We start from the raw sequence: 57,671 nt of genomic DNA on the forward strand, positions 1-57,671 counted from the left end.
ATAGTAACGGTAATAAAACCCGTGCTTTTTTAGTTTTACTCTACACTTGCAATCGGGATAAGGACATCTATCTGGCAGGGCAGGGAAATTGTAATCTTTACCCTTTCGTAAATACTCTTCAATGTTATCAACATGGAAAACTATTTGCATAAGTAACCTCTCCAATTAAAATTAATGCTAAAGGAATCTGAAAAAATTTTTTAAATTCCTTTAGCATTAATTTTATCACAAGATTATTTAATCTGAAAAATTTTATCGGTTTTGGGCTAAATTAATTTGAGAAATGACAATTTTATTCAGCGTCCTCTCACACCACCGTACGTACCGTTCGGTATACGGCGGTTCATTAGGAATTGTGTACAATTAGATATCTTTGGGATAAACTCTTATAACCTATGCTTTCAAAGTATTTATTTGTAAGAGTCTTATTTAGGATTGGGCTATTGGATATTCTCCAGTAGCCTTTCCTTGTATTGGCGTATTCCCAGGCTTTTTGTTCTTCTACTCCTAGTTTTACTAAGTTATCATGCTTCGTTTTTATCTTCTTCCATTGTTTCCATATACATGCCCTTAGTCTTCGCCTTATCCATTCGTTAAGGGTTTTCATTATGCTTTTCGCGTCTGCTAATCCAAAATAGTTGACCCATCCTGTTGTTATTTGATTTAGTCTTTTTATTCTGTTTTCCATGCTTATTCCCTTGTTCCGATTGGTTATTTCTCTTACTTTTCCCTTAAACCTTTTGATGGATTTTTCATGGATTCTTATTCTTACTTCGTTTTCTTTTGTATAGAATGAAAATCCAAGAAATTTTCTTCTCCATGGTCTATCTACAGCACTTTTTGCTTCATTGACTTTTAGTTTTAATTTGCTTTCTATGAATTTCTTTATGCTTCTCATTACTCTGTTTCCTGCAGACCTGCTTTTTACATATATGTTGCAGTCATCTGCATATCGGCAGAATTTATGCCCTCGTTTCTCAAGTTCTTTGTCTAGTTCGTCCAACATTATGTTTGCTAATAGGGGACTTAATGGCCCTCCTTGGGGTGTTCCTTCTTCTGTTGATACTTTGATTCGAAATTAGTCCTATAGGTATTATTCAAATTTTTCAGTGTTCCTTCTTCTGTTGATACTTTGATTCCGTTTATCATTACTCCTGATTCTAGGTATCTTCGTATTAACTTTAGTACCCTTTTGTCTCCTATCCGCTTTTCTAGTTTGGACATTATTATGTCGTGGTTTACTCTGTCAAAGAACTTTTCTAAGTCCATATCTACAACCCACGTGTATCCTTCATTTATGTATGCTTCTGCGGCTTTTATTGCGTCTTTTGCACTGCGTCCTGGTCTGAATCCATAACTGCTATCAGAAAATGTATGGTTGTAGACTTTATTTAGTATTTGGGCTATTGCTTGTTGTATTAGTCTGTCTAGTACTGTAGGTATTCCTAGTAGTCTTACTCCTCCATCTGGTTTGGGAATTTCTACTCTTCGCACTGGTTGTGGTTTGTATTTCCCCTCCAGCAGTTGTTGTTTTATGGTTTAAAGTTTTCTTTGAGATACGGTAGAAGTTCATCTACTTCCATCCCATCGACTCCATGGCTTCCTTTATTTGCAACAACGCGCTTGTATGCTGCTTCCATGTTCCTTCGTTCTACTATCATTTCAAGCATCTTGCTGGTATATCTTTGTACTTCGTTTCTTCCATCTTCCGACGCCGATGATATACTATGCACTTCCGTTGTCTTTTGAAATTCCATTTCTCTATTCAACGGATAGCCTCTTTGTTGAGTTGTCTGCAGTCTCTGCATATCTTTCGAGTCCATAAGATTTCCAAAACCTCCTAACGTTCGGTCCTTCCTTATCTATTCATGTCTAGATAAGTACTATGACCTCTGCTGACTTCTCAAGGTTCAGCCATACATCCCTGCATGGGTTGTCACTTCAGATTTTACTTCCATGACTTATCCTTGAGACCTCCCCGGGTAAGAACGATAACTTTCATCTCATCTATCTGCCAGATTTACTGTATGGGATTTGGGTAGTGTTGGACTTCGTTTTGTTACGCAAACTCATCCATCCCAATTCAGCCTCTTATCTGGTTCTTGTTCATCAGACCGAGATTTTGCCTTAAGCTTCCTTCAGATTCCACCTCACGATGGACACCCTTGCGGTTCGGCTAGTGGTTCCCACTACCAAGCCCACAGCGGACTTTCACCGCCTAGTTATCGCCCATGCCGGGCGCACGTCAAAAAACCCCACCGCAAAGGGTGGGATCAAAATGTCTCTACTACTTTCTCCACATTCATTTTCTCTTTTATAATACTTTTTGATAAATTATTCAAACTAGTCTAGAAACAATATCAGCTATCCCACTTAAATCAAGATGTATTACAGTGTGGATAAGCTTTATTTTTTAGTTAAATATTTTCTAATGTCAACAGCAACAGCAGATACAATAATAGCTCCCTTGATTATTAATTGCCAATAAGGATTCATACCAATAAATGTTAATCCATAGTTAATAACAGTAAACAAAAGAACACCCACTATGACGCCCGGAACTGTGCCAACCCCTCCTGATACTGACCATCCACCAACAACACAGGCAGCTATTGCGTCTAATTCATACATAGTTCCATATTCACTAGTTGCTCCTCCTGTTCTTGCAGCTTCAAGTGCACCAGCAATAGCGTATAAAGTCCCTGCGATAGCAAATAGCCATAAAATATGTTTCTTTACATCAACACCTGATACAACTGCCGCTTCTCTATTTCCACCAATTGCATATAAATTTTTACCAAAACTTGTTTTATTCATAATTATCCACATAATTATGGTAATAACAACAGCAATAATAACAACATATGGAATCCCAAGAAATCCTCCTGTACCTAATTCAAGAAAATCTTTTCTAAGACCAGCAATTGGCTGTGAATTATTAGGAGGTAAGCTAAAATAAATATTATCTGCTCCATAAGCAATAACCATAGTACCTAAAGTTGCAATAAAAGGAGGTACATTAAATCTTGACACAACAAATCCATTTAACAGTCCAAATAGCAACCCAACTATAGCAGTTATTAAAAGCGGAACTAACAATGGAAGTTGTGGTAAATGTGGAAAAAATCTTGCTGAGTAATTTGGGTCTTGCAAAAGTGATGCAGAAAGTACTGCCGCAAGTCCGACTAAACGCCCTGCAGAAAGATCTGCACCTCCTATCAAAATAGCAAGAGAAGCTCCCAACGCAATAATAATCCTCGTAGAACTTTGAACGAGAATATCTCTAAAAACTCTTACCGATATAAAAGAAGGATCTTTAATAGCAATAACTATAATTAATAATAGTAATACAAAATATATTGCATATTGACTTAAATACGTTTTAATTTTGTTGTTCATCAATATCTCCTCCGTCTTAGTTTGTATATTTACTAGCAAGGCGCATTATTTTTTCTTCAGTTGCCTCTTCTTTATCAAGGATTCCAGATAAATAGCCTTCACACATCACCATTATTCTATCTGCCATTCCTAAAAGTTCAGGCATCTCAGATGATATCATTATAATACTTTTGCCTTGCATTGTAAGTTCATTCATAATTGTATATATTTCATACTTCGCACCAACATCGATTCCTCTTGTTGGCTCGTCAAGTATTAATATTTCAGGAGAAGTAAGCAGCCATCGGGCTAAAAGTACTTTTTGTTGATTCCCACCTGATAAATCCCTTATCAAAGTTCTTAATGATGGTGTTTTAATTCTTAAAGTTTTTACCATTTGTGTAGTGTCATCTTTCCTTATTTTATCATTAAGTAACAAAAAACGGCCTATATATTTTGATATATTAGCAATCGTAGCATTTTCTGTTATATTTAAATCTGGGAAAATCCCAGTAGAACGTCTTTCTTCAGTAAGTAATGCCAATCCATATCTTTTTGCATCAATAGGCGATCTAATAACAGCTTCTTTCCCTTTAATAAATATTTTCCCTGACGCTATTGACCTTAATCCAAATATAGCTTCTACCAGTTCGGTACGCTGAGAACCTACTAACCCACCTATACCTAAAATTTCGCCTTTCCTAAGTTCAAAAGAAACATTTTTAAATGATTTTGGTAATGGCGATGTTAAATTTTCAACTTTCAGAATAATTTCTCCTGGCCTACTATTCCTTATTGGAAATCTGTTAGTCATCTCACGTCCAACCATTTTTGATATTATCATGTCTTCCGTTAATGCTTCAGTATCCCATGTGCCAACCACTTTTCCATCACGCATAATAGTTACTTCATCCGCAATTTCAAAAATTTCATCGATTTTATGAGATATATAAATTATTGAAACACCTTCTTTTTTTAAAGTACGTATAAGGTCAAATAAATGAGCAACTTCGTTTTCTGTCAGAGAGGATGTTGGTTCATCCATAATTATAATTTTTGCATTATAAGAAATTGCTTTAGCTATTTCTATATATTGAATCTTTGATGCTGACAAATTTTTGACTAATTCATTTGGTTTAATGTCTATATCTAACCTAGATAAAAGTTTTTCCGTTTCTACGTACATTTTCTTTTCATCAACTAATTTCATAAATCCATAATTTTTTATAGGAAACCTCCCAAGCCATATGTTTTCCATTACATTTCGATCTCTTACAGGATGTAATTCCTGATGTATCATAGAAATTCCAAGATCCAAAGCCTCTCTAGAATTTTTTATGGTAATTTTTTGCCCATTTAATACTATTTCGCCTGAATCAGGTTCATAAATACCAAAAAGACATTTCATTAAAGTAGATTTTCCTGCACCATTTTCCCCCATAATTGCATGTACTGTTCCTTTACGAACTTTAAGTGTTACATTATCCAAGGCTTTTACTCCTGGAAACTGCTTTGAAATATTGTTCATTTCTAATACGAATTCATTAGCAGCCATTTTTATGCCTCCTGCTTCTGCCATTAAAAATTTTTCTAAAGCAAGGGACATTGAAGCCCTTGCTTTAGAAATTTATAAAAACATAATATTGGCCATTAAATTTTATTGTAGAGCATCATTAATATTATCCTTTGTAATTTTCTTATAAGGAATCCATACATATTTGCCATCAGTAATATCGTAACCGATATTCTCTTTAGTCGGTGTTTGCCCTTGTGCAAGAACGTAAGCAATATTAAATGTAGCTTTAGCTTGATTTTTAGCATCATTTAGAACTGTACCTAGCAATGTACCATCTTTAAGAGCTTGCACTCCTGGAACTGTTGCATCTACTCCAACTACAGGAATATATTTACCATTTTTGAAATAGCCTGCTTCTTTAAGTGCTTGAATAGCACCAAGCGCCATATCATCATTATTAGCAAATACTGCTTCAATCTTATCTCCATATGCAGATAACCAAGCAGCCATCTTGTCATGTGCTGTTACTCTATCCCAATTTGCATAATCTTGTGCAAGGCATTTAACTTTAATACCTGCTTCTTCGACAGTCTGTATAGAATATTTTGTTCGAAGTATAGCATCTTGATGCCCTGGTTGTCCCATCAGCATAACGTACTCCATAACACCATCATGATTCTTATCAGCTTCTGGATGTGATTTCCAATAATCTGCCATTATTTGCCCTTGCAAAATACCAGATTGCTCTGCTTTAGCTCCTACATAGTAAACTTTATCCCAAGATTGCATATCTTGTGGTAATGGCTCTCTATTGAAAAACACAACTGGAATATTTGCTGCTTTAGCTTTGCTAATAATAGTACCCGCAGCAGTTCTATCAACTGGATTAATTGCAAGTGCATCTACATGTTTTGTTATAAAAAGATCGATTTGATTATTTTGAGTAGGCTGTGAATTTTGACTATCTACCATATTAAGCTGAGCTTTACCTTGCGCATCTTCATTCATAGCATTTCTTACACTTGTCATAAAAGTATCATCAAATTTGTAAATTGCTACACCTATAACAGGTAATTTTTTGTTGTTGGTATTACTGCTTGTACTGCTTCCCGCATTTTGCTGAGAATTACTAGTTGATGTAGTATTACTGGAATTACCACATCCAGTAAGTACTATTGAAATAACAAACATAAGCAAGGCAACATAAGTTAATAGTTTTCTCATAAATTGTTTCTCCTCCTTTTTTGTAATTAAGAAATTTAAAATTAAGAGTCAATTAAGATTTTATGCTTTCTATTTTATTTTTAAATTTGTCTTTATTCGTAAAACGCTTTACCACCTTCTTTCACAATAAAATTTCTCTATGGAAGAATTATAAGTAGATTTCAGCGAACGTTATCAATTAATATAATCTTCTTTAAAAATTCTAATTAATCTAATTTAGACACTTTCTAAACTTATCACTCTGGTATAATAGTTTATTAAAACACTTTTATTATTATTGTTATTTATTGCAATTTTATTATTATATATTCCTTCTGTAAACATTTTAATTCACTTTTCAAAAACTAATTCTTTAAACTTTATTTTTTATTTTAACTAACTCCTATATTATATATTCGACATGAATTCAAAAATTCCTTCTTCGAAAGCGTAATTTATTAAAAATTTTTATAAACTTTTTGTAACCAAAAATTTACTTCCTGCAATATTTTTCTACAACCTCATCAAATGCACCTTCATCTATATCTTTTACATTTACATTATTGTAAAGCTCCCATTCTTCAATATGCTCAACAGTTTCACCGGGCTGTAATTTTGTAAATGGACTTAATGTTTCTATTTCAAGCATCCAATCGTTTGTATATGTTTCAAAAGATACGCCAAAGTCAGGATATGTTGCGTCGTGCTGTGGATAATACCTTTTTACAAAAAGATGTCCTCCTCTTGCGTAAGCTGCCCAGCCTTCTTGATTGTTAATTCCTAACTTAAAGGGAGCTTTGTTATTAGGATCTTGTTTCAGTGCAATATATTTTTCTCCCCAATACACCCTTTTGTCATTCATTTTAGAATAAGGCCAGAGCACAATTTGCCTATTGGGAAGTAAATCTGTATCTTTATTTGGTTGAGGAATTATTTCGATGCCTTCTGTAGCAAGTACTGTTATTGTCCATGCTGAAAGCTCAATAGGCCATGCTCCAAGATTAGTTATCCTGTGTATAAGCCTAACTTTGTTCTCATCAGGGCTTAAGATTATATCGATTTGCTTTTGTGTGTTAACCCATTTTTCTGGCTTTTGAATAAGTCTCATACCGTTTTCTATTTCATGCCAATCAACTTCATCGTTGTCTGGTACATATGTCCTCTTTCTGTCTTCGGGGCTGTGCCACAGTCTATGGCCGCCATAATATCTGTATTCGTCACCTCCTTTTAAGCCAATAGTTTTAGGGTCCAAATTAAATTCGTTTACATCATTTTCAAATCCAAACCTTACAATTCTTGGGCCTATATCAGTTGTAGCCACAACATCAATAATGCCATTGGACAGTTTTATACTGTTTTCCCACCCTAAAAAGTTCATTTTGTCAATTTTTATTGCCATACTATTCTCATTCCTTTCTGCGTAATTTTTTATTTTTTTCATTACCTCAGTAGGTAAGATTCTTGGCTGCGCTCAGAATGACAGAGAGAGGTTACAATACTTCATCCATGACCATATTGGCAGCGCCGATGAGTGTAGCATCATCACCTAATTCAGCAAAAGCTATTCTGCAGGAAGAAAATGAATTCTCAAAAGTGCGCTTTTTAGCAGTTTCTATGATGATATCTTCAATAAGCTCACGTGCCTGCACAATCCCTCCCCCTATCAAAATGAGCTCTGGGTTAAATGTATTTATTGTATTGGCTATACCTATTCCTAAATATCTTCCTATAGTTTTTAAAGCATTGACTGCTAATTTATCGTTTAGTTTTGCTGCCTCGTATATAATCTCAGGAGTAACACTGTCTAACATCCCTTCTGCCATTTGATACACAATAGAATCCATACCCTCTTTAATAGATTTAACAACTAAATTCACTAAGGCTTTCTCTGAAGCCAATGCTTCAAAACAACCGTAATTGCCGCAACTACATTGTGGCCCTGCTACATCAATAGTTGTATGCCCTATTTCACCAGCACCGTCACTGGCTCCAGTATATATCCTACCATTTATAAGTATTGCTGAACCTATTCCATAGCCAACCTTTAAAAATATCATATTTTCAACATCTTTTGCTTTGCCCATGTGAAATTCTCCTAAAGCCATAGCTCGCACGTCATTTATAATATAAGTAGGTATTCCAAACCTCTCTTCTACAATTGATTTTAAAGGAACATTTCTCCACCCAATATTAGGTGCAAATACAGATATACCTTCTTTCATTTTTACAGGTCCTCTAACTACAATTCCTATCCCCGATACATTTTGTGGAGATTCTTTTATTGCTTTATCAAGAACAGATGTCAACAATTCTAAAACTTCTTCTTGCTTTAAACCTCTAATAGAATTCTTCTCTTTCTTTTTTGTTTTAAGTTCTGCATCAAGAGTATATTGATGTAAGTTGTAGGTGCTTATATGAATGACAATAATACTCATAAAATCAGGATTTAATTTGATAAGTACAGGAGGCCTTCCACCATTTGATTCGCCAACTTTGTACTCCATCACAATATTTTCAGCAATGAGTTTATTTACAATGTTAGTCACCGTCGGCGGCGTTAAATTTGTCTCTTTGGCAATATCCGCTCTTGAAATAGGTCCCATTTTTCTTATGATATTTAATATAACTGATTCGTTCATTCCTTTTAACAATTTGTAGCTGACTGGTATTAAGTTTTCCATTTATACCCCTTCCTTTACCCTCTCTTAAAGCCATTTGGATGATTTTTGTGCCACATCCAAGCACTTTCAATTATTTCTTCTAAAGATGGATGTTTTGGCACCCAACCTAACTCTTCTATTGCCTTTTTGGAAGATGCCACAAGTACTGCAGGATCCCCGGGACGGCGCCCAGCAACTTCTGCTGGAATAGGATGCCCTGTCACTTTTCTTGCAACTTCTATCACTTCCTTTACACTAAAACCTTCTCCATTTCCCAGGTTATAAATTGCGCTATTATTGTCTTTTCTCAATTTATAAAGCGCAAGTATATGTGCATCTGCTAAATCCATCACGTGAATATAATCTCTTATACATGTCCCATCTTTAGTAGGATAATCATCACCATAAATCATTATCTTTTCTCTTTTCCCAAGTGCAACCTGAAGTATAATCGGTATAAGGTGCGTCTCAGGCGAATGGTCCTCTCCAATCTCGCCTGTTTCAATAGCCCCTGCAACGTTAAAATATCGCAAAGCGACGTATTTGATTCCATAAGCACTGTCTGCCCATTTTAGCATCTTTTCAACGGCAAGCTTTGTCTCACCATAAGGGCTTGTGGGATTAGTTCTATCTTCCTCTTCTATTGGAATTCTCTCTGGTTCTCCATATGTTGCAGCTGTTGAAGAAAACACGATTTTGTTGACATTGTGTTTCTTCATCGCTTTTAAAAGGCTCAATGTCCCGCATACGTTGTTTTCATAATATTTAAATGGCTCCTCTACACTTTCTCCCACAAGTGAAAAAGCTGCAAAATCAATTACCGCTTCAATTTCATTTTCTGTAAATACCTTGTCTAAAAAAGCTTCATCCCTTAAATCGCCTATATACAGTTTTCCTCCCAAAACAGATTCCTTATGTCCTGTGACAAGGTTATCTACAACGACAACTTCTTCATTTCTCCTTAAAAGTGCTGCAACTGTGTGGCTTCCAATATAACCTGCACCACCGCATACTAAAACCGCCATATTTTTACCTCCTTCAGTATTTAATTTCTCCTGCTCCTTCACCTACTCCCGTTATATAGACTGTTGGCCTGTAGCCTATTTTTTGAGTGTAATTGTGAGTAACCACTTCTATAAATTCCTCTACTGCATCCTTTTTTACAATGCTTACAGTGCAGCCACCAAAGCCTGCTCCAGTCATACGGGAACCTATTACTCCCTTTAATTTTAACGCTTCTTCTACCAAAGTGTCCAGTTCTTTCCCTGTAACTTCGTAATCATCTCTCAAAGAATTGTGAGATTCAATCATTAATTCTCCAAATTTGATTAAGTCTTTATCATTAAGTGCTTTTACTGCATCTAAAACTCTTTTATTTTCAGTTATAACATGCTTTGCCCTTTTTCTAAGCACTTCGTCAGGTACCAAATCTTTGTATTCTTCAAATTGTTCAATTGTAATTTCAGATAGATTTTTTACAGGCAAAGCCTTTTGAAGATATGAAAGGGCCTTTTCACATTCACTTCTTCTTTCATTGTATTTTGAATCCAAGAGCCCTCTCCTTTTATTTGTATTTGTTATCAAAATTTTATAACCTTCTAACTTCAAAGGCACGTATGAATACTCTAATGTATCGCTTTTTAATAAAATAGCATGGTCTTTTTTACCCATTCCAACAGCAAATTGGTCCATTATGCCACAATTTACCCCAACAAAAGTATTTTCTGCTTTTTGACACAATTTCACCAATTTTATTCTGTCAATATTTAAATTGAAAACTTCATTAACTGCAACAGCAGTAACCAGCTCTATTGAAGCAGATGAGGAAAGTCCAGCGCCATTTGGAATGTTGCCTTCAAACACAATTTCAAATCCAGAAAAGTCATACCCCTCATCCTGTAACACTTTTAAAACCCCTTTGGGGTAGTTGGCCCAATCATGGCTTTTATCAAAATTGAGTGCATCAAGGTCTACTTCCACCTTTAAATCGAAATTTAAAGAAGCCATGAAGACTTTTTTGTCATTTCTTTTTCTAATCGCAGCATATGTTCCAAAGTCAAGGGCACAAGGAAATACATAGCCTCCATTGTAATCTGTATGCTCTCCTATTAGATTTACTCGTCCCGGAGAATAGAAAAGCCTTATTTCAGCATCATTTTTACCGTAGAATTTTTCAAGTGCTTCAATTACAGCCGTTTTCATTTAAGGTCTCCTTTCATATCTATTTTTTCAAAGCCTACTGTTTTTATAAATTTTTCAAAGGCTTTTTTCCCTTTTTCATCTCTTTTAAACACTCCTGCATCTAAAAGAACCTTCAAAAATTTATTTCCAACCTCCTGTTTTATATAATTTTCGGCTTCTTCCCTAGTGCAGTTAGTTCCATATTTTAGAAGCAATTCTTCAATCCATGGAATATGTTTGTATAGAGGACTGCTTTCACCATACAAGTCTGGGCTAAATTTTTCTTCCCCTATTAAAAATTTAATAATTTCCTCCAGCTCAAATTTCAGCCTTCCTGGCAAAACTGCTAATCCCATAACTTCTATAAGTCCAATGTTTTCTTTTTTTATATGATGAAGTTCCTCATGAGGATGGAAAATTCCATAGGGGTATTCATCTGTTGTCCTGTTATTCCTAAGGACAAGGTCAATTTCAAATTCCCCCTCTTTATTAATCCTCGCAATTGGTGTAATCGTATTGTGAGGAATGAGTTCCCCATTCTTTTTAGTATATGCCAATATGTCACAGGATTCATCACTATAGTCCTTCCAGGTATTCAATATATGTGAAGAAAGCTCTATTAGTTTATCCCTGTCTTTACTTGAAAGGCGAATGGCAGACATAGGCCATTTGACTATTCCTGCTTTAATGTTAGGATATTGAGGATGTATAAAGTATTCTTCTATAGGAGCCTCTTCCATGGGAAAAACGTGCCTTCCCCCTTGAAAATGTTCATGGGATAAAATCGAGCCTCCCACAATTGGCAAATCCGCATTGGAGCCCATAAAATAATGGGGAAATTGTTCAATAAAGTCAAAAAGCCTCACAAAAGTTTTTTCTGATATTTTCATTGGAATATGGGATTCATGAAGTAAAATGCAGTGCTCATTGTAATATACATAAGGTGAATACTGGAAATACCATTGCTCTCCTGCAACTTTTACCGGGATTATTCTTAAGTTTTGCCTTGCTGGATGATTTAAATTTCCCGCAAAACCTACATTTTCAATGCACAAAAGGCACTTTGGATATCCTGACTGAGGAATTTTCTTTGCCGCCTCAATTTCTTTTGGATCTTTTTCTGGCTTAGAAAGATTTATAGTGATTTCTAAAGAACCGTATTCTGTGGGAGTACTCCAATATAAATTTTGTGAAGTTCTATCCATCCTGATGTAATTGGAAGCTTTGCAGAGTTCGTAAAAATACTCTGTGGCTTTTTCAATCCCCTTTTCAGAGGCAATGGTATTAAACTTTTTTACAACTTCTGATTCTCTTGGCATTAAAAGCCCCATAATTCTTGCATCCATTAAATCTCTATAGGTAATAGTATTCTCAATAAGGCCTATCTGCATCGCATAGTCCAATAATTTGTTTAAAATAGGAGAAGGGCTTTCTAATTCCTCCTCAGGAATCTCACCTTCATAAGGTTTTTCTATTTTAAATAAATCCATAAGTGCATTGCGGCTTGGAATCACATCTAACTCCTCTATCAATCCTTTTTTAAGTGCAAAATTTAAAAGCCTTTCAATGTGAAATGCTACCTCTCTGGAATCCATAATATATCCTCCAGTGACTTTATTATATTTTTTAATTAAGTCCGTAATAAAAAAGAAATCCACAGTATACAATGGTTTTGTTAAAACAAGAGATTATTAAAACATGCAATTCACATGCAATGAAAAACATTTAAAAGAGTTTGTTTATTATTTTAATTAACCTCTTTTTATTTTATATTCGACACATATTTAAAAATTCCTTCTAGTTTATAAAAAGTTTTTTAGATATTTTTATAAAGGTAATGAATAATTGTTAATATTGAAAAATGTGCTAAAATATATTTAAAACGTAGTAAATGGGGATGATATAATGGAAAATATAATACCTAAAAACAAAAAAATTACTTATGAAGAATTCGAAGAAATAGACTCTAAAACTGATGAAATGCTCGAATTCATAAACGGCGAAATATATTTGTTATCCGCCCCTTCAGTGGCACACCAAAGAATTTTAACGAACTTATCGACAGAATTTGGAATATATTTTAGAGATAAAAAGTGCAAACATTTTGTTGCCCCTTTAGATGTTATACTACAAAATGACCAAGAAAAGCACAAAGTACAGCCAGATATAACTGTTATTTGTGATGAAAAAGGACTCACTGAAAATAACTATACTGGAGTACCTGAACTTGTAGTGGAGATACTATCTCCTTCCACAGCATCAAAAGATTATATCATAAAAATGGATTTATATATGAGGTTTGGAATAAAAGAATACTGGATAGTATCACCAAAAAACCAAGAAATTCAGATATTTAGTTTGCAAGACGGCGTATACGGTGAACCAATTAATTTTTCAAAAGATGAGGTATTAAAATCGGTGATATTCGATGACTTAAAAATTGATTTGAAAAATATATTTTAAAAGTGCAGAGGAAATTCTCTGCACTTTTAAACTCAATCATTTGTTAGTTGTTTTAAAAAAGACACTTGGGCCTTCTGTCATATTATTTTCTTCATTAACAGCATAAATAGTAAACTGATAGTCTTTATTAGGCAAAAGTCCAGTTATTGTATAAGAAGTTGTATCAGCATTTAATATGGCAACTGTTTCATCTCCATTTTTTATAAGATACTTTGTAAAAGTTCTATCAACAGCTGGACTCCAGTTTATATTTACTTCTTTACGATTAATAATTGTGGCTACAACTTTGCTGTCCACTGGCCAATTTGGAGCAAGGGATGGATCTGGAGAAGTTGTAATACCTTTAAACACAAGTGAACTAGCATTTGTAGCAAACCAGGGATTTACTGGAACTTTTTTTATTACCATCATAGTTAGGTGTAGAACCATAAAACACTACATTATTAAAAGTACAATTTTTCAAGTATGCCATCTTTGTTTGATAAGTGCCCGCTCCGAAATATATATTATCAAATGTAAGATTATAGTCATACCCGTCAGGTGAACCTTGTATTAAAATTGCATATTTCTTAGTACCATTTACAGTACAATTCTTAATTAATATATCATGAAAAGTAGGTTCATCAGGCGCCCAATTGCTCAAGTCAGTGGGAGGAGCACTAGAATAAGCAACGGTAAGTAAGAATGGAGAACCATCATTGTCAGTTATATTAGCAAGCGCACTATCTCTAAATATTATATTTCTTGCGCCACCTCCATTTCCACTTTGTGATTTCCCTCTTAGCCCCACAGCATTTCCATTTATTACGTTATCTTCAGCTAAAATATTTTGTATCCAAGCAGCTGTATGGCTACCCATTGCGACTACACCATGTCCTCTTCCAAAATAGTTGTTAAATATCCATGCGTTTTCAGTAGGTGGATTTTTTTCACCGGCAAGCCCAACTCCAGCTTCAAAATTTACGCTATCATCGCCTGTGTTAAATACAGAATTCACAACAATAAGCCCTGTACCATTAAAATCTATGCCATCACCATTATTACAATCGTACGTCGATGCTATTAACTGATTCAAAATAACATTTTTACAATTACTACACGAAATAGTGTGATAAGAAGGATTTGTAACTGTCAGACCATCTCCTATATAAACGTTCGTTACATTTTTTAAATCTATTAAATTAGATCTTGTCGCATAAGCATTTTTTTCACCTTGTTCGATATATTTATTAAATTGATTTAAAGCTAGATGATTTTTAGCTGTTGTAAAAATGTTACTACTGTTTCCTTTTTGATATTGATCAAATGTAGTACCAAGCGGAATAGATGTTTCCTTAACAGCAACCTTCGCCCAGCCATTCCCATTTATTACACCATGTCCAATAATTTTTATATTTTCGTATGTTCCTGTAGAAGGTGTAGAAACAAGTGGCATAGATTTTTCAGCTATTCGAGTTTTATCAGTATCAAAAGGATTTGGATACTGGTTTGCATCAACTGTTCCTAATAGAGTACCCTCTACAAGAAGTGTCATATTGCTATGCAAAGTAATTGGCCCTGTTAGGTAAATTTTACCAGCAGGTACCAAAACAATACCACCTGGTGGACATGCATCAATTGCTCTTTGAATTGCTTCAGTATTTAACGTTCCTGAGGATGGGGTTCCATTTATATCATCTGCTAAAGTTCCATCCCCTATAGCTCCCATTGACTCTATATTAATAATATTAGAAGCAGGTATAGTAGGACGTGTTCTATAAGTTATAGTTGCAGGAACTGATAGTTCTCCATTTTTGCCAACTGATTGAACTGAAAAAACATATTCTGTATTTGGTTTTAATCCTTTAACATAAAATGAATGCATTAAAATTTTATAAGCTTCTCTTATAACTTTTCCTTCATCATTTTTTAAATCTCCTATGTGTTGTTCATAAAAAAGTTTTATATAGTTTTGATTTGCAACAGTTGGATTGTCACTTGCAAAATATTCATGATAATACCCTGGCCCTCTTACCACTATTTTGAAGTCAGTTATATCTTGATAATTATCAGGCTTTTCCCATATCAAAGTTAGCTCATTGCTGGTAAGTGACCCATCTAAAACACGAAGTGCAACTGGAGGTGATGGTTTCTCATTCTTAGGTAAATTCCCAAAAGCTGTTGTAAATGGCAAAACGGTTGTGAGCAATAAAGCTAAGCCAGCCTTCAGCAGCAACTTTGGCCATTTTACAAACTTTCCCATGCTTTCTAACCTCCTTTAAAAGTGTTTAATCAATTTAAATTTAATTTGTAAGTTTTTTAGAAGACATCACCTCTTTTCTCTAAATTTCAAATTTTAGAAAAAATTTAATTACGACATTTATGAACTTCGTTACTTGAGTTTAAATTGTTTTTGTTAAATTTATTCATAAATTATATGACTTTTATCAAAACCATTAAAAATGGCATTATAATTACGCTAAAAATTGTCGTGTAAGTAATCATGCTCGTTGCAAATTCATAATCTGCTCCATAAACTCTTGCTATTATTGACGAGTTCACCATAACAGGCATTGCTGACATAATTATAAACACATTCCGCATTAGCTGTGGAACATGAATAAATAAATTCAATATCACTACTAACGCTGGCGTTACCAAAAACCTACCAGTAAAAACCAAAATAGCATCTTTATCAAGTTTAAATTTATCAAACCCCATTTCATATATGACAATTCCAACATAAAAAATCGAAAGTGGACTGGTTAAATTTCCAATCATTCTAAAACTTTCAAAAATAAATTTAGGTAGAGAAATATTAATAAAAACGAAAATCACTCCTATGACAAACCCTAAAAGAGGTGGATTAAATATCCTTTTTAAAGTATCAAAAGTAAATACTTTTTCATCTTTACCATTTGTATCTCGCACAATACCATAAACCCCTAAAGTCCACCAAATTGTAGTATTAGCCATGTAATATAAAAGCGTATATGGTGTTGCGACTTCTCCAAAAAGTGCTTGAGACATAGGAAGCCCCACAAATATTGCATTTGAAAGCGAAAAAATTGCCATAAATACGCCTCTTCTGCCTTTTTTAATTTTAAAGAGTATAACAAGTACATATGCCATAATGTAGGATAAAAGTATTGACAAAAAAGGTATTAATAGCCCTTTTCCTGAATGTATTAATTGTTCTTTCGAAAAAGTCGCTACTATTGTTACTATCATATTAAGAGGTAAAGAAATATTTACAACAAGTTTGGCAAACAAATCTGATGTTTTTTCATCAAACCATCCGATTTTTGACAAATAATATCCAAGAAGTAAAATAAATACTATCTTCAATACTCCTTGAGCAGATGATAAGAAAGTTTGCAATTTATATGCCTCCTTAAGTGAGTGCGATTTGCATAAAATAATAAATATTCTATTTGAATCTTATACTGTTTCATAGACTCTTTCTAAATATTCTATAGATTTATTTATATCAAAGCCCTTTGTATTTTCCACCAAAATATTAATATACGGTTTTTTATACTTTATCATTTTAAATAACACACGATAATTTAAAAGTCCTTTGCCTGCTGGTACAAAAACTACTTTGTTATTTTCTATGACAAAATCTTTAGCATGTATAACTACTATATGATCTCCGAAAAGTTCCATTGCCTCGCAAAAAATTTCCTCTTGATGCGTATAATTTTCTACAGTCAGTAAATTAGCGGGATCAAAAATAACTTGCAAATTATTAGATGGTACTTCATCAAGAAGTCTTTTCATCATTCTTGGTGAATAGACAGGATGGTTAACACCCGGTTCTATACCTACAATTACGCCAAATTTTTCTGCTTCCTCAACTAATTCTCTTACACTCTTGACAACCTCAATAAAAGCTTTTTCACTAAAATTATCAGGTGTATATCCCATTTCAACATTCACATTACCTGTTTCAGTTCCTACAACACTGCAACCAAAATCTCTTGCGTACCTTATATGTTCTTTAAAAAATTCTAGCAATCTGTGTCTTTCTTTTAGATCTGGATGAATTATATTAACATAGCAACCAAGTACCGCAATTTGGATATTATATTTGTGAAAAATGTCCCTTATATATTGTCCTAAACCAGGACTAAGACTACCAATCTGTAAATTTAACTCTGGAAAGGATTTTGTAAGTGCTAATTGCACAGCCTTTATACCATTTCGCGCAACGCTTTCAGCCAGCTTCTCGATACTGAGGTTACCTAAGTCATGAGCTCGTATTCCAATGTTCAATTTTACATCACCCTTAAAATAGTTTCAGAATTATTTACCTTCCCTTGCTTTTTTTATTTCTTCGACAAACTTAGCAGCAGTTTCTTTAACAAGTTCAAAGTCTCCTGCTTTTGCGCCTTTCGTCAAATCACTTCCTATGCCAACTGCTATAGCACCAGCTTTTATCCAATCCTTTATATTATCAAGGTTCACTCCTCCCGTAGGCATAAAATTTGCTTGTGGTAATGGCCCTTTAAAAGCACTTATTATAGATGGTCCAAAAGAATTTCCGGGAAATAACTTGAGAATTTCCACACCATATTCAAGGGCTTGTATTGCTTCAGTGACAGTCATAACGCCAGGTATAACAGATACTCTATACCTATTACACAATTTAATTGTTTCAATATTAAGACTCGGACTTACAATAAATTTTGCACCCGCCATAATACACATCCTTGCAGTTTCTGGATCAAGAACTGTTCCTCCCCCTATAATCACCTCATCATCTTTATAAACATTAGATAGTTCTTTTATTATATCCACAGCACCTGGCACAGTCATAGTAACTTCAATTGTCTTTATTCCACCTTTTTTTATTGCATCGACAAGTTTTTTCCCTTCTTCTTTTGATTCTGCTCTAATCACGGCGACAATACCATTTTCAACTATTTGTTTAATTGTTTGTATCCTTTCCATAAATTAGACCCCCTCACCTTTTACAAGTATTTTATTCCATTTGTTCCCATGCAACCTTATAAAATACAAGATTCCCCGTACACCCCAATCAGCATATCTGCCCATCCAAACGCCAATTAATCCCAATTTTAATACTATTCCAAATATATATGCAAGTCCTATTCTAAACAGCCACATAGTTATAGTAGAAATGACCATTGTGTATTTAGAATCTCCTGATCCTTTAAGTCCTGCTGGAAATATAAAAGAAGGTGGCCATAAAAGTATGCATACAGAGTTCAATTTTATAAGGTCACTTGCTATTTTTATAACTGTTTCATCTGACGTATAAAAAGAAGCAATATTATGAGCAAAAGGATAGGAAATAGCTCCTAAAATTCCTAAAATAACAGCAGCAACTTTCGTCGTATACATAATATATTTCTTAGCCTCGCCTATTTCTTGCCTCCCCATATGCTGACCAACTAAAATAGTAGCTGCAGCACTTAGTGCATTACCAGGAATATTAAAAATCGACAATATAGAATTAAAAATCGAATCCGCTGCAATAGATGCTGTTCCAAGTCCAACTACCAGTATCTGTACTATCAATTTCCCACTAGTAAACAGCAATGATTCTATACTTGCCGGAATTCCTACTGTGAAAACTGCATTTAGTATTTTCCAATCCGGGTTATATTTAATTATTCGATTTAAAAATACTTTATGTTTAGGATTTGTAAGTTCAATTAAAATTGCCAATACTCCAATTATTCGCGATAAAGTTATGCCTAAAGCTGCTCCTTTAATCCCCATACTGTCTAAACCAACTGTTTTTACCCCATACATAAATATGTAGCTAAAAATTACATTGCTTATATTAATGATAATGTTAATTTTCATTGGCGTTTTAGTATCGCCACTTCCTCGTAAAGCTCCTAATGCAATTAACTGGATGGCAATTAATGGGTAATTCAAAATTGTTATCTGCAAATAAATCATTAAATTATTTAATACCTTGCTTTCCGCTGATTTGTATAATAGTGCAATTATCTGATAGCGAAATAGCCAAACTAAAATAGTAACTAAAACTGAAACAAGAATGCCAAAATACAGTATTTGTTTTAAAACTCTATTTGCACTTTTTCTATTGTTTTGACCTATATATTGTGCTATTACAACTGTCCCTCCGATTGCTAATCCTGAAAAAATATTTACTAATATGTTGTTTAAAGAATCAGCCATTCCTATAGCTGAAATTACTTGTTTACTCAAGCGGCTAGCCATAATGGCATTAATTACGCTTGCTAATATTATAAAAGTTTGTTCAACAACTACAGGTATAGTCAATACTGAGACTTCTTTTTTTAAAAGCATTTTTCTTCATCCTATTTTAACTAGTATTATATAAATTTTAATTTTCATAGTTATCAGAATAAATTTCTATCTAACAAGCCACCCTCCATCTACAGCTAAAATATGGCCATTAACATAATCTGAAGCGCGACTTGCAAGAAAAATCACTGCCCCCATTAAGTCAAAAGGTTCACCCCATCGTCCGGCTGGTATTCTTGATAATATTTCTTCATAGCGCATTTTATCTTCCCTAATAGGAGCTGTATTTTTTGTTATCATATATCCTGGAGCAATTGCATTAACCTGTATATTATATTGTGCTAATTCGTTTGCAAATGCTTTTGTAAGGCCTGCAACTCCATGTTTACTTGCAGTATATGCTGGAACAAATTTACCACCCTGAAATGAAAGCATTGATGCAATATTTATAATCTTCCCTCCACCTTGTTTTACCATAATTTTAGCTACTTCTTGACTTAAATAATATACAGCAGTTAAATTCACAGCTATTACGTCTTCCCAATCTTTTTCTTGGTACTCCAATAAAGAGGCCCTTCTTATAGTACCAGCATTATTTACTAATATGTCTATACGATTATATATTCTAAGGCATTCATTTACAATTGCTTTAATCTGATTTTTGTCTGTTAATTCAGCTTTAAAGAACGTAACTCGCCTGCCTTCTGTTTTAACTAAATCTTCTGTCTCTTCCCAATTTTCATTGTGTGTCACTACAAACAAATCAGCACCTGCTTTTGCAAGAGCCACAGTAAAAGCTTGACCTAATCCTGTATTTCCACCTGTCACTATTGCAACTTTTCCTTTTAAAGAGAAAAAATCCATAGAAAAATCAGTAAGCGAAAATCCCATTCTGCCTTATCCTCCTTTTGCTTTTATTGAATTTTTAAAACGATAAAAGTATCTTGCTAATCTTTTTAATTCTTTTCTAATTACCATCCTAGTAAATATTCTTTTGTATTTTCAAACATTTCATTAAATAACTTTTTAGCGTCACTATAGCTTAATTTTCTTAGAAATGGATCATTTAAAAATGCTTGGAAAGCTAAATCTTTGTCTTTTTTTATCGCAGCTTCAAAAATCATTTTTTGATTTAAAACGTGCGGCGCTAGCAACATATTTACAGCCTCAGGTAATTCCCCCGAAACGATAGGTTGTACTCTGTCTTTGGTAAAAAGTGCATTTGTCTCTACAACTGTACCATAATCAATTCCTTCCATTTGACCAATATTAGGAAGATTCACATTTGTGATTAAATCGCCTAAACCTAAAAGAGCCTTTATTTGTTTTACTCCTTCTTCACCAGATGGTTCTATTTCAAATTTTTCCTCTCCATTTGCTATCCTTTTGCTTTTTTCTATTAGCTCTTCTCTATTTTTTATTCTCCATGACACAGGCGTTAAATGAAATTTCCATCTTGCTACCGTTTCTGGATTTTCTAAATACCCTAAAAATGGTACAAACTCTGCTAAGTGTCTATCTCCTGCAGCAGCAATTATTCCATATTTCTTAAATAAATCAAATTTCACTTTATTGGCCGAATTAAAATAGCTTTCTTTCCAATCTCCTCTATCTTCATATCCTGATTCAAAATACTTTTCTACAAATTTCTTATAAACTGGAATTAAGTCTATGTTTTTATAACTAGCTTTGTCTATCCAGGTAAAATGGTTAATGCCAAGCACATTCGTTCTTATATCTTCTCTTGAACATTCAATGCCTTCTATCTCCTTGACAGCTTTTGCAATCAAATTTTGTGTAGAAAATACTTCATGACAACATCCAAAAGCTTTTATTTTAGGAAAAGTTTCATATAATGTTTTTACACACAATGCCATTGGATTAGTATAATTGATTACCCATGCTTCAGGGCAATATTCCTTTATTTTATTCGCAAATTCCACATACAAAGGAATAGTCCTCAGTGCTCTAAAAAGACCTCCAGGTCCAGTCGTATCACCAACTGATTGATATATTCCAAATTTCTCTGGAGTATGAACATCTGACATCATTTCATTAAAAGTACCCGGCAATATTGATATAATAACAAAATCCGCACCTCTTAATGTTTCTTCAATATTATTTACACATTTGTAAAGCCACTGACTTTTTAAATTATTTCCAATAATTTCATTTGTTTTAGCAGCTTCATAATCTATATCATATAAATATACCGTTCCTGAAATTGATTGCTCAAGCGCAAGATCTGACATAAGCCGCCATGCCCAGCCTCTTGAACCTCCTCCAATATAAGCAATTTTCATATCCTCAGCCTTATCTCCAATATATTTCACTTAGAAACACCTCTCCTATTTCAAATTTCTCACATCTATCAAATCCATATCCTCAAAGTCTTGATTTTCGCCCGCCATACTCCATATAAATGCATAATTTTTTGTACCAACTCCTGCATGTATAGACCAACTCGGTGATATTACAGCCTGTTCATTCGCCACTACAATATGCCTTGTTTCTTGAGGTTCACCCATAAAATGAAATACTCTCGTATCATCATCCATATCAAAGTAAAAATATACTTCCATTCGTCTATCATGGGTATGACAAGGCATAGTATTCCATACTGAACCTTCTTTCAGTATTGTCATTCCCATCAACAATTGACAACTTTTGCAAACAGCAGGATGTACATATTGATATATTGTTCTTTCGTTTGAAGTTTGCAGACTGCCTAATTCTACAGGATTTGCCTTGCTAATTTCTATTTTAACTGTAGGGTAAGAAGTATGAGCAGGAGTACTACTTACATAAAATTTTGCAGGCCTCTCTTGATCTATCGATTTAAACTGGATATCTTTTGCTCCCATCCCTATATATAATCCATCCTTGCTTTTAAGATAATAGTCAGTTCCATCTATTGTAACAATTCCATCAGCTCCTATATTTATTACTCCCATTTCTCTTCTTTCTAAAAAATATTCCGATTTTAGCTCATTTAACATATTGTTTAGTTCAATGTTTTTATTTACAGGCATAATTCCTCCAAAAATAATCCTATCTACATGGCTATAAATTAGATTTGCCTCATTTTTCACAAATATCTTCTCTACCAAGAAATGTTTTCTAAGTATTTCAGTAGTATAATGTTTATAATCATCAGGATGAACCGCATATTTAACTTCCATCATTCACACCCCTTTTATAATATTTCTTCCTCATCAATATTTAATTTAATAAATGGTTCTGTTTCAGCCTTTTCTACCTTAACGTTTTTTAGCTTTAGATATTTTACATTATTGAAATAAAAGCCATTTTTGCACATTGGCTCCACAAAACTTAACATTTCAGGATAGTCAGCTTTTGCATTTTCATCAAAATGCACATATATATTTTCCATTATTACTTTTTCTATTTTTCTCTCCGGTAAACCATACATAAATCCTGCTGCCACTTGAGTATTGGTACAACCAATATCCTTAAAGTAAATATTTCCTATGTATGGCGTTCTTTCATCAATAGGTAACTTTTCTTTACTCCAAACATATTCAGTTTTTCCATCAGAATCGCAGAAATAAAAGCTATTAATAGTAAAAGGAGTTTTTACCCTATTCATTCGTATTTTATCAGCATGAATTTCATCTATAAATCCTCCCCTGCCTCTACGCGTTTTTATTCTAATTCCTCTATCTGTGTTGTTAAAAATACATTTTTCCACATACACCTTTTTTACACCGCCAGACATTTCACTACCTATCACAACACCACCATGGCCATATTCCATATAACAATTTCTCACAAATACCTCTTCTGTAGACCTGCCTAAATCTTGTGCCATGTTAAACTTTCCTGCTTTTATAGCTATGCAATCGTCACCCACCGAAAATTTACATCCTAATATGAGAACATTTTTGCAGGCTTCGGGATTTAAGCCATCTGTATTAGGTGAATCTTTCGGATTTTCAATTGTCAAATTTATGAATTTTAAGTTTTCACTTTGAAAAGGATGTATCGTCCATGCAGGCGAGTTTTTTATTGTAATTCCTTCGACCAAAATATTTCTACAATTATTTAAAAAGATTGTCCTTGGACGCCATGCACCTCTTTTTACTTTTGGATCTTTCCACCAAGTTTCAAAATCAGCATTCCCATCAATTGTACCTTCGCCAATAATATTTACATTTTCAACATTTATACCAGTTATTAAACTGGCATAACACTCTGCTGCATCTCCTTCCCATGTACCTAAATAAAACTTATTTTTAGAATCTGAAGATTTGAGTACAGCAGGTAGTATAGGATATAATGCTCTATCTTTAACCCCAAGTAAAACGGCTCCTCTTGATAATTCTAAAGTAATATTACTTTTTAAAAACAACGGTCCTGTTAGGTATATCCCTTCTGGTATAAAAACTCTTCCACCCTCTGGACATGCATAAATTGCAGACTGAATAGCCGAAGTATCAAGGCTTATCCCATCACCTTTCGCTCCAAAGTTTTTTGCATTAGCAACAAACGTCTCTTTCATAGTTTTTATTTCTATTTTTTCACTTTTTTCTCCTGTAACAGCATCTTCAAGAAAAAGCTCATATTTAGTATCAGGTAGTAGATCTTTGATTGTAACTACATTTGTGTGTGCTTCCATAATTTTTCTTCCATTTACATATACATAAATTTTATTGGGGGCGTAAAAGTACCCATCGCTCTCTATTTCTATAGTAATTGTTCTTGACGTAACTGAAACAATTTCAAATTTCAAAGCGTTTCACCTTCCTTGTTGTAACTATTTTATGATGTTTATCCTTTTAATCCTGTTGTTGCTATACCTTCGACAAAATACTTTTGTGCTGCAAAAAATACTATAATTGACGGTAATAACGCAATTAAAGACATTGCAATAATCTGATTCCATGCAAAATTACCTTCAGTAGTATCAATTGCCATCTTTAATGCAATGGATACCGGATATTTTTCAACGCTAGAAATATAAATTAATGGCCCCATAAAATCATTCATACTCCACATGAATTGAAATAAAGCAACAGTAATAATTGCAGGTTTCAATGTTGGAACTAAAATTTTCGTCAGTACTTCAAAAGAATTGCATCCATCAATTATTGCTGCTTCGTCTAATTCTCTAGGTATAGTTCTAAAAAACTGAATTAGCATGAAAACAAAAAAAGCTTGATTCGCAAAAATCATTGGAGCATAAAGTGGTACGAATGTATCTAATAAATGAAGTTGCTTCCATAGTAAATATAATGGTATTCTTGTAACTACTTCTGGTAAAAATAAAGTCGCAATCAAAATACCAAATAATGGTTTCTTGAAAGGAAAATCAAAACGTGCAAACCCATATGCAGTAATAACGGAAGAAAAAACTGTAAAAACTACTCTTGGTATAACGTATTTAAAAGTGTTGGCAAAATAGGTGGCAAAAGTATATTGTGTTCCTGTAATCCAACCTTTTATATAAGGTGTAAAATCTATTCTAGGTGGTATAAAACTAATTGAAGTAAAAATTTCAGAATTTGTTTTAAATGATGCTCCTATTAACCATAAAATAGGATAAAGCATTATAAAAGCACCTATGCTTAAAATAGTATACCGAACAGCCGAATTTATTGTCCTTTTTATTTCTCTTTTGCGATAATCGCTATTTTGACGTAAATTAAAATTTTTATTTCTATTTTCAATAAGATTAACCATTATTTAACTTCCCCCTCATCTGAATCTGAATAAAATACCCAATACCTGGAAGATCTAAATACTAGAGCTGTAAAAATCATTATTATTATAAACAAAACCCAAGATAAGGCACTTGCATATCCCATATTAAAATACTTAAATGCATTATCGTATATCAACAGAGGAAATAAATAAGTTTTATATAAAGGTCCCCCTCCTGTTATCAAATATGGACCATTAAATTCCTGAAATGCTTGAATTATTTGCATAACGAGATTAAAGAAAATGATAGGCGTTAGTAATGGTATAGTAATTTTAAAAAAACTTCTAATTGGTGTTGCACCATCTACAGCAGCAGCCTCATATAACTCCTGTGGTATATCTTTTAAACCTGCTAAAAATATAACCATAGCTGATCCAAATTCCCATATTCTCAAAGCACTAATCGTAAAAAGCGCAGGATATTCTGATGAAAACCATGGTACAGGGTTAATGCCAAATATACCTAAAAATTGATTAATTAATCCATTGTTTGCAAATAAAAATCTCCACAAAACTGCGACCGCTACGTTACCTCCTAAAATAGATGGAACATAATAAGCAGTTCTATAAAAATTAACTCCTTTGAGTTTAAAGTTTAAAATCATTGCTATAATTAAAGCAAATATTAATTTTAATGGAACCGTAAGCATTACGTATTTAAAGCTTGCAAACAATGAAGTCCAGAAAAGTGGGTCATTAAACATTTTGATATAATTAGATAACCCAATAAATTTAGGTTGATATATTATTTTATAATCAGTAAAACTCAAAACAAAAGATGCAATAAAAGGATATATTGTAAAAATAATTAATCCTATTAGCCACGGCATTATATATAACAAGCCAGTATATTTTTTCTTCATTATTTTTATCCTCCTAACTGCCACGATTATAAACTGCTGCAAAAATGACTTTTTATATTATTAGATTGCACGAATGATTTCATTCGTGCAATCTAATTAACAGTTGTTACTTAGTAATTTCGCTTAAAACTTTCTGAACATTATCATACATATATTTTGCTGCTTCATCTACGTTAAGTTTACCATAAGAAATTTGATCAATAGTTTGCCTATACACATCTTGAAGTTTCGGATCCTCTAAATACGGGCTTATAGGCACAGAAGGATGATCTAACAAAAACTTAAGTCCATCATATTCGAGTCCGGAAATTAGTCCTTCTTTTTGTAACGTATCCACTGCTGACTTGCTTACGGGAATTCCTCTATTTAGCCCCATTGCTTTTACACCTTCTGGGTCATTTAATATAAAATTCAGGAAAGTAGCTGCTTCTTTTGGATATTTACAATCTTTATTGATTGCAAAAAGCATTGAAGGTTTTAATATCGCTCCTGATGTTTTTGAATCACTATCCATTGGAATACCACCCAATGCTAATTCCATATTTTTTTCTTTTAATGGAGTTGCGTCCTTTTTAACTGCACTCGTCCACTGGAACAAACCTGCAAATTTGCCATCAATAAAGCTTGGGAGTTGTTCTATTGGAGCATTTCCGTTTCCACCTTCATTAGCAATTGTAGCAATTGTTGGAGTAACTTTATTATCTAAAAGTTTCTTATAAAAATCTAAAGCTATTTTGATATCATTTTCATCAAAAGCCAATTTACCATTACTATCAATAAAAGGTTTACCTGTTTTTTGAATAGCATAAGTCATTGATAAAAGCCATGCATCGTAATCTCCAAGAATCATTGGATAATATCCTTTATCAAACTTTTTAGCGATATTTATAAGATCATCCCAGGTAGCAGGAAAAGTTGAAATTCCAAATTTATCATAAATTGTCTTATTGTAATAAATTACTCTTCCTGTTAAAGCCACAGGTATGCCATTTAATTTGCCATTTACAGTACCTAAATCCAAAATATTTTTTGTATAATTTTCTTCTAAACCTAATTCCTTAGATAGCTTATTTAAATCGTAAAAACCATTTCCATCTTTCGAAAATATAGGTATCCAATTCCAATTTATTTGCATTATATCTGCGGCAGTTCCCCCAGCTATTTGTGTAGTCTGTTTATCTAAATAACCATCCCATCCTGCATATTCCGCCTTAATTGTTATATTAGGATATTTTTCTTCAAAAAGTTTTATTGCATTAAGTGTTGCTTGGTGCCTTGTATCATCACCCCACCATGAAAATCTTAAAGTAACCTGTTTCTGAGTTTGTTGAGACTGTGTGCCAGTGTTACTTTGTTGTTTTGAAGTTCCACAACCTGTTAAAACAATAGTTAGAAAAAAAATTAAAGAAACCATTAATGTAATTATTTTTTTCATAATTCTTCCCCCAATCATTATTTTTCATCTCATTTAATTTTTTAGAATTTATAAAATTCATTTTTAATACTTCTCTCTCCCACCTCCCAATATGATTATCAGTGCGAGATTATTACATTTTGATTAATTTTAATAAATTATAATTTATGCTGAATAAAATTGTGAGTTTTTTAATATTTCACTATAAACCATCATAAAAGGTCCTACTCCTTTCGGATCATTAAAAACTACTTCTTCTGAAATATAGTATTCATAACTTCCGTCTCTATAAGGCAAATTACCTAATCCTGCTACTTTACAAATGCCACCCAATTTATATTCTCCATCTTTATACGATAAGTACTTATCAATAGTACCATTAAATGCCTTTAAGCCGTAATTTTCATACTTTTGGGGAAGTAACCTTAATCTACATCCCTTAAGTATGCTATATGCAGACATAAGTGTAGCAGATGTTTCTAAATAATTTCCTTTAGATTTTGTTTTATCAACAACTTGATACCACATACCACTATCTGGATCCTGATATTGTAAAATACCTTCTATTGCTTCTTTAAAAATACCTTGTAAATCTTTACATTCTTCCGTTAAATTTTTGTAGTCTCCTATTACTTTTTCATCCAATTCCTCTAATACATCAACAAGTGCCATCACAAGCCATCCCATAGCTCTACCCCAAAAATTTGGTGATAATCCTGTTTCTTTGTCTGCCCAAGCTTCCTTTCTACTTTCATCATAACCATGATAATAGAGCCCTTTTTCTTTATTGAACATATGATTTCGAACATTAACAAATTGAAAACAAATATCTTTTAAATCATTTTTATTACCAAATTTTTTTATATATTTAATGTAAAACGGCATTACCATATACAATCCATCTAGCCAAACTTGATTTGGATAAATTCTTTTATGCCAAAAATTCCCTTGGCCTGTTCGTGGCTGAGTTAGTATTTGTTGATATAGATGTTCTATAGCTTTTTTAAAACGTTCATCTTGTGTAAGTTCATATAAATCAAAAAGAACTTTACCCGAATTTATATCGTCTAAACTATAATCTTGCATATTATAGCCTCTTATATTGCCTTCTTCATCAATATATTTATACATGTAATTTAGTACAAAATTTTTATATAATTCTTTTTTTTTGGTTTTATATAAATCCCAAGATCCCTTTACTACACACCCATCTTCATAATTCCATTTTTCTTTATAAGGTCTATAATTTAAGATGTAATCATCAATAAATTTTTCGATAAGTTGCTTTTTTGGTATCACTACTTACACCTCACAGTATCTACTCAATGAAAGATAGTTCTCATCGTTCAATCTTATCCTTTTTGCCCATAAATTCCATTACTTGTTCCCAATAAGGATATCCTTCTACGTCACCTTTTACTAGCATAGCCATAGCACCAATAGCATTTGCAATCTCACCACATTCTTTAAGTGGTAATCCCCTCAATATTCCCGCAAGTAGCCCAGCATCAAATCCATCTCCTGCTCCTACTGTATCTTCTATTTTCTCTATCTTATATCCAGCTACATAAGCTTCTTCATTTTTGCTCTTTAAATAGCAGCCCTCTTTTCCTAATTTTATTGCCACCAAGTTTACTCCCCGTGATAGAAAATAATCCGCTATTCTATGGTGATCATCTTGGCCAATCAAAAGTTTTGCCTCATTTAAACCTGGTAATACTATATCGGCATTTTCAGCTACATCTAGCAAAATTTTCCTTGCTTTTTCAATGTTCCAAAGTTTTAGTCTAAGATTAGGATCAAAGGAAATCATTACTTTATTGCGTTTTGCTATCTCAACAGCTTTAAACACTGCTTCTGTCGCAGACTCAGAGATTGCCGGTGTTATTCCCGTAATGTGAAGTATCTTTGCGTTTTTTATATAATTTTCATCAATATCATCAACACATATTTTGCTTGCAGCGGATCCTTTTCTATAATAATAAACGTTAGGATCAAAGTTATAATACCACTCTTTAAATAAAATACCAGTATAACTTTCTTTATCTATTATCACTCTTGATACATCAACTCCCTCGGCTCTCACAGAATTCAGTATAAATCTGCCAAACTCGTCATCGCCTAGCCTAGAAAACCAGCCTGTTGAATGTCCTAATCTTGCAAGAGCTATTGCAAGATTCATCTCCGCGCCGCCAATAGATTTTGAAAATGTATGCACATGTCTCAAAGGACCTCTTGTATGGGGTGTAAAAACTACCATAGATTCTCCAAACGTTACTATATCCATTTTATTTTTCACTCCAACTGTATTTTAAAAACCTATATACTCTTTCGCATTATTAAATGAAATATCCTGAACTATCCTACCCAGTAGCCCTATATCATTCGGAGCTTCTCCATTTTCTACCCATTCACCAAGCAAATTGCAAAGAATTCGTCTGAAATATTCATGCCTTGCGTAGGATAAAAAGCTTCTTGAGTCTGTCACCATTCCCACAAAACGGCTCAATAAACCTGTGTTTGCAAGAGCCTTCATTTGCTCCATCATGCCATCCTTGTTGTCATTAAACCACCATGCAGTGCCAAATTGCATTTTTCCTATTATTCCTCCACCTTGGAAATTGCCAATCATTGTTGCTATTACATAATTAGCTGCTGGATTTAAGGTGTATAAAATAGTTTTAGGCAAAGCATCTTCTACATCAAGTGAGTCTAATAGTTTTGCTAAAGGATATGCAATTGTAAAATCGCTTATTGAGTCATACCCTGTGTCTGGTCCAAGTATTTTATACATTTTTGTATTGTTGTTCCTCATTGCTCCAATGTGCAACTGCATCACCCATTTTAATTCAGCATATTTTTTGCCTAAAAATATTAATGTGTAAGTTTTGAAACTATCTATTTCTTCTTTTGTCAAGTGCTCTCTCAATAACGCTTTTTTAAATATTTTTTCTACTTCTTGTTTTGATGTTTTTTCATAAAATACGTAATCTAAAGCATGGTCTGAGATTCTGCATCCTACTGAGTGGAAAAACTTTATTCTTTCCTCAAGAGCTTGTAAAAAGTCATCATAATTATTTATATTTATTCCGGTAACTTTTTCTAATTTTTTTAGCCATGGAATAAAATCTTCTTTTTCAATTCCTAAACCTTTATCTGGTCTAAAAGCAGGTAAGACTTTTACATCAAATTCTTTTTCTTCTTTTAGTTTAATATGATATTCTAATGAGTCCGTTGGGTCATCTGTTGTTATTATGACTTTGACATTTGACTTTTTTATTATGTTTCTTACGTTAAAGTCATCATGATTTATAACTTCATTCGCTCTTTCCCAAATAGATTTTGCTGTTTCTTCATTTAAAAGGTCATATATTCCAAAATATCTTTGTAATTCTAGATGAGTCCAATGGTAAACTGGATTCCCTATTGCCATAGGAATAGTTTTGGCATATGCCATAAATTTATCGTAATCATCAGCATTTCCTGTAATATATTTTTCCTCTATTCCATTAGCTCTCATAAGTCTCCATTTGTAGTGGTCACCATATAGCCATATTTCGGTAATGTTTTTAAATCTCTTATTTTCGTATATTTCTTTTGGACTTAAATGGCAATGGAAATCGTAAATTGGCATGTTTTTGGCATATTCATGGTACAATCTCACTGCTGTTTCATTTGTAAGTAAAAAATTTTCATCCATAAAATTTTTCATTTTCATCATCCCTTACATCCTAGATATTTCTCCAATACCCTTCTCACTGCACCTGGTCCTTCTATAAACTCTTTGAAATAGCTTTCTATCCTTTCTCCCAATCCTACTTCATAAAGGTCAACGCCAAAAATGTTTACATTTGAAAGAATAGGTTTTAAATTATCCTGCACGGAGTTTACATCTCCTAACTTTATATTTGAAATGTGTGACCTTAAATCTTCAAGTAACGGGTCTGGGCTTAATGTCATTGGATTGCCTTCATCATCCAAAGCCATCAAATATCTTAACCATCCTACTATTACAAGTGGAATGTATTTAAGGTCTGTAACCTTTAAATCTGGTCTTTCTCTGTAGGACTTTATTGTCTCTCCAAATCTTATTGCCATTTTCTGTGATGTATCTGTTGCAATCCTTTGCGGTGTATCTGGCATATATGGATTAGGAAATCTTACTTCAATTACTTCTCTTAAGAATTCTTTTGGATCTAACACGCCAGGATGAACTACAACTGGAAGTCCTTCATCGTATCCTATTTTTTCAACTAGTTTTTTCAAACAGGGATCTTTCATTTCATCAGCTATTGTGTTATAATTTAACAAACAACCAAAAATCGCTAATGTAGTATGCAGTGGATTTAAACAAGTTGTTACTTTCATTCTTTCTACTTTTTCTACTGTTTCTTTATCTGTAAAAATTACACCTGCCTCTTCTAATGGAGGCCGTCCATTAGGGAATTTGTCTTCTATTACTAAGTAGTGTATTTTTTCTGCATTGACAAAGGGTGCTATTATAGTATTTTTGCTTGTCTTGATTATATCCATTCTCTCTAAGCCGAGGTCTTCTAATTTTTTCTTCACCTCTTCAGAGGGCCTCGGCACTATTTTATCTATCATGCTGAGTGGAAAGGATACTTTTGTAGAATCAGTTAGATAATCCAAAAATCTTGTTTCAACAAAACCTTTTCTTTGCCATTCTTCTGCTATGGTTTTTATTGAATTGAAAAGTTTCTCTCCATTTCCAGAGAAATTATCTAAACTCAAAAGCGCAACAGGATATTTCCCTTTTTTATATCGTTGGTAAAGCAAAGAAGTTACTTTTGAAATAATGTGTTTGGGTTTGTCTAACCCATTTTCTATATCTTCTTTAACATCTTTGATATACTCACCTGAAAAATCTTTTAAATTATAGGCCTTTTCAGTTATTGTGAAACTTGCTATCTGTAAATACGGATTAGAGAATACGTCCTTTAATCTTTTCCAATCACTGTGAGTTAGATCAGCCATTATTTTGTCACTTATACTACCTATAACTTCTATCTCAAGAGTGCCATCTAAATTCATAACTACTAACATACTTAGATTGTCATATGGAACATATATTTTTTCAATTATTTCGTAATCATATGATTCTACAGCAATTATTCCAGTTTTTGATAATCCTTTGTCTAAAAGATTTTGCTGAAGAAGTGAAATGAAGCCTCTAAAAATGTTCCCTGCCCCAAAATGTAACCATGTAGGATTTTCTTTAGTCTTCTCTGCTACTTTTTCTACATCATAGTTTGGGAGTTTTATACCTGCTTGACGCCATTTATCAATGTTTCTTATACTCTCCCTAGTTAAAAGCATATCCTTTCTTCCTTTCTGTGAATTGTCTTGTAACATCACAACAATTTATTCACATATTTTGTGGATTATCTTGTGTTTATTATATATATTCTACACGAATCCAAAAAATCCTCCTTGATTTTTAAATTTTTTTATTGAATTTTTATTGAAAGAAAATGGGAGGGCAAAAAACTCCCATTAATTCAACATCAACTAAATGTCAATTTTTTAGTTTGCCTCCCATTCAGTGTGGAAAATTCCCTCTTTGTCTATTCTTCTATATGTGTGAGCACCGAAGAAATCTCTTTGAGCTTGGATTAAATTAGCAGGTAAGTTTTTTTCTATCATGCTCAAGAAATAATCCAGTGAAGAATTAAGTACAAGCGTTGGAAGGTAAAAATCTTTTGCTAAATTAGTGATATATTTTATTGAATCAATTTTATTCATTAGGAAAGATAACGCCTTTTCACTATTAAGAAGATTTACATTTTCTTTATTTTCTTTAATAATGTCTCTTAAGAAATCTAAAATCTTTGCTCTTATGATGCAGCCACCTTTCCAAATACGCAATACTTCTGAAAGGTCAATATTATACTCAAAAACCTTTGAAGCTTCAGATATAACCCATAATCCCTGAGAAAAAGATGTAAAAACACTAAAAAGTAATGCATTTTCTAAATCCTTTATTATTTTTTCTTTATCTATATCAATTTCAGGATATATTTTTGTAACTCTTTTAGCTAATTGTACTCTTTCCTCTTTAAAGAAAGATAAACTCCTTGCCTCTACTGCAAGGTTTAGTGATGGAGTTGGTATTCCTAAATCCAGTGCAGTCTGAGAAGTCCATTTTCCTGTACCTTTTTGTTCTGCTTCATCCAATATTAAATCCACAAGGTGCTTCCCTGTCTCTTCATCCTTATACCTCATAATCTTATACGAAATTTCCATTAAGAAAGAGTTTAACTCCCCATTATTCCATTTTTCAAATATCTCTCCTATCTCTTCGGGAGAAAGCTTTAAAACCTTTCTAAGTACATCATAAACCTCAGCTATTGCCTGCATTATGGCATATTCTATTCCATTGTGGACCATTTTAACAAAATGTCCTGATGAATCATTCCCTACATATGTACAGCAAGGACCAGATTCTGTTTGAGCAGCGATTTTTAAAAGTACATCTTTGACCATCTCGTAGGCTTCATACGTTCCTCCTGGCATTAATGAAGGACCGTGCAATGCTCCCGATTCTCCTCCCGATACTCCCATTCCCAAATAGAGTATGCCTTTTTCTTCTAGTTTTTTAATTCTCCTTGAAGTATCTTTAAAATAAGAATTTCCTCCATCAATGATTAGGTCTCCCTTGTCAAGATAAGGCAAAAGCTCCTCTATTACATCATCTACGGGTTTTCCTGCTTTAACCATGAGAATGATTTTTCTAGGCCTCTTTAAAGACTCTACAAAAGATTTGGTGTCATAATAAGGCTTAATTTGCTCATCTTTTACTTTGTTTTGCATGAATTCTTGTGTTTTTTCAGGTGTTCTATTAAATACAGATACGCTATAGCCCTTTCTAGCAATGTTTAAAGCCAAATTTTGTCCCATTACTGCTAAGCCGATTAAACCTATTTCATTCATTTACTTTACCTCCTGTTTTTATAATTTGCTGTGAAGTTCAAAAAGTTCTTTGAGATTTTTAGTTAAAACTCTAAAAAATTGAAATTTCTTTTCGTAATACTCTATTTTTTCTTTGGAAGGCACATAACTATTTTCTATTTTTACCATTTCTCTTGTGGCCTCAATCAAAGTTTTGTACCTTCCCATTGCATAATAGCCTAAAAGTGCAGAGCCTACAAGAGCAGGTTCTTCTACATTAGACACCTTAATTGGCAACCCTAAAGTAGAAGCAAAAATCTCCATCCATAGGGGCGATTTTGTGCCTCCTCCTCCCGCTCTAATTTCTTTTATTTTTACATTATTATCCTTTAAAGCCTCATAAAGCATCCTTAGGGAAAATGCAACTCCTTCCATACTGGCTCTTATCATGTGACCTTTATTGTGGGTGTTTTTTAATCCAAAAAACACTCCAGAAGCAATGTTTCCTATTTCTTTGTCTCTTTCTCCGGTTAAATAGGGAATGAAAAAGAGATTTGATGAGTCTCCTTTTGAAGCTTCCGCTGTCAACTCATCATAAGACATATTAAATACATTATCTCTCAACCATTTTAAAACAATTCCTGCATTGTTTATAGCAGCACCAATAAACCATTTCCCTGAAGAAAGGTAATAAGTTTGAAGCTTCATAGACTCTTCTTTATCAAATATAGCTTCAGGATAAGCTACTCTAAACATTCCAGTAGTCCCTATGTTTATTGCACCAACTTCTTCTTCAAAGGCTCCAATTCCTATGCCTACAGCTCCTCCATCGTAAACTCCGGTAAGCACTTTTACATCTCCTGAAAGTCCCAAAAGCCCTTTTGTCTCAACAGGCAAATCAGCTAAAATTTTGTCAGAAGGCACTATTGTGGGAAGTCTATTTTTATCTATACCCAATATATCAAGAACGTAATCATCCCAATCTAAAGTATTTACATTCATATAACCAGTTGCAGAAGATATGCTAGGCTCTGTAAAAGGCTCCCCTAAAAGTTTTAGGAGAATAAAGTCTTTGGAGCTTAAGAAAAACCTAGTTTTGTTAAATATCTCATTTCTCTTTTTCTTAAGCCAGTATATTTTAAATAGAGGAGCATGAAAAGTAGGAGTATAGCCAGTTCTTTTGTAAACTTCTTTTACATCCATTGTCTTTAAAAATTCTTCAAATGTTTCTTTTGCCCTTAAGTCCAAAAGAGTCATCATGCCCATCAGGGGATTTAAATTTTCGTCCACAGGTATTAACCCAAACATGTAGGAAGAAGGCACAATTAAAGAGATTTTATCTTCAAATCCTTTTGCAGCCTCTTTAACTGCTTCTACAAAAGCCGCAAAAAGAACTTCCGGATTATGTTCCGCCTTTCCTTCATTGTCTCTTTCTATAGGCGTTTCTTTTCTATATAAACTTAAAATATTTCCTTTTTCATCCACTATACCTGCTTTTAGATTTGTGGTACCTATGTCAACAGAAAGAATCAATCCTTTCTCCATAACTCCCCCTCCAAAACTTCTTTATTTATGACCCCATCAGGAATTTCTCCTCTCAAGACTTTTTCTACATCGGAAACAACCTTATCCCCCATACCTCTTAAGCATTCGTAAGTGTAGGCAGATGTGTGGGGTGTGATTATAACATTGTCAAAGGCTAATAGGGGGTGATTCTCATCAATGGGCTCACCTTCTACTACGTCCAATCCTACTCCTGCAACTTTTTCTTCTTTCAGTGCTTTTACCAAAGCTTCTGTATCTATAAGTTCACCTCTTGCAGTGTTAACAATAAAAACATTTTTCTTCATCATAGAAAATTCTTTATGAGACAGCATGTGATAATTTTTTTCATTGAGTGAGGCATTTAATGAAATAATGTCAGAAGTTTGTAAAAGTTCTTCTAAAGAAACAGGCTGTGCTCCTCTTTTTTGTATCTCCTCTTCTGAAAGATTAGGGTCATATGCTATAACTTTTGCCCCAAAGCCATATTTTAATATTTCTGCAACTCTACTTCCAATATTCCCAATACCTATTATTCCTGCAACTTTATCTTTTATCTCATACCCCATGAAACTGGCTCTTTCCTGCCATTTGCCTTCTCTAACTTTTAAAGAAGCTTCTCTTACTTTTCTCATTACATCTAAAAGAAGGGCAATTGCATTTTCTGCCACTGCTTCTCTTTCTACAATTCCAGCAACTTTTGTGACAAGAGTACCTTTTTCTGTAGCGCTTTTTATGTCTATAGCATCATATCCTATGCCATGGCGGGTTATTAAAAGAGTCTTGTCTTTGTATTCAAAAAATTCTCTGTCGTAATAAGGCTTTACACTGGCAATGATTATAGAATAGCCCATTAATTTTTCTGCTAAAGCCTTCCCCCTCATGTCATGAGGAAGTTCAAATCTTTCCACTTCCCCCAATGCTTTTAACCTCTCAATATGGTCAGGAAAATGTTTGCCAAAACTGCTAGAGTTGACAATCGCAATTTTTACACTCATTTTTATCTTCCTTTCTTCATATGTTAAATATTTCTTTCAAGTGATTTTTAATGTTTTTACTCACAAACTCGTAATGTTCTTCTTCATACTTATTCAAAACTTCATATATTTCTTTTCTTCTTTCATCGAGTAAAACTCCATAGGAAATGTGGAAAAGCTGTTTAATTTCAGGTTTCGAAAGAATTTGCGAATCCTCTGTTTGGATTGTTTGTGGAAAATCATCTCTATCAATTAAGACTTTGTAAGCCTTTTTACTCTCTTCTAAATTATCTAAAGCAATTTTATAGAGGTCATTAAAAAGGTCTTTATCCTTTTCAAAAATGAGGCTTATCGCTTGAAGCCAGCTTGTGCCAGAAGTTTTAATATGAAAATTTCCTTCAGTAATTTCATTAAATATTTTGTAAATACTAAATTTGTCACTTCCAGAGTGAAGACTTAACTTGTACCCTCCTAATTCTTTAGTAAGAAAATAATGCTTTTTAAGTTCTGATGTAAACTTCTTTATGTCTCCTTTGTAGTCTATCGCCTTTTGAAATTCCCCAGGAAATTTGGGTGCCAAACTCCAAAAGTCTATCCCTTTTCTATGCAAATATTCAACCACAAATATGTGGTCTTCTACTGTAGTATCCTTCTCTCCCTCATCTATTGAAATTTCTAAATCGAAATGCTGCAATCTGTCCTTCAGAATACCATATACTTTTTCTACAAACTTCATAGCTTTTTCATAAGTGAGAGCAGATTTGTACAATTCATCTTCAGAAACTACAAAGTCTTCGTCGGTAGAAATACTGAATTTTTTACCTTTATACCTGTCAATTATTTCCCTACTTTGTGAAGATAAACTTTGGGCCTTTTCTTTTAATTGAGACTCTGGCATATCTGAAATTTTCACTAATAAATCACTTAAATCTAGAGTGTACATTGTGTAGCCTGCATCAATTGCTTCCATCAAATATTTTTCGTCTTTTATGTGGTCGGCATCTGCTCCAAATCCTCCTGCGTATCCTGCTTCTAAAACGCCTAAAATAGCTTTTAGTAATACATCTTTAAAATCTCTATTAGTTTTTACAAGTTCTCTTGGAGATTGTTGAGCTAACACAGGAAAAATATCATAATTTTTTAAAACTTTTATATGAGCTGGTGTCACAAGTCCCAACCTGTCCCCCGTGCCAAATGAGGTTTTTTCTTTGCAAGTCACTGGAGAAATACCAAAATTATCTTTTAATATTAAGTAGTTTTCGTAAGTTAAAGGATAAAGATTGAGATAAAAACCTAGCTCTTCTACATATTTATCTTCAAGAAAATGAGGGGAAGATAATTTAAAATTTCCATTTGTCAAAAATCCTATTTTCTTGTCGCTATCTTTTTTAGCTACAAAAATATAAACATCCTCTTTTAATCTTCTGAAGGAGTCAGGATATAAAAGAAAAGAGTTTTTTAACAAATAATTAGAAAGTTCCTCTTTCATGTTCCATTACCCCTTTTTTATTTTTTTGCAACTACACAACCTCAATCTCTACATAATTTTTTAACTCTTCCACTATTTCATTGTTCTGATCTCCAGAAGTTATTATTTTCTCAATCTCTTCAAAAGTAGCAAAAGATACCATTGCAACTTTTCCAAATTTGCTGCTATCTGCTACAACAATTACTCTGCTGGCGGACTTTATCATGGCTTTTTTCGCTTCCGCTTCAAAAATATCAGAGGTGGTAAGCCCTTTTTCCAATGAAATTCCACCTGTCCCTAAAAATAATATATCGATGTTGTATTTACCTATACAATTTAAGGTTTCAAACCCTACCATTGAATGATTATCATGCTTTAATTTGCCACCAGTAATAAAAAGATTGATGTCAGGATTGTTGGCTAATTCTGTAGCAATGTTTAATGCATTCGTCACCACCGTTATGCCTTTGAAATTTCTGATGGCACGGGCTATGTGATATGTGGTAGAACCGGCATCTAAAAATATGACATTGCCTTCTTGTATTTCTGCCACAGCCCTTGCTGCTATTTTTTGTTTTTCTTCTATATGCTCTTTAAATCTTTTAACAAGGGGAGGTATAATTATATTTTCTTTCAATACTGCTCCTCCATAGTTTCTTTCTACTAGCCCCTGTCTTTCCAACTCTTCCAAGTCTCTTCTTATTGTCTCATCAGAAACATTAAACATCTCACAGAGTTCGGATACTTTAACAGCTTTTTTCTTTAAAATGATTTCTTTAATTTTATCTCTTCTAGTTGAAACAAGCATTTACATCCTCTCCTACACTTATTAGTCATTCTTATTTTTACCATAAAATAAATAAGTCAACAACTTTACTGGATATAATTTAAAATACACATTTTATTTGTGGATTCTATTGCTTTTATTATATTAATTCTACACAAACCCAAAAAATCCTTCTTGGTTTTAAAAATTTTTTCTTGGTTTTTATGGAATTTATGGAATTGGAAAAAGGAACCCATAAAAGGATTCCTTTAAATTATTATTTATTCAATACATCTTTATTTACTAAAGTGCGAGGCACTCTTCCTTCTATTACATCAATTATGTTTTGAGCCACAAGTATTGACATGTCTCTTCGCGCTTCTTCTGTTGCACTTCCTATATGAGGAAGCATTACGACATTGTCAAGCTGTGCTAATTCTTCTTCAAACATGGGCTCTCTTTCGTATACGTCTAATCCTGCTGCATATATGTCTTTGTTTTTTAACGCTTTTACAAGGGCTTTTTCGTCTACAACAGGACCTCTTCCTGTATTTATCAATATGGCAGACTTTTTCATCAATTTTAATTCTTTTTCTCCAATCAAATGTCTTGTTTCAGGAGTTAATGGCACGTGTATGGAAACAAAATCAGATTCTTTTAGCAAAGTATCCAAGTCTACATATTGAGCTCCTGTCTCTTCTTCAAACTCTTTTTTAGGACTTCGTGCAGTGTACAAAATCTTCATGTCGAAGCCCTTTGCCATTTTAGCAAAAGCTTGTCCTATGCGGCCTGCACCTATTATTCCTAATGTCTTGCCTGTTACGCCTTTTCCTAAGAAAAGCATTGGCGCCCAACCTTGGAATTTTCCTGCTCTCATAAATTTATCAGATTCTACCACTCTTCTTGCAGTTGCAAAAAGAAGAGCCCAAGCCAGTTCCGCAGTAGCGTTTGTTAACACATCTGGAGTGTTTGTTATGTACACTCCTCTTATTGTAGCTTCTTCTAAATCTATATTGTCAAATCCTACAGCATAATTTGCAACAACTTTCACATCTTTTGCAGCTTCAAAAAACTCTTTGTCTACTTTGTCTGTAAGCTGTGTGATTACAGCATTTTTGCCCTGTATTTTTTCAAGTAACTCTTCTTTTGTAAGCATTCTGTCGTAAGGACTTACTTCTACCTCGCAATACTTTCTCAAAAGATTAAGTCCTTCTTCAGGAATAGCTCTTGTCACAAAGACTTTAAACATTGGTATCACTCCTCTAATTAAAATATGTTAATCAATACCAAAAATATTGGTATTGTCAAAAACGAAATCAAGTTTGTAACAAACACCAAACCTCTACAAGTATTTCAACCATTTTTGATATGACCATTTTATTCCACCTCAATTGCCTTTACTTTTGATTATACCATAAATTTTAACTTTATATAATTAAAAGCAAAAGCTCAACCGCTGTGGTTGAGCTCTTTTGTTTCTACTTTACAAATTGGCTTAAATGTTTTAATCCTAAAAGAAGCCCTTCTTTTACTTTTTCTTCACTGCCTTCATATAGAGGGTCTTCATGTTCTATGCTTATTACCCCATCATATCCATTGTCTTTTAGCGCCTTTATAAACTTGCCCCAATCTACATTTCCCATACCTGGCATTCGGTATCTCCAGTATCCAAACTCTCCATGCGTTCCTGTGTAAAGCTGTCTGTTGAAAACTCCATATCGCTTAAATTTATCCTCAAACACTTCTGTGTCTTTTGCGTGTACATGAAATATTCTATCTTTAAACTCTGGTATCACATCTATATAGTCTATAAACTGCCAAACAAGATGGGAAGGGTCAAGATTTAAACCAAAGTTTTTAGAAGGTATCCTTCTAAACATCTCCTCCCAAAGCTCTGGTGTAAAAGATATAGTTCCTGGAAGGCCAGGTACCTGCCATCCTTCCATAGGGCAATTTTCGATTATAATTTTTATTCCTTTGTCTTCCGCATAGCTTATTATATCAGTAAAAACTCTTTCAAATTCATCAAAATTGTCTTTTATGCTCTTTTCAATGTTTCTCCCTACAAAAGTCCCCACCATGTCAGTCCCAAGCATCTGTGCCGCATCAATGCACTTTTTTAAGTGATTGTTTATAAACTTTCTCTTTTCTGGGTCTCTGTCAAGGTTGTTGTCATAATATGCAAGAGATGAAATTGTGAGCCCGTACTCCTTAAAATATTTTTTTATTTCTTCCGCCTCTTCAGGTGTGAGATTTTCTACATCTATGTCACTTGCAGAATAATCCCTTGTATTGTCTTTAGGCCAGCAGGCAATTTCCAGTGATTTAAACCCATTTTCACTTGCCCACTTAGCCTTTTCTTTAAGAGGCATATTCCCAAGACATACTGTTAAAAATCCTAAATACATTTTACATTTCCTCCTCTAAAATCTTTTTTAAATTTTCAAAACTAATTTTCACACTTTCAATTGGAGGTCTTTTACACACATCCTGTTCAACAATTAACCATTTAACTCCATTTTCTTTTGCAATTTTTATTACTTCTTTAAAATTGATAATTCCATTTCCTATTTCAGTAAAAGACCTGTCCTCTTTATCCATGTCTTTTAAGTGAATTAAAGGTAGTCTATTGGAGAATTTTTTAAGATATTCTACCGCATCAACTCCCGCATATGTAACCCAATACGCATCGATTTCAGCTTTTACAAGCTCTTTATCTGTATTTTTGTAAAGTATATCAAGTCCATATTCTCCATCGTATATTTCAAATTCGTGATTGTGGTTGTGATAGCAAAACTCAAGTCCCTTTTCCCTACACTTTTCACCTATTTTATTAAACAACTTTGCTGTTTCAATATAATCCTCTCTTGACTTGTACTCATTCCACGGACAGACGATGTATTTATTACCTATTTCAAGGTTATAATCTATCACTTCCTCAAGATTGTTTTTAAGTAATTCTATTCCTACATGACTACCAGCAGCTTTTAATCCTAAATTATCAAGCGTTTTTCTTAATTCTGATGCTTTTAAACCGCCATATCCTGCAAACTCCACTCCTTCGTATCCTATTTCCGCAACCTTTTCAAGAGTACCTATAAAATCTTTTTGTGTCTCCTCTCTCAAAGTGTAAAGTTGAAGTGCTATAGGTATACTCATTTTAATTTTTTCCCCCTTTAACCTAAAACTATTTCCTTACCTTTTTCAGCTGATTCATAGGCACCTCCTATTATTTCCATGAGTTTTGCCCCTTCTTCAGCAGAAGCCAAAGGCTCTTTGTCATTTTTTATACAGTTAACAAAATGTTCAAATTCATTTAAAGGCGATTTTGGATAATTGGTGTCGGGAACTATGTCAATCAATGTATCAATAATTTCCGAAAATACTTTAAGCTGTCCGTTTTTAAACCATATGCCACCTTTATCACCTAAAATTTCATAGTAATTGTAATCTCCCTCAATGTTGGAAGCCCAGCTGAATTCAAAGTCAATTGTGGCACCATTTTTAAGCCTTACAAAGCCTACTGCCATATCCTCCACATCGTAAATTCCATCCCCGCTTTTTGCATAATTCCAGCTGTTTAAACTGTTGCTATTTGAAAACTTAGAATAAGTAGCTGATGACACAGATTGCACCTCTGGGTATCCCATGAAATACAAGACTAAGTCTAAAAAATGTACTCCCAGGTCAATTAGAGGGCCTCCTCCAGACAATTTCTTATTTGTAAACCATCCGCCTTTTCCAGGAATACCTCTCCTTCTCCTCCAGCCAGTCTTTACATGGTATATTTCGCCTATATACCCTTCCTCTATATATCTTTTTACAAAGAAAGATTCATTTGTAAACCTATTATTTAATCCTATCATAAACTTCCTTTTGTATTTATTTTTTGATTCAATGACCTCATAAGCTTCTTTTGCATTTAGAGTTATAGGTTTTTCACAATGCACATGAATTCCCTTTTCCATCGCTTTTATAGAAATAGGCGCATGTAAATAATTAGGAGTACATACGCTTATAAGGTCTAGTTTTTCTCTTGCAAACATTTCTTCATAATCTGTATAAACATGAGGTATATTGTACTTTTCCGCTAATCTTTTTGCAGCCTCTATATCCGGATCAGATATGGCTACAATTTCAACATCTTCTACTTTTGAATAACCATTTAAGTGTTTGTAATCAGCAACTGACCCTGCACCAACACATGCATATTTAAGTTTTCCCATACAAAAGCCTCCATTTACCTGTTAAAATATACTGGTTCTCCTGTTTTCGCAGATGTATAAATAGCCTCTAGTATCTCAGTTACTACAAGAGCTTCTTCTGGCTTTACAACCGGCTCTGTATCGTTTATGATGCAATCAATCCAAGCTTTTGCTTCTAAAAATCCTGGGTCATCTGATTTACCTTCATAGAAATCTACTCCACCTACATCAGTAGAAACTTTAGTTGTATAAAGCTTTCCAAATTTCTCTCCATTTATGCGAAGTCCATCTCTCATGTCAGCTCCGCCTTCTGTTCCACACAAAGTGGTCATAGCCTCGCCAACCTCTAAAGTATTTAAAGCCCAACTGGACTCTAATATAATGGTAGCTCCATTCTCCATTACTATAAATCCAAAAGCTGAATCTTCAACTGTGAACTTTTCAGGATCCCATGGCCCCCAAGCATTCGCAGCATTTGCTCTTTTGCCTAATTTATAGTAGGCGCTTCCCATTACAACTTTAGGCTTATAGTTATTCATCATCCACAATGTCAAATCAAGGGCATGTGTTCCTATATCGATTAAAGGCCCACCACCTTGCTCTTCTTCATTCAAGAAAACACCCCATGTAGGTACCGCGCGGCGACGTATAGCATGAGCCTTAGCAAAATATATTTCTCCTAGTTCACCATTTTGACAAATTTTATGTAAATATTGAGAATCTGGTCTAAATCGATTTTGATACCCTATAGTGAGTTTCTTACCTGTTTTCTTATATGCTTCCACCATTCTTCTGGCATCTGCAGCAGTCTTAGCCATAGGCTTCTCACACATTACATGTTTTCCTGCATAAAGAGCATCAACAGTTATGTCTGCATGAGACTTGTTGGGAGTTAAGACATGAACCACATCTATCGTTTTATCTTCAAGAAGTTTTTTGTAATCCGTATATACTTTCGCGTCTTTTGTACCATATTCTTTTGCCGCTTTTTGAGCCCTCTCTTCTATGATGTCACAAAAGGCCACCATTTCAACATTGTCTAGTTTTGCCAAAGAGGGCATGTGTTTGCCAAAAGCAATTCCTCCACAACCTATAATTCCTACTCTAAGTTTTTCTTTTACCATAAAAATTCCTCCCCTAATTATATTTAAATTTGTATTTTTAAGACAAAACTTTATTCTTTATTTTACTGTTGACTCTCTTATTATTAGCTCATGCTCTAAAAAAATCCTCTGTGGTTCTTCTAATTTGCCACTCATGTGTTTTATCAGTAGTTCCATAGCAACACACCCTAAATCGTATTTTGGCTGTGAAATAGTTGTAAGCATAGGGTCATACATAGAAGCAAAGCTTATATCATCAAAGCCTACAACCGCTATATCCTCAGGGACTTTAAGCCCTTCTTCCTTTATCGTTCTTATAGCTCCAATAGCCATGATGTCAGAGATTGCAAATATAGCAGTAGGCCTTTCTTCCATCGCCAAAAGCTGTTTCGCTGCTCTTACTCCGCTTTTAAAGCTGTAATCTCCGTATTTTATAAGCTTTTCGTCAAATTCTATCCCTGAATCTTCAAGAGCTTTTTTATAACCCGCTTCCCTCTGCTTCGTAGATACAAAGTTATTTTCACAGCTTATCATTCCTATTCTTTCATGTCCCAATCCTATCAAATGCTTCACTGCTTTGTAAGCTGCAGAAAAGTTGTCTATAGATACATATGAAACGCCAGCTCCTTCTATGTATTCACAACACTGAACGACAGGATAATTTTGGCCTATCAATGTCAGTTCTTCTTTTCCCATCACAGGCGCCATAAAAATAACGCCATCCGCCAATCTGTTTTTTAAAATTTCAAGGTATACCTTTTCTCTGTTAATATCAGAATCAGTATTGCAAAGCATTACATTGTAACCATTTTTATGGGCTACATCTTCTATTCCTTTTACAACCCTTGCATAAAAAGGATTTGAGACATTAGGCATCAAAGCCAATATCATTTTCGTTTCAGAACGTCTTAAATTTCTTCCAAGGAGATTTGGATGATAATTTAATTCTTTTATCGCTTTTAATACTCTTTCCTTTGTTTCTTCAGACACCGAGTCACTGTCATTTAAAACTCTTGATACTGTTGCAACAGAGACTCCTGCTCTTTTAGCAACTTCTCTAATATTAGCCATTCTAACCTCCTATGTAACAGATTACATAATATTTTTCATTGAGTTTCAGAGACATATCTAATAAAATGTGTAACGCATTACATTTACTATTATACCTCTAAATTAAAAAAAATCAATAGCAACAAATAAATTTTCATACTTTTATTTTAAATTTTGTTTTTTATTTAAAAAAGACTGCCGAAGCAGTCTAACAAAATAAAAAGCATCGAAGTAAAAATACTGCACCTCGATACTATATTTTGCTGTTAAAATATTCCTCTGAAACTTGAAGCTGATTTTTTAAAATCTCTTTCCATAAATATTTTGGAATTTCACCACTTCCCATTGAAACTTTTGTCCGTCTAATATTGCCATTTTTATCACGTTTAACGTAGAAATAATGATCCGTTTGTTTGTATAACTCCCAACCGTCTCTTTCACAAAAACGCTTTAATTCTCTCCATGTTGGCATTTTATTAGTTTTTTTACTCCTTCATGACTATCTTGTAATAAGACATTTAAAATATATGGTAAATGTTTTTTACGGTTAGGAGCTGAATACCAATATTGAAAGTCGTTATAAAAGTCTTCTGCATATTCAATTAAATCATTTACTAAACGATTTAAAGCCTCTTCTTCGTTTTTTCCATTAGCAACAATATCAATTTCGTTTAATGAAATTGTTACACTCCCATTCTCTTCTTTAAAAATATTTGCTGTAAATGTATATACTTTTAACATTTCTTTTGCCATTTCTAAGTTTGAAACAAAAATATAATCTTTTGTGCGCTTAATAATTTTTGGCTTTTCACGAATAACCGAATTGATAAAATCACTCCATTCATTTCGAGCATCTGTTGCATTCACTGTAAACATTTCATTCATTCCCCCTTTTTCACCTCCATTATATCATATTATGTGCAATATGTACAGTATGTACATATTGCTAAGTTTTATACATAACAAATTTATTCCGCCTCTTTGTGAACCGAAAAAGCTCAACCTTATCGGTTGAGCAAAACTATCATTCTAATGTTTTTATCTGCTCTTCAAGAGCTTGTATCTTATTTTTAAGGTATTCTAATTGCTGTAGTGCTTGTTGTTTTTGTTGCATCATCTCTTCTTTTTGACTGCCTTGCTGTCTTAATTCTTCCATCTTATTTTTAACTGTTTCAACTATTTTTTGTTTGCTATTGTCAAAAAACTCCATAGCTTTATTAACAGCATCTTGCATCTCTTTTATGCTCTTTTCTATTGATGGTTTCATATTTTCTTTTGCTTTTGGGTAGAGCATTAAACTTAAAGCTGCTGCTCCAATCCCCCAGTAAAGCTTTCTGGAGGAAAGAAATTTTAAAATACCCATTTTCTTCTCTCCTCCTCTCTTTTGTTCCATTAATATTTTGCCCTCAATTTTTTATATAATTTAATGTGTTATTTACCAAAAATCATAACTTTTGTTATCGCTTTATATAAATCCTTTGCATTATATTTTTCACTAATTTTAGAAAAATATTGTAAAAATTCTCCTATTGTCTCTTGCCATAAATTTACTATTTCATTCTTTTTAGACGGGTCTTTTTTGTATTCCTTAAAAGACAATTCCATCGCATATTTTAAGGCATCAACTGCCTTTTGAAATTCTTTTTTTATGTCATCCATTATTATTTTACCCCCAAAAAAGTATAATCTAAAGATAATATATGAAAATTATCACGATAGTGTCACAAAAAATAAAAAATGAAAAAAGGAGAAGGTTCCTTTTATCCGAAAAAATTCAGACAAACGGAACCGTCCCTCTTATCTGATTATATTTATACTGTTACCACATTTCTTACACTTATTGCCTTCCAATCCTTTTACATTAACATACCAGTTTTGCCTCTCTACAAGCAAATTACCGCAATAAGGACAATGTGTATTGTTATCAAATCCCAATACATTCCCTACAAAGACAAAATTTAAATATTTTTTCCCTATCTCATAAGCTTTTTGAAGCGTAGCTATAGGAGTAGCTGGATTATTCATTTGATAATTTGGAAAATATCTTGAAAAATGTAATGGTATATTTTTGTCAATTTGAGAAAGCCATTTTACTAAGTTTTCTATTTCTTCTTCTTTGTCATTTAAATCGGTAACAACTAAATTAGTAACCTCTACATGGCAATATTTCGAAACTTCTTCGACGGTCTTTAAAACGGGTTCTAATCCTCCCCCAACAATCTTTTTATAAAAATCCTCTGTATAAGCTTTTACATCTATGTTCATGGCATCTACATAAGGAAGTATCTTTTTTAATGGTTCTAAATTTATATATCCGTTTGTCACAAGTACAGTTTTTAACCCCTCTTTTTTAGCCTCAATCAATCCATCGTGTACATATTCATACCATATTAAAGGCTCGTTGTAAGTAAAAGCAATCCCTATATTGTCTCTTTGTCTTTTTGCTGCAGCAATCAATTCTTGGGGAGAGATGTAATCTCCCTCCCATTTTTGATGTGCTATTTCCCAATTTTGACAAAACTTACACTTTAAATTGCAGCCATAAGTCCCCACAGAAAATATATATCTGCCTGGATAAAAGTGATAAAGAGGCTTTTTCTCAATTGGGTCCATTGCTACAGAGGTTATAATTCCGTAATTTTCAGTCACTAATGTTCCGTTTATATTTTTTCTCACATTGCAGACTCCGTACTTCCCTTCATTTATACGGCAATTGTGGGGACATAGCAAACATTCTACAACATTATTCTCTAGTTTTTTATAGAACATAGCCTCTTTTAACATAGTAAAAGATACCATTTCTCCATAAACTTAAATAGAGAAATGGCTCCTCCCTCCTTTTTACCTTACTATTTATGTCTTTCAACTTCAAATTTTTCTATTGTATAATCCTCATCTGGACTAATTCCAGCTTTTCTCAAAGCAATAGAAATTTGTTCTTCAACAGTGTCTACTCCTTCTAAGTCAGGTAAAAGCAATCCTGAACGATAGCCTTTCCTCACTATTACTCCATATTTTTTGGGGTTAAGCTCTTTTTTTGATTTAACAGGTTGAGGAGGTGTCAAAACATCCACTGAATACTCAATATCCTTCAGTTCATACTCCTCTACAGGTTCAAAGCGAGGATCTTCAAAACCTGCACTTATGGCATTTTTTATTATTTCTTCTGCTATATTCTTTCTCTGTGGAACTACTGTACCTATGCATCCTCTAAGTTCCCCATCTTTATGAAGAGAGACAAATACTCCTGCTCTTTTTGTATACATTTCTTCAGGCAAACCTTCTGGAACTGGCATTGGTTTTCTATATTTCACATAATATTCAAGGCTTTCCCTTGCAAGTTTCACATAGTGGTCTTCTTTTTGCCTTATTTCTTCAATTCTCTGTCTTTTTAGATTGTATAACTTTTCTAAAAGGCTTGTTTCCTTATACTGATCCACTTCAAATTGCGCAACACCATATCCTACGCCAAATGGCCCTTCATGGGATAATACTTTCGCTTTGACCTCATAACCATCAAGAACTCCCAACATGACGCAAACAGACCTAAACCCACACTCTGCGGCTTCTTCAATTAAGCCTTTGTCCATTCCAATTATTTCTTCTACCTTCATCTCAGAAAGCAAGTCTAGAAGTTTTTTGTCAAAAACTTCTCCCTTTGGCGTATAGCCATTTGGACTATTGGGGGTCAATTTGTGAGATAAATCCCCACTGGCGATAAAAACAACTTTTTTGTTTGATTCCATTATTGCTTTGTTTATTGCAATTCCAAATTCGTAAAGTTGTTCAAAGGGCAAAAAGCCATAGGAAATATGAATTAATTTGAAAGTAGCATAATGTTTTGTCACAAAATATAAAGGTACAATAGTTCCGTGATCAAGCTTTTTGGGAAGCACATATTTTTTGGCTAATTCATCATCTACTTCTGCAATAGGTATATCTCTCTTTCTAGATTCTTCTACAATTTTTTCAACAAGTTCTAAATCATTCTCAAATTCAAACCTTACACCTCTTGCACCAAACTGTCCAAGGTCTCCTTCTAAACTAGAAAAAACAGTCACTGCCACAGCATCTCTAAAAACGTATCCATGAGGAGTGACAACTATTATTGTATCAGGCTTTTTTTCTTTTATGTTGCTTGAAACAGTATTAAGTGAATCTATCGTCCTTTGAATCTTTTTTTCTTCTCCTCTCCCTATTTCAGGTACGATTATAGGTGGATGAGGCATGAGATAACAAGACAACAAAACTCCCATTTTTTAACACCTCGACACTTTTTCTTCTCATATTTGATTATACCACAATAACAAAAGCTTCATCCCTTATAAATTAATATTAGGGTGAAGCTTTTTAAAAATTACATAATAACAGCAATATCAATATCACTTTCACTAGTATAATTGCTTTTCGCATAAGAACCATATAAATAAACTTTCTCAATGTTCATTTCTTTTTTGACTAATCCGGCGCATTCTCTAGCAATCTTTTCTATGGTTTTCATATCAATGAAAGTAACTATTATCTCATCACCTTTACCTTCTCAATGCTTAAAGTGGTAAATTCATATTTTAAACTACCATACCTCATTCCTTATCTTTCTTTATATACTTCCTAATTACTCCCTCAAAAATAATATCTATTACATAGGCTGAAACACTTGCTAATATTATAAAGAACAATATTGGCATAATGTTTGCAAGAATCAAGGCAGTTAACAACGTCAAAATTATAAGTATTGTTTGGGGCAAATGTCCAAGACCTAATAAAAAAGAGGTTTTCCATAAGCCAAAAAGTTTCCCCTCATAATATTGAATTGTTAAAAAAGTGTATATCAATGTGATTAAAAACATGAGTCCCATTGACAATAACAAACCAGCAAGAATGTATGCAAAAGCTGTGTTTTGTTGTATAAAAAATCTCACGTCTACGTAAAGTATTAAAATAACAGCAACGGTAATCACAAAGTTTATAAGCATCCACGAGAAGTGCTTTGTAAAACCCTTCCAAAATTCTTTAAAGACGCTGCTTCCTTCATCTTTTCTCAATAAACGTATTGAATGAAAAAGAGCTTCTGTGGATTGGAAAATTGTAACAACAGGAAGTGAAAATATAATCCACAGAAGATTTAATATCATTAAATCGCTTATGAAATAGGCTATGTCGTAAAGCTTTGAGTCTCTCATTGCATTTCACCTTTACATTTATTTTAACAATTTCTTTTGTATTTTACCAGCTGCATTCTTGGGAAGTTCGGGTACAAACTCAAAAATCTTTGGAATCTTATATGAAGCCAATTTATCCTTTAAAAAGCTTTGAAGCTCTTTTCTATCAGCTTTCGCTCCTTCTTTTAGCACCACAAAAGCTTTAACTTCTTCTCCTTTCAATGGATCACCCACTCCTATCACAGCTGCTTCTAAAACATCAGGATGTTCTAATAAGGCATCTTCAACTTCCCTCGGATATACATTAAACCCACCTAATATTATCATGTCTTTTAGTCTATCTACAATGTAAAAATATCCGTCTTCATCTTTTTTTGCAAGGTCACCCGTGTGGAGCCAACCACCTCTTAAAGTCTTAGCAGTTTCTTCTGGCATGTTGTGATAGCCAACCATTATATTAGGCCCCCTTAAAACAAGCTCTCCTACTTCTCCAACGGGGAGTTCGTTATCATTTTCATCCATTATCTTTGCTTCAACACAAGGAAGTGGCAACCCAACAGACCCCGGTTTTCTTATGGCATCAGGCTCTAAAGGATTTAAAAGTGCAACAGGAGCTGCCTCACTTAACCCATAGCCTTCTACAAGCGGAAAATTGAATTTTTCCTCAAATCCTCTTTGTATCTCAGGCGCTAATGGAGCTCCACCTGATATAGCTAACCTTAAAGCTTTAAATTGTCCCTTTTCTGCCATTCTCATAAGGACCGCAAACATCGAAGGCACTCCGCAAAAAACAGTTACATCTTCTTTTGTCAGTGTCTCCAATGTGTCTTTTGGCATAAAACTTTCTTTTATTGTAATAACAGAACCCAAATAAAATCCAAGAAGTATGTTGACTGTCCAAGAAAAACTATGAAACAAAGGCAATACAGCTAAAAAATTATCAGAAGGCCCTAAGTCAGAAACCTCATCCATAGCTTTTACATCAGCAATGAAGTTATTGTGAGTAAGCATCGCACCTTTAGGTTTCCCTGTCGTTCCAGAGGTATATATATACGTACATACTTCGTCTGGTTCTATTTCAACATGTTGAGAAGGACCCATTTTTAAAATTGCATTAATTGTATTTTCATCTAAAACGATCACATTTTTAAGATTCAATCTTCCCAATTGAGATTTATCAACTTTTTGTGCTATTACAGGATGAACTACCAAAGTATTAGCTCCTGATTCCATGATTATATAAGCTATTTCTTCAAGAGTAAGCATCATGTTAAGTGGAACAACAATCGCCCCTGCTTTTGACACTCCCATAAAAGAAAAAATATATTCAGGACAATTTGGGAAACTTAAAGCCACCCTATCACCTTTTTTAACACCTATTGATTGAAAAAAAGAAGCGTATTTATCTATTAAAGTATCCACTTCTCCATAAGTATAAACTCTGTCTTTAAATTTTATCGCCACATGGTTCTCAGACACTTTTGCGTTTTTGTAAAGTTCATGAATTTTCATAATTATCCTCCTTTAACTTAATATGGCAGCACCGATGATCCCTGCATCATTTCCAAGCTCTGCTTTTCTTATGTCAGCATACGGTAAGTCTTTGAATAAAATATTCTCTGCCACTTCTTTTTTAAGAGGCTTTATGAGAAAATCTCCTGCATTTGCAACTCCTCCACCCAATATTATCACTTCAGGGTCAAACATGTTTATCACATTTACAATCCCAATAGCTAAGTATTTGACGTAGTCGTTGAAAATTCTCATTGCTTGCTCATCGTACTGCTTCGCCGCGTCAATTACATTTTTAGCCGTGATGCTGTTTATATCCCCATTTGCAAATTTTAAAATAAGAGAATTGGGATCTTTTTCTACTGCCTTTTTCCCTTCTCTTATTAAAGCAGTTGCTGAAGCATATGTCTCTAAACATCCAATTTTACCACAATTACATCTTATACCATTGTCTCCTATCACTATGTGTCCAAGCTCAGGTGCAAAATGATGTGCACCATTGTATATTTTACCATCAAGGATAAAACCAGAACCTACTCCTGTTCCTAAGGTAATTGTCACTGAGGACTTAGAACCTTTGCCAGCCCCATATGCTGCTTCTGCCAAAGCTGCTACATTTGCATCATTGTCCATATATATTGGCAAATCAATGTATTTTCTTATTTCTTTTACAAGAGGAACTTTTGTCCAAAACAGATTCACCGCTCGTATTACTATGCCTTTTTCGCTATCTGCTACGCCCGGGACTCCTATTCCCATTGACTTAATATCACTTACACTTAGATTACTCCTCTTAATAAGTTCAAAAGCTATATCCGCTATGTCTTTGGCAATCGCTTCATAACCCCTTTCGGGTTTTGTCGGCCTGCTACCTGTAGCTACTATACGTCCCTCTTCATCCACCAATCCAACAGCAATATTAGTGCCTCCAAGGTCAACACCAATTCTCATTCTTCCTCTCCTCCAATTTTTCGTTTTTTCTCTTTAAGATATTCTTTTATTTTTCCAACATCAGTATTAAGCACTAAATCCTCAGTTATACCGGCATTTTTAATAACTTTGAGAGCTTCATCAAACCTTCCTACATCAAAGCTTACATGGGCATCGCTTCCTACAGCAATTTTTACTCCCATTTCTTTCGCTTTTTTAGCAATGAGAAAACAATTTTCTTCACTGCCCTTTCTTGAACTTACAAAGGAGCTGTTGTTTATTTCAATAAATTTGCCATATTCTTTAGCAGCCATTAAAACTTTTTCAATATCTATTGGATAGATGGGATTCCCAGGATGTCCTATTATATCTACACAAGGGTTTTTTATAGCATTTATAATAGCTTTTGTGTTTCTTTCTATATCGTCACTTGGTTCAAAACACACGTCATGCAAACTGGCAATCACTATATCTAGTTTTTTAAGTATTCCTTCTGGTAAGTCCAAATTTCCTTCTTCATCCATTATATTAACTTCTACCCCTTTTAATATCTCCACCCCCTCTATTTTTTCAGGTAACACTTTTAAATTTCCAAAATACCAAAGGTGAGCAGCTCCTGGCATTTTAGGCCCGTGGTCTGTCATACATATAAGTTGAAGCCCTTTTTTATAAGCCTCTCTTGCGTTTTCTGTAATAGTGCTGTAAGCGTGACCGCTTGAAATTGTGTGAGTATGAGTGTCCAAAACCAACTTCAACTTTATCCTCTCCCTTTAATTCCCTATTTGTTTTAATAATTTTTTGTTAAGCTCATGGGCAGCGTTGTATCCCATCTGTTTTTGCCTGTGGTTCATCGCTGCTACTTCTACTATTATCGCGAGATTTCTTCCTGGCCTTACAGGTATAGTAAGCTTTGGAACTTTGACATCTAAAAATTTAATATATTCATCTTCTAATCCTAACCTGTCATAATATTTATCTTCATCCCATTCCTCCAATTGAATGACTAAATCTATATTCATTGTATTTCTAACAGACCCCACACCGTACAACGTCTTAATATCAAGTATGCCAATGCCCCTTATCTCAATAAAATGTCTTATTATCTCCGGTGAACTCCCTTGAAGCTTGTCCTCACTTATCTTGCTAATCTCCACTGCATCATCAGCAACTAACCTGTGTCCCCTTTTGATTAGCTCTAATGCTGTTTCACTTTTACCTATGCCACTTTCTCCTAATAAAAGAACACCTATACCATACACATCTACAAGGTCTCCGTGAATAGTAATTTGTGGTGCTAACTTTTCATCAAGGTAATTTATTAATCTATTTATAAATTTCGTAGAAGCTTCTTTCGTCCTCAAAAGATATCTATCGTACTTTTGGGCAGCATCTATAAGTTCTTGGCGTATATTTAAATCTCTTGTTACAATAAGGCAAGGAATGGGGTAAGTAAAGAATTTATCTGCTCTTTCAGCTAATACGCCATCTGGCAGCTGTTCTATAAAAGTTGTCTCGACTTTTCCTATTATTTGCACTCTTTCATAAGCAAAATGCTCATAAAAGCCGGAAAATTGTAAGCCCGGCCTATTTACATCACTTGTTGTTATATCTATTTTATTATTTTTGGCCTCAACAATGACTTCTAAATTTAAATCCTTTATCAAAGTTTCAACAGGAATCTTATCCACTTTTTCACCTCCAGCCAGCAACAAAACGCTGCATTTAATTCAATTATATTATTTAATGTAAAATAAGTAAATAGACAAAACCTTTTCTTCTTGGAAGATGTAAATTATAATATGTTTATAGCCATATAAACTTTTGAGGTGAAAAAATGTTAAGACAAAGACTTCTTAGACTTTTAAAAGAAAACAAAGGGGAATATATCTCTGGGCAAAAACTTTCTGATGAGCTCAACGTTTCAAGAACTGCTATATGGAAACATATAAATGAATTAAAAAATGAAGGATACCAAATAGAAGCCCATCATAAGCTGGGGTATATATTGCTTTCTGAGCCTGATTTGTTAATTTATGAAGAAGTATCCCCTTATCTTACTACAGATTTTATAGGAAAAAATTATATACATAAGTTAGTCATTGATTCTACAAACAACCTTGCCAAAGAAATAGCATCAAACGTTCCTGATGGCACAGTAATTATTGCCGAAGAGCAGACAGCAGGAAGAGGACGATTAGGAAGAAGTTGGATATCTCAAAAAGGCTGTGGCATCTGGATGTCTATCATTTTAAAACCAAATATACAGCCACAGGAGGCAATTAATCTCACACAAGTAGCGGCAATTTCTGTAGTCAAAGCTATTGAAGAAGTATTTCACGTAGAAAGCAAAATAAAATGGCCAAATGATATAATACTAAACAATAAAAAAGTGTGTGGAATATTGACAGAGATGAGTTCAGAGATTGACAAAATAAACTATGTGATAATAGGAATTGGAGTCAATGTAAATTGTGACAATTTCCCTGAAGAATTAAAAGGGAAAGCCACTTCCTTGTACTTAGAAACCAACTCTAAAGTTGATAGAAAAAAACTTACCGCCAGCATTTTAAATAACCTGGAATTTTATTATAATGCATATTTACAAAAAGGCTTTGTATACATAAGGCCTATATGCATTGAAAAATCCATAACAATAGGAAGGCAGATAAAAGTCATTGCCAATGAGGGTGAAATTGAAGGGAAAGCTGTAACTATTGACAATAATGGAAGTTTGGTAGTAGAGACTAAAGAGGGCAAAAGACTTAGTATTATGTCAGGAGATGTGTCTGTAAGGGGGTTACTGGATTATGTTTAAACAAAATCTTGACGCTCCAGTTTGTTGACAAAGTTAAAAAATGTTCAAAGGAGATATTTTGCATCGTCGCTCCGGTGTTCCAAAGCGACAAAACTAAAGCTCGACCTTCAGGTTCCGGCAGGGTACCGGGCACAATCGGCATCCATGCCTTAAGGTGCCCGCCTCCGCCATCCATGGCTTCGGCCCTGCCTCCACCCTCGGTCTTGCTAAGTTTTGTTATCGCTTTGTAACAAGTCGCGCCAAACGCAAAATATCTTCTTTTCGAAAGTTTGTCTACAGTCTGAAGCATCCAAGCCAAAATCTTGACGCTTTTTATTTCCTAAAATATTCATATACAGCTTGAGCAGCTTTTTCATTCATTCCTTCCACTTTTTTAAGGTCCTCCACACTTGCCCTTTTTATTTCTTCTATGGATTTGAAGGCATCATATAATGCTTTTGCCCTTTTTTCACCTATGCCGGGGATATTGAGAAGTTCGCTTTTAAATCTTTTGCTTTGCTTTTCTTTGTGGAAAGTTATAGCAAACCTATGAGCCTCTTCTTGTATTTGAGCAATCAGGCGAAAAGCTTTTGTAGTCATAGGGATGTCAATTTCACCTTGAGGTGATACAAGGCCTCGAGTCCTGTGTTTTGAATCTTTTACCATACCATAAACAGGAATAGAAATCCCCCAGCCACTTAACACCTGCAGTACAGCATTTACATGCCCTATGCCACCATCTACAAATATTAAATCTGGCATTTCAGCAAATTTGGCCTTATCCTCTTCAAGTTCACCTTTTTCAATAAGCTCTTTTTCTTCAATACCGTGCAAAAACCGCCTTTCTATTACCTCTCTCATACTCTCATAATCGTCTTGTCCCTCTACATATTTTATGTTAAACTTCCTGTACTGACTTTTCTTTGGCTTTCCATCTACAAACACCACCATAGACCCTACATTTTCTTGACCCCTTGTGTTTGAAATATCATAGGCTTCAATTCTCTTAGCGTAATCAAGCCCCACTAAATTAGAGAGTTCTAATGCAGCCTGGTCTTTTGAAATTTCATCTCTTATTGATATGTCATTCTTCAGGGCTTCTAAAGCATTTTGATAAACCATATCAACCAGTTCTTTTTTCTTACCTCTTACAGGAATTGTTATAAAAACTTTGTTGCCTCTCTTTTGTGATAACCATTCACTGAGAAGCTCTCTTTCGTCTAATTCCACATCAGTTATTATTTCTTTAGGAATGTAAGGAGCACCTTCATAAAATTGCTTTATAAAGGAAGAGATTACTTCTCCTCTTTCCATACCTTCTGTATTTTTCATATAATAATGCTCTCTTCCGCTTAATTTTCCATCTCGTACAAAGAACACCTGTATACAGGAAATATCCGCACTTCGGGCCATTGAAATTATATCCTGTTCATCTTCTCCTACTGATACTACCTTTTGTTTTTCTGATGTCCTTTCAATGGCAAAAATCTGGTCTCTAATCCTCGCCGCTTCCTCGAACCTCAATTCTTCCGCCGCTTTTTGCATGTCTTCTTTAAGTTTTTGTATGAGCCAATCTCTCTTTCCATCAAGAAAGAGAACTGC

51 protein-coding genes and 2 pseudogenes (1 of these 53 running past the window's edge) are annotated in these 57,671 nt (G+C 33.8%); 2 read left to right on the top strand and 51 right to left on the bottom strand.

All coding sequences use genetic code 11. From position 1 onward, the window contains the following. The 10 genes and pseudogenes from BUB32_RS13405 to galT all read right to left on the bottom strand — a co-directional run. Window positions 1-150, bottom strand: a pseudogene (locus tag BUB32_RS13405) (DUF6431 domain-containing protein); the annotation flags it as partial. Between the two features lie 196 nt (window positions 151-346). Then, window positions 347-1,823: pseudogene (locus tag BUB32_RS04680) on the bottom strand (group II intron reverse transcriptase/maturase). A gap of 583 nt (window positions 1,824-2,406) precedes the next feature. Continuing rightward, the gene (gene mglC / locus BUB32_RS04690) at window positions 2,407-3,399 is read right to left on the bottom strand and encodes a galactose/methyl galactoside ABC transporter permease MglC (protein WP_072967892.1); all 993 of its coding nucleotides are present in this window, start codon (window positions 3,397-3,399) and stop codon (window positions 2,407-2,409) included. 16 nt (window positions 3,400-3,415) lie between these two features. Beyond that, window positions 3,416-4,984 (bottom strand): sugar ABC transporter ATP-binding protein, encoded by a 1,569-nt coding sequence (locus tag BUB32_RS04695; RefSeq protein ID WP_327192057.1) that lies wholly within the window; start codon window positions 4,982-4,984, stop codon window positions 3,416-3,418. Between the two features lie 51 nt (window positions 4,985-5,035). Continuing rightward, window positions 5,036-6,118, bottom strand: coding sequence for a galactose ABC transporter substrate-binding protein (locus tag BUB32_RS04700; protein WP_003869381.1), 1,083 nt, complete (start codon window positions 6,116-6,118; stop codon window positions 5,036-5,038). 472 nt (window positions 6,119-6,590) lie between these two features. Beyond that, complete coding sequence (locus tag BUB32_RS04705; RefSeq protein ID WP_072968219.1) at window positions 6,591-7,496, bottom strand: TTE1925 family mutarotase; 906 nt, start codon at window positions 7,494-7,496, stop codon at window positions 6,591-6,593. Between the two features lie 91 nt (window positions 7,497-7,587). Next, window positions 7,588-8,778 (bottom strand): transcriptional regulator GalR, encoded by a 1,191-nt coding sequence (galR, locus tag BUB32_RS04710; protein WP_072967894.1) that lies wholly within the window; start codon window positions 8,776-8,778, stop codon window positions 7,588-7,590. A gap of 14 nt (window positions 8,779-8,792) precedes the next feature. Further along, window positions 8,793-9,782, bottom strand: a complete 990-nt coding sequence (gene galE / locus BUB32_RS04715) for a UDP-glucose 4-epimerase GalE (RefSeq protein ID WP_072967896.1) — start codon at window positions 9,780-9,782, stop codon at window positions 8,793-8,795. Between the two features lie 13 nt (window positions 9,783-9,795). Next, window positions 9,796-10,959 (bottom strand): galactokinase, encoded by a 1,164-nt coding sequence (locus BUB32_RS04720; RefSeq protein WP_072967898.1) that lies wholly within the window; start codon window positions 10,957-10,959, stop codon window positions 9,796-9,798. Beyond that, complete coding sequence (galT, locus tag BUB32_RS04725) at window positions 10,956-12,533, bottom strand: UDP-glucose--hexose-1-phosphate uridylyltransferase (protein WP_072967900.1); 1,578 nt, start codon at window positions 12,531-12,533, stop codon at window positions 10,956-10,958. The genes BUB32_RS04720 and galT overlap by 4 nt, the downstream gene beginning before the upstream one ends. A gap of 310 nt (window positions 12,534-12,843) precedes the next feature. Between galT and BUB32_RS04730 the strand changes: the two genes are divergently transcribed. Continuing rightward, entirely contained in the window at window positions 12,844-13,401 is a 558-nt protein-coding gene (locus BUB32_RS04730; protein WP_003866643.1) for a Uma2 family endonuclease, read from the top strand. Between the two features lie 36 nt (window positions 13,402-13,437). Here BUB32_RS04730 and BUB32_RS04735 read toward each other — a convergent pair whose 3' ends face one another. The 40 genes from BUB32_RS04735 to hprK form a co-directional block, all read right to left on the bottom strand. Then, on the bottom strand, window positions 13,438-13,812 hold the full coding sequence (locus tag BUB32_RS04735; protein ID WP_072967902.1) for a fibronectin type III domain-containing protein: 375 nt from the start codon (window positions 13,810-13,812) through the stop codon (window positions 13,438-13,440). Next, a complete protein-coding gene (locus tag BUB32_RS04740) occupies window positions 13,760-15,643 on the bottom strand; it encodes a glycosyl hydrolase family 28 protein (RefSeq protein WP_072967904.1) in 1,884 nt (627 codons plus the stop codon). The genes BUB32_RS04735 and BUB32_RS04740 overlap by 53 nt, the downstream gene beginning before the upstream one ends. A 170-nt stretch (window positions 15,644-15,813) precedes the next feature. Then, window positions 15,814-16,761 carry an AEC family transporter gene (locus BUB32_RS04745; RefSeq protein ID WP_072967906.1) on the bottom strand — a complete coding sequence of 316 codons (948 nt, stop codon included), beginning with the start codon at window positions 16,759-16,761 and terminating at the stop codon, window positions 15,814-15,816. 60 nt (window positions 16,762-16,821) lie between these two features. Next, window positions 16,822-17,658 (bottom strand): sugar phosphate isomerase/epimerase family protein, encoded by an 837-nt coding sequence (locus BUB32_RS04750; RefSeq protein ID WP_072967908.1) that lies wholly within the window; start codon window positions 17,656-17,658, stop codon window positions 16,822-16,824. A 30-nt stretch (window positions 17,659-17,688) separates the two neighbouring features. Then, window positions 17,689-18,336, bottom strand: a complete 648-nt coding sequence (locus BUB32_RS04755; protein WP_006569453.1) for a bifunctional 4-hydroxy-2-oxoglutarate aldolase/2-dehydro-3-deoxy-phosphogluconate aldolase — start codon at window positions 18,334-18,336, stop codon at window positions 17,689-17,691. A 3-nt stretch (window positions 18,337-18,339) separates the two neighbouring features. Then, window positions 18,340-19,692 (bottom strand): MATE family efflux transporter, encoded by a 1,353-nt coding sequence (locus BUB32_RS04760; RefSeq protein WP_072967910.1) that lies wholly within the window; start codon window positions 19,690-19,692, stop codon window positions 18,340-18,342. A 66-nt stretch (window positions 19,693-19,758) separates the two neighbouring features. Beyond that, entirely contained in the window at window positions 19,759-20,541 is a 783-nt protein-coding gene (kduD, locus tag BUB32_RS04765) for a 2-dehydro-3-deoxy-D-gluconate 5-dehydrogenase KduD (RefSeq protein WP_006569455.1), read from the bottom strand. Window positions 20,542-20,621: 80 nt separating this feature from the next. After that, entirely contained in the window at window positions 20,622-21,983 is a 1,362-nt protein-coding gene (locus BUB32_RS04770) for a family 4 glycosyl hydrolase (protein WP_072967912.1), read from the bottom strand. A 15-nt stretch (window positions 21,984-21,998) separates the two neighbouring features. Next, a complete protein-coding gene (kduI, locus tag BUB32_RS04775; RefSeq protein ID WP_039929109.1) occupies window positions 21,999-22,832 on the bottom strand; it encodes a 5-dehydro-4-deoxy-D-glucuronate isomerase in 834 nt (277 codons plus the stop codon). A 14-nt stretch (window positions 22,833-22,846) separates the two neighbouring features. Beyond that, window positions 22,847-24,403 carry a glycoside hydrolase family 28 protein gene (locus BUB32_RS04780; RefSeq protein ID WP_072967914.1) on the bottom strand — a complete coding sequence of 519 codons (1,557 nt, stop codon included), beginning with the start codon at window positions 24,401-24,403 and terminating at the stop codon, window positions 22,847-22,849. Between the two features lie 38 nt (window positions 24,404-24,441). Continuing rightward, on the bottom strand, window positions 24,442-25,353 hold the full coding sequence (locus BUB32_RS04785; RefSeq protein WP_006569459.1) for a carbohydrate ABC transporter permease: 912 nt from the start codon (window positions 25,351-25,353) through the stop codon (window positions 24,442-24,444). After that, the gene (locus tag BUB32_RS04790) at window positions 25,353-26,237 is read right to left on the bottom strand and encodes a carbohydrate ABC transporter permease (RefSeq protein WP_072967916.1); all 885 of its coding nucleotides are present in this window, start codon (window positions 26,235-26,237) and stop codon (window positions 25,353-25,355) included. The genes BUB32_RS04785 and BUB32_RS04790 overlap by 1 nt, the downstream gene beginning before the upstream one ends. 106 nt (window positions 26,238-26,343) lie before the next feature. Further along, window positions 26,344-27,672 (bottom strand): ABC transporter substrate-binding protein, encoded by a 1,329-nt coding sequence (locus tag BUB32_RS04795; RefSeq protein ID WP_084726981.1) that lies wholly within the window; start codon window positions 27,670-27,672, stop codon window positions 26,344-26,346. Window positions 27,673-27,816: 144 nt separating this feature from the next. After that, window positions 27,817-28,950, bottom strand: coding sequence for a glycoside hydrolase family 88/105 protein (locus tag BUB32_RS04800; RefSeq protein ID WP_072967918.1), 1,134 nt, complete (start codon window positions 28,948-28,950; stop codon window positions 27,817-27,819). Window positions 28,951-28,990: 40 nt separating this feature from the next. Beyond that, entirely contained in the window at window positions 28,991-29,938 is a 948-nt protein-coding gene (locus tag BUB32_RS04805) for a sugar kinase (protein ID WP_072967920.1), read from the bottom strand. A 24-nt stretch (window positions 29,939-29,962) separates the two neighbouring features. After that, window positions 29,963-31,363 carry a glucuronate isomerase gene (gene uxaC, locus BUB32_RS04810; RefSeq protein WP_072968221.1) on the bottom strand — a complete coding sequence of 467 codons (1,401 nt, stop codon included), beginning with the start codon at window positions 31,361-31,363 and terminating at the stop codon, window positions 29,963-29,965. Between the two features lie 5 nt (window positions 31,364-31,368). Further along, the gene (locus BUB32_RS04815; RefSeq protein ID WP_072967922.1) at window positions 31,369-32,988 is read right to left on the bottom strand and encodes a mannitol dehydrogenase family protein; all 1,620 of its coding nucleotides are present in this window, start codon (window positions 32,986-32,988) and stop codon (window positions 31,369-31,371) included. Window positions 32,989-33,195: 207 nt separating this feature from the next. Beyond that, the gene (gene gndA, locus BUB32_RS04820) at window positions 33,196-34,602 is read right to left on the bottom strand and encodes an NADP-dependent phosphogluconate dehydrogenase (protein WP_072967923.1); all 1,407 of its coding nucleotides are present in this window, start codon (window positions 34,600-34,602) and stop codon (window positions 33,196-33,198) included. A gap of 18 nt (window positions 34,603-34,620) precedes the next feature. Continuing rightward, window positions 34,621-36,105 carry a gluconokinase gene (locus BUB32_RS04825; protein WP_072967925.1) on the bottom strand — a complete coding sequence of 495 codons (1,485 nt, stop codon included), beginning with the start codon at window positions 36,103-36,105 and terminating at the stop codon, window positions 34,621-34,623. Further along, window positions 36,090-37,100 (bottom strand): D-isomer specific 2-hydroxyacid dehydrogenase family protein, encoded by a 1,011-nt coding sequence (locus BUB32_RS04830; protein WP_072967926.1) that lies wholly within the window; start codon window positions 37,098-37,100, stop codon window positions 36,090-36,092. The genes BUB32_RS04825 and BUB32_RS04830 overlap by 16 nt, the downstream gene beginning before the upstream one ends. A 16-nt stretch (window positions 37,101-37,116) precedes the next feature. Then, window positions 37,117-38,568 (bottom strand): tagaturonate epimerase family protein, encoded by a 1,452-nt coding sequence (locus BUB32_RS04835; RefSeq protein WP_072967928.1) that lies wholly within the window; start codon window positions 38,566-38,568, stop codon window positions 37,117-37,119. 31 nt (window positions 38,569-38,599) lie between these two features. Next, complete coding sequence (locus tag BUB32_RS04840) at window positions 38,600-39,355, bottom strand: DeoR/GlpR family DNA-binding transcription regulator (protein ID WP_072967930.1); 756 nt, start codon at window positions 39,353-39,355, stop codon at window positions 38,600-38,602. 235 nt (window positions 39,356-39,590) lie between these two features. After that, window positions 39,591-40,562 (bottom strand): glyoxylate reductase, encoded by a 972-nt coding sequence (gyaR, locus tag BUB32_RS04850; protein WP_072967932.1) that lies wholly within the window; start codon window positions 40,560-40,562, stop codon window positions 39,591-39,593. 229 nt (window positions 40,563-40,791) lie between these two features. Next, window positions 40,792-41,721: a sugar phosphate isomerase/epimerase family protein gene (locus BUB32_RS04855; RefSeq protein WP_072967934.1), complete on the bottom strand. Its 930-nt coding sequence runs from the start codon at window positions 41,719-41,721 to the stop codon at window positions 40,792-40,794. Between the two features lies 1 nt (window position 41,722). Then, window positions 41,723-42,472 carry a sugar phosphate isomerase/epimerase family protein gene (locus tag BUB32_RS04860; RefSeq protein WP_072967935.1) on the bottom strand — a complete coding sequence of 250 codons (750 nt, stop codon included), beginning with the start codon at window positions 42,470-42,472 and terminating at the stop codon, window positions 41,723-41,725. 17 nt (window positions 42,473-42,489) lie between these two features. Beyond that, entirely contained in the window at window positions 42,490-43,539 is a 1,050-nt protein-coding gene (locus BUB32_RS04865) for a Gfo/Idh/MocA family protein (protein WP_072967937.1), read from the bottom strand. Between the two features lie 14 nt (window positions 43,540-43,553). Then, window positions 43,554-44,642 (bottom strand): Gfo/Idh/MocA family protein, encoded by a 1,089-nt coding sequence (locus tag BUB32_RS04870; RefSeq protein ID WP_072967938.1) that lies wholly within the window; start codon window positions 44,640-44,642, stop codon window positions 43,554-43,556. A 57-nt stretch (window positions 44,643-44,699) separates the two neighbouring features. Continuing rightward, window positions 44,700-45,692 carry a LacI family DNA-binding transcriptional regulator gene (locus BUB32_RS04875; RefSeq protein WP_072967940.1) on the bottom strand — a complete coding sequence of 331 codons (993 nt, stop codon included), beginning with the start codon at window positions 45,690-45,692 and terminating at the stop codon, window positions 44,700-44,702. A gap of 232 nt (window positions 45,693-45,924) precedes the next feature. Then, on the bottom strand, window positions 45,925-46,143 hold the full coding sequence (locus tag BUB32_RS04880) for a type II toxin-antitoxin system HicA family toxin (RefSeq protein WP_003866615.1): 219 nt from the start codon (window positions 46,141-46,143) through the stop codon (window positions 45,925-45,927). After that, on the bottom strand, window positions 46,122-46,547 hold the full coding sequence (locus tag BUB32_RS04885) for a hypothetical protein (protein WP_072967942.1): 426 nt from the start codon (window positions 46,545-46,547) through the stop codon (window positions 46,122-46,124). The genes BUB32_RS04880 and BUB32_RS04885 overlap by 22 nt, the downstream gene beginning before the upstream one ends. 148 nt (window positions 46,548-46,695) lie before the next feature. Next, window positions 46,696-47,034: a hypothetical protein gene (locus tag BUB32_RS04890; protein ID WP_072967943.1), complete on the bottom strand. Its 339-nt coding sequence runs from the start codon at window positions 47,032-47,034 to the stop codon at window positions 46,696-46,698. A 68-nt stretch (window positions 47,035-47,102) separates the two neighbouring features. Beyond that, the gene (locus tag BUB32_RS04895) at window positions 47,103-47,330 is read right to left on the bottom strand and encodes a hypothetical protein (RefSeq protein WP_004404829.1); all 228 of its coding nucleotides are present in this window, start codon (window positions 47,328-47,330) and stop codon (window positions 47,103-47,105) included. 138 nt (window positions 47,331-47,468) lie between these two features. Further along, on the bottom strand, window positions 47,469-48,470 hold the full coding sequence (amrS, locus tag BUB32_RS04900; protein WP_072967945.1) for an AmmeMemoRadiSam system radical SAM enzyme: 1,002 nt from the start codon (window positions 48,468-48,470) through the stop codon (window positions 47,469-47,471). A gap of 50 nt (window positions 48,471-48,520) precedes the next feature. Further along, complete coding sequence (gene amrA, locus BUB32_RS04905; protein ID WP_072967947.1) at window positions 48,521-49,927, bottom strand: AmmeMemoRadiSam system protein A; 1,407 nt, start codon at window positions 49,925-49,927, stop codon at window positions 48,521-48,523. Between the two features lie 101 nt (window positions 49,928-50,028). Continuing rightward, entirely contained in the window at window positions 50,029-50,172 is a 144-nt protein-coding gene (locus tag BUB32_RS13220; protein ID WP_268807548.1) for a nucleotidyltransferase domain-containing protein, read from the bottom strand. An 82-nt stretch (window positions 50,173-50,254) separates the two neighbouring features. Next, complete coding sequence (locus BUB32_RS04915) at window positions 50,255-50,854, bottom strand: YesL family protein (protein ID WP_072967950.1); 600 nt, start codon at window positions 50,852-50,854, stop codon at window positions 50,255-50,257. Between the two features lie 18 nt (window positions 50,855-50,872). Further along, window positions 50,873-52,345, bottom strand: coding sequence for a long-chain-fatty-acid--CoA ligase (locus BUB32_RS04920; RefSeq protein WP_072967952.1), 1,473 nt, complete (start codon window positions 52,343-52,345; stop codon window positions 50,873-50,875). A 12-nt stretch (window positions 52,346-52,357) separates the two neighbouring features. Then, window positions 52,358-53,296: an ROK family protein gene (locus tag BUB32_RS04925; RefSeq protein WP_072967953.1), complete on the bottom strand. Its 939-nt coding sequence runs from the start codon at window positions 53,294-53,296 to the stop codon at window positions 52,358-52,360. After that, window positions 53,293-54,030, bottom strand: a complete 738-nt coding sequence (locus BUB32_RS04930; protein ID WP_072967954.1) for a phosphatase — start codon at window positions 54,028-54,030, stop codon at window positions 53,293-53,295. The genes BUB32_RS04925 and BUB32_RS04930 overlap by 4 nt, the downstream gene beginning before the upstream one ends. Before the next feature lie 15 nt (window positions 54,031-54,045). After that, on the bottom strand, window positions 54,046-54,963 hold the full coding sequence (hprK, locus tag BUB32_RS04935) for an HPr(Ser) kinase/phosphatase (RefSeq protein ID WP_072967956.1): 918 nt from the start codon (window positions 54,961-54,963) through the stop codon (window positions 54,046-54,048). A gap of 146 nt (window positions 54,964-55,109) precedes the next feature. Here hprK and BUB32_RS04940 point away from each other — a divergent pair, with 146 nt between their 5' ends. Further along, the gene (locus BUB32_RS04940) at window positions 55,110-56,090 is read left to right on the top strand and encodes a biotin--[acetyl-CoA-carboxylase] ligase (protein ID WP_072967958.1); all 981 of its coding nucleotides are present in this window, start codon (window positions 55,110-55,112) and stop codon (window positions 56,088-56,090) included. A gap of 312 nt (window positions 56,091-56,402) precedes the next feature. Here the strand turns inward: BUB32_RS04940 and uvrC are convergent, their stop codons facing one another. Next, a protein-coding gene (uvrC, locus tag BUB32_RS04950) for an excinuclease ABC subunit UvrC (protein WP_072967960.1) crosses the window boundary here: on the bottom strand, window positions 56,403-57,671 show its 3' portion. 579 nt of this gene lie beyond the right edge of the window; 1,269 of the gene's 1,848 nt are visible here — the last part of the coding sequence; its start codon lies beyond the right edge, outside the window; it ends in the stop codon at window positions 56,403-56,405.

The organism is Thermoanaerobacter uzonensis DSM 18761, assembly GCF_900129115.1.
In the GTDB taxonomy this organism is placed as follows: domain Bacteria; phylum Bacillota; class Thermoanaerobacteria; order Thermoanaerobacterales; family Thermoanaerobacteraceae; genus Thermoanaerobacter; species Thermoanaerobacter uzonensis.

Excerpts from the sequence above, each read along its gene's own strand:
- BUB32_RS04885 (WP_072967942.1), bottom strand. The coding sequence starts at position 46,547 with ATGTTTACAGTGAATGCAACAGATGCTCGAAATGAATGGAGTGATTTT.
- BUB32_RS04830 (WP_072967926.1), bottom strand. The coding sequence starts at position 37,100 with ATGAGTGTAAAAATTGCGATTGTCAACTCTAGCAGTTTTGGCAAACAT.
- BUB32_RS04705 (WP_072968219.1), bottom strand. The coding sequence starts at position 7,496 with ATGGCAATAAAAATTGACAAAATGAACTTTTTAGGGTGGGAAAACAGT.
- kduD (WP_006569455.1), bottom strand. The coding sequence starts at position 20,541 with ATGGGATTTTCGCTTACTGATTTTTCTATGGATTTTTTCTCTTTAAAA.
- BUB32_RS04920 (WP_072967952.1), bottom strand. The coding sequence starts at position 52,345 with ATGAAAATTCATGAACTTTACAAAAACGCAAAAGTGTCTGAGAACCAT.
- gndA (WP_072967923.1), bottom strand. The coding sequence starts at position 34,602 with ATGAATGAAATAGGTTTAATCGGCTTAGCAGTAATGGGACAAAATTTG.
- BUB32_RS04730 (WP_003866643.1), top strand. The coding sequence starts at position 12,844 with ATGGAAAATATAATACCTAAAAACAAAAAAATTACTTATGAAGAATTC.
- BUB32_RS04860 (WP_072967935.1), bottom strand. The coding sequence starts at position 42,472 with ATGAGTATACCTATAGCACTTCAACTTTACACTTTGAGAGAGGAGACA.
- BUB32_RS04695 (WP_327192057.1), bottom strand. The coding sequence starts at position 4,984 with ATGTCCCTTGCTTTAGAAAAATTTTTAATGGCAGAAGCAGGAGGCATA.
- BUB32_RS13220 (WP_268807548.1), bottom strand. The coding sequence starts at position 50,172 with ATGAAAACCATAGAAAAGATTGCTAGAGAATGCGCCGGATTAGTCAAA.
- BUB32_RS04755 (WP_006569453.1), bottom strand. The coding sequence starts at position 18,336 with ATGGAAAGGATACAAACAATTAAACAAATAGTTGAAAATGGTATTGTC.
- BUB32_RS04760 (WP_072967910.1), bottom strand. The coding sequence starts at position 19,692 with ATGCTTTTAAAAAAAGAAGTCTCAGTATTGACTATACCTGTAGTTGTT.
- BUB32_RS04700 (WP_003869381.1), bottom strand. The coding sequence starts at position 6,118 with ATGAGAAAACTATTAACTTATGTTGCCTTGCTTATGTTTGTTATTTCA.
- galE (WP_072967896.1), bottom strand. The coding sequence starts at position 9,782 with ATGGCGGTTTTAGTATGCGGTGGTGCAGGTTATATTGGAAGCCACACA.
- BUB32_RS04925 (WP_072967953.1), bottom strand. The coding sequence starts at position 53,296 with ATGAGAATTGGTGTTGACCTTGGAGGCACTAATATTGCTGTTGGATTG.
- BUB32_RS04785 (WP_006569459.1), bottom strand. The coding sequence starts at position 25,353 with ATGGTTAATCTTATTGAAAATAGAAATAAAAATTTTAATTTACGTCAA.
- BUB32_RS04740 (WP_072967904.1), bottom strand. The coding sequence starts at position 15,643 with ATGGGAAAGTTTGTAAAATGGCCAAAGTTGCTGCTGAAGGCTGGCTTA.
- kduI (WP_039929109.1), bottom strand. The coding sequence starts at position 22,832 with ATGGAAGTTAAATATGCGGTTCATCCTGATGATTATAAACATTATACT.
- BUB32_RS04915 (WP_072967950.1), bottom strand. The coding sequence starts at position 50,854 with ATGAGAGACTCAAAGCTTTACGACATAGCCTATTTCATAAGCGATTTA.
- BUB32_RS04875 (WP_072967940.1), bottom strand. The coding sequence starts at position 45,692 with ATGGCTAATATTAGAGAAGTTGCTAAAAGAGCAGGAGTCTCTGTTGCA.
- BUB32_RS04825 (WP_072967925.1), bottom strand. The coding sequence starts at position 36,105 with ATGGAGAAAGGATTGATTCTTTCTGTTGACATAGGTACCACAAATCTA.
- BUB32_RS04940 (WP_072967958.1), top strand. The coding sequence starts at position 55,110 with ATGTTAAGACAAAGACTTCTTAGACTTTTAAAAGAAAACAAAGGGGAA.
- mglC (WP_072967892.1), bottom strand. The coding sequence starts at position 3,399 with ATGAACAACAAAATTAAAACGTATTTAAGTCAATATGCAATATATTTT.
- gyaR (WP_072967932.1), bottom strand. The coding sequence starts at position 40,562 with ATGTTTAAAGTCTTTGTGACAAGAGCTATTCCTGAAGAAGGACTTAAT.
- BUB32_RS04840 (WP_072967930.1), bottom strand. The coding sequence starts at position 39,355 with ATGCTTGTTTCAACTAGAAGAGATAAAATTAAAGAAATCATTTTAAAG.
- galT (WP_072967900.1), bottom strand. The coding sequence starts at position 12,533 with ATGGATTCCAGAGAGGTAGCATTTCACATTGAAAGGCTTTTAAATTTT.
- BUB32_RS04895 (WP_004404829.1), bottom strand. The coding sequence starts at position 47,330 with ATGGATGACATAAAAAAAGAATTTCAAAAGGCAGTTGATGCCTTAAAA.
- BUB32_RS04865 (WP_072967937.1), bottom strand. The coding sequence starts at position 43,539 with ATGGGAAAACTTAAATATGCATGTGTTGGTGCAGGGTCAGTTGCTGAT.
- BUB32_RS04855 (WP_072967934.1), bottom strand. The coding sequence starts at position 41,721 with ATGTATTTAGGATTTTTAACAGTATGTCTTGGGAATATGCCTCTTAAA.
- BUB32_RS04720 (WP_072967898.1), bottom strand. The coding sequence starts at position 10,959 with ATGAAAACGGCTGTAATTGAAGCACTTGAAAAATTCTACGGTAAAAAT.
- amrS (WP_072967945.1), bottom strand. The coding sequence starts at position 48,470 with ATGGTATCTTTTACTATGTTAAAAGAGGCTATGTTCTATAAAAAACTA.
- BUB32_RS04835 (WP_072967928.1), bottom strand. The coding sequence starts at position 38,568 with ATGAAAGAGGAACTTTCTAATTATTTGTTAAAAAACTCTTTTCTTTTA.
- BUB32_RS04795 (WP_084726981.1), bottom strand. The coding sequence starts at position 27,672 with ATGAAAAAAATAATTACATTAATGGTTTCTTTAATTTTTTTTCTAACT.
- BUB32_RS04805 (WP_072967920.1), bottom strand. The coding sequence starts at position 29,938 with ATGGATATAGTAACGTTTGGAGAATCTATGGTAGTTTTTACACCCCAT.
- BUB32_RS04735 (WP_072967902.1), bottom strand. The coding sequence starts at position 13,812 with ATGATGGTAATAAAAAAAGTTCCAGTAAATCCCTGGTTTGCTACAAAT.
- galR (WP_072967894.1), bottom strand. The coding sequence starts at position 8,778 with ATGGAAAACTTAATACCAGTCAGCTACAAATTGTTAAAAGGAATGAAC.
- amrA (WP_072967947.1), bottom strand. The coding sequence starts at position 49,927 with ATGGGAGTTTTGTTGTCTTGTTATCTCATGCCTCATCCACCTATAATC.
- BUB32_RS04890 (WP_072967943.1), bottom strand. The coding sequence starts at position 47,034 with ATGGGTATTTTAAAATTTCTTTCCTCCAGAAAGCTTTACTGGGGGATT.
- BUB32_RS04880 (WP_003866615.1), bottom strand. The coding sequence starts at position 46,143 with ATGCCAACATGGAGAGAATTAAAGCGTTTTTGTGAAAGAGACGGTTGG.
- uxaC (WP_072968221.1), bottom strand. The coding sequence starts at position 31,363 with ATGAAAAATTTTATGGATGAAAATTTTTTACTTACAAATGAAACAGCA.
- BUB32_RS04870 (WP_072967938.1), bottom strand. The coding sequence starts at position 44,642 with ATGGTAAAAGAAAAACTTAGAGTAGGAATTATAGGTTGTGGAGGAATT.
- BUB32_RS04815 (WP_072967922.1), bottom strand. The coding sequence starts at position 32,988 with ATGCTTTTAACTAGGGAGAGTATAAGAAACATTGATAAATGGCGTCAA.
- BUB32_RS04790 (WP_072967916.1), bottom strand. The coding sequence starts at position 26,237 with ATGAAGAAAAAATATACTGGCTTGTTATATATAATGCCGTGGCTAATA.